Consider the following 57,671-nt stretch of genomic DNA (forward strand, 5'->3'; position numbering starts at 1 on the left):
GCTACATTAATGAGCGGCATGCTGATGGTGATATGTACCCACCTAGCCAAGATCAATTTGAAAAATTTTTAATTAATAGCTGCACTGACAGTTTCTTTTTAGAGCTGTGGTTAGATGAGCAACTGATCAGTGTATCTACCTGTGATCCACTTGATGATGGTATTTCAGCGGTATATACCTTTTTTGATCCTGATGAAAGCCGTCGCTCACTAGGTACTTTTGCCATTCTGAAACAAATTGAGCATGCACAAAAGCTTGGACTGCAATATGTCTACTTGGGCTATTGGGTGCCCGATTCGCAAAAAATGAATTATAAATCTCAGTACATTCCACTGGAACTTCTGCTTGATGGACAATGGCGTCGACTCAACCGACCACTGACCCAAGAAGAAATTAGCCAACTGGGGGATTCCCTGATGACCACCTTACCTTCCGGCTGGAACAATCCTATTATTAAATAAACGGGATCAAACAAAAGATATTCAATAAAATAGCATCCGTTTATTCACGAATGCTTTCTTTAAATTTGATCACTCTTCACCGCTTTTATTTAAATAAAGCTGCAAAATCATCACCACAAGTCTTCACCATAATAATGGCGTGCTCATGAGTTCCATCGGCATTTGGATAATAATTCTTTCGCAAATCGATTTGATGAAAATCCGCTTTTTCATATAAACGGATCGCTGGTTGATTACCTTCTCGCACTTCTAAGAAGATTTGAATGGGGTTATTTTTGAGTAAGGCAATAGAATCATCGAGTAATTGAAAACCTAATCCTTTGCCTTGCTGGCTCGGATCGATCGCCATTAACAATAAATTTGCTTCATCTAAAACGGGTTGTAAAATGCAAAAACCTACAACTTTTCCTTGTCGCTCAATCACCGTACTTTGATAGGCAGCAATCGATTCTTGAAATTGTTTTATGGTCCAAGGATGGCTTTGTACGCGGCGCTCGATATCGTAAACCTGCTGGACATCAGCGTCTTGCATCAAACGAATCATCTTCGTTTATCTTTCTATAGCTAGGGTATGCGCATTATAAAAAGTTTGTCTATAAAGTTGAATAAAAAAAAGAGCGATTTACATCGCCCTTCTGAAAAAGTCACCACAGCGCTGTGATTAGAGCCCCAAATATGCTTTCCACGTTTTTAACAAACCAGAAGTATCTAAATCATTCGGGTGAAAACCTGGTTTAAAATACATCAGCATTTCTTTACCCATACCAGTGATGATGCCTTTTGAAGGGCTATAACCATAGGTATAAATATCTTTTAATGCTTCAAAATTAAGCTTGTTATCTTCTTTTAATAAACGAGCGACAAAATAACTTTGTACGAAGAATAAAGTCACCATTGCGCCAATCAATGAACCTGTACGGAGTGCGTAGGCCTTTATTCCCTGACCAAAGACACCTTCAAATACATCATAAGCTACGGCTTTATGCTCATTTTCTTCAATCGCATGCCATAACCACATATTTTTCATGGTTTCATCAGTCATTAAGGCTTGAATATGTGGGTTTACCAATAACTGTGAAGCAATCGTTGCAGTGAAATGCTCAAGTGCCGTAGTTGCAGTAAGATCCACCATTTCTTGAGTAATACCAACAGGTTTACCAATACGTGCAAAGACTTTACGTACACCTTGGATAACACGACCCGTTGCCTTATCAAGTGTTTCGACATCATGACCGTATTTTTGTGCAGAAGCATTAAAACCCTCATGCTCTTGCGTATGCATTGCTTCTTGACCAATGAAAGCACTAATTTCTTTTTGTAGGGCTTCATTATTTGCGATCGATGGGTGTTTACGTACTGCACGCACACTATCAATAAAGAACATTTCACCCGCGGGAAATAAAGCAGACAATGCGGTCATAAAATGTGTCAAACCTGCTGAGCCATTCATCCAGTACTCTGGTACCGCATCAAAATCAAAATTCATGCGACGTACAGGGAAACTTGCACCTGCTCGATTAGTAATCTTTACTTTAGCGTTCATGCCTAACTCCTTTTTGAGTTATGAAATACTCAAACTTTTATTGGTTTTCTTGAGTTCATATTACGGTTTTATTGACACGTAATTATTTCAGTTAAGGACAGTGAATTATCACTAAAGGACAGCTTTAAAAAATATTGTCAGACAATTTCCCTATCACATTGAATAAGCATAAAAAAAAGCGCCTCAAAGAGGCGCTTTTTTACACACATTTAGTGATTATGCAGTTACTTTAGAAACTACACCCGCACCAACTGTACGACCACCTTCACGGATCGCAAAGCGTAAGCCAGCGTCCATTGCGATTGGGTGGATTAATTCTACTGACATTTCTACGTTGTCACCAGGCATAACCATTTCAACGCCTTCTTTAAGCGAGATCGCACCAGTTACGTCAGTTGTACGGAAGTAGAACTGTGGACGGTAACCGTTAAGGAATGGAGTATGACGGCCACCTTCGTCTTTAGAAAGTACGTATACTTCTGCGTCGAATTTAGTATGCGGTTTGATTGTACCTGGTTTAGCAAGTACTTGACCACGTTGAACGTCTTCACGTTTAGTACCACGTAGAAGAACACCACAGTTCTCGCCCGCACGACCTTCGTCAAGAAGTTTACGGAACATTTCTACGCCAGTTACAGTTGTTTTAACTGTATCTTTAATACCAACGATTTCAACTTCTTCGCCTACTTTCACGATACCAGTTTCAACACGGCCAGTTACTACTGTACCACGACCTGAAATTGAGAATACGTCTTCGATTGGCATAAGGAATGCTTGGTCGATAGCACGTTCTGGTTCTGGGATGTAAGAGTCAAGAGCTTCAACAAGAGCAACTACAGCATCTTCGCCGTATTGACCAGCTTCACCATTAAGCGCTGCAAGAGCAGAACCACGGATTACTGGAGTGTCATCGCCTGGGAAGTCATAAGTAGAAAGAAGTTCACGAACTTCCATTTCTACTAGTTCAATTAGCTCTTCATCATCAACGATGTCACATTTGTTCAAGAACACAACGATGTAAGGTACACCTACCTGACGAGAAAGCAGGATGTGTTCACGAGTTTGTGGCATAGGACCATCAGTCGCTGAACAAACCAGGATCGCACCGTCCATCTGAGCCGCACCAGTGATCATGTTTTTAACATAGTCGGCGTGACCTGGGCAGTCTACGTGAGCGTAGTGACGGATTGGAGAATCGTATTCTACGTGTGAAGTATTAATTGTAATACCACGTGCTTTTTCTTCTGGTGCAGAGTCGATTGCAGCGTAATCTTTCGCTTCACCACCGAATTTTTTTGCACATACAGTTGCAATTGCAGCTGTTAAAGTAGTTTTACCGTGGTCGACGTGACCAATTGTACCCACGTTAACGTGTGGCTTATTACGTTCGAACTTAGCCTTAGCCATGAGATCTTCCTTTTTAAACTACTCATGCAGGGATACTGCATGAGCATTTGGTTTTTAACTATGAATTAGTTTGGGCTTATAGTAATCGAAAGATTACTCGTCGTCACCTTTTTTACCGCCAGATTGGAACTTAGCGATGATGCCTTCAGCCACGTTACGTGGTGTTTCAGCGTATTTAGCGAATTCCATAGAATAAGTCGCACGACCTTGAGACATAGAACGCATATGAGTTGCGTAACCAAACATCTCAGAAAGTGGAACTTCTGCACGGATAGCTTTAGTACCACCAGGTAAATCGTCCATACCTTGAACAAGACCACGACGACGGTTTAAGTCACCCATGATATCGCCCATGTAGTCTTCTGGAGTTTCTACTTCAACTTTCATGATAGGCTCAAGAAGAACAGGATCTGCTTTCATGAAACCGTCACGGAATGCGTAAGAACCAGCCATTTTGAACGATAATTCGTCAGAGTCGACGTCATGGTAAGAACCATCGAACAATGTCGCTTTGATGCCAACAACTGGATAACCAGCTAGGACACCATTCTTCATACGTTCTTGGATACCTTTGTCAACCGCACCGAAGAATTCTTTAGGTACTACACCACCAACAACTTCTTCAGCGAACTCGTAGTCTTTGCCAGCATCTTCAGCAAGTGGTTCTAAACGTACGTATACGTGACCAAACTTACCTTTACCACCAGTTTGACGTACGAACTTACCTTCTTGTTCAACTGACTTTTTAATAGTTTCACGATACGCAACCATTGGTTTACCAATGTTCGCTTCAACGTTGAATTCACGCTTCATACGGTCAACAATAATGTCAAGGTGAAGCTCACCCATACCAGCAATAATTGTTTGACCAGATTCTTCGTCAGTACGTACGCGGAATGAAGGGTCTTCTTTCGCCAAACGACCTAAAGCAACTGACATTTTTTCTTGGTCTGCTTTAGTTTTAGGCTCAACCGCAAGCGCAATTACTGGCTCTGGGAATTCCATACGCTCTAGTGTAATTACATTGTTTTCATCACATAATGTATCACCAGTCGTAGTATCTTTAAGACCTACACATGCTGCGATATCACCCGCACGAATTTCTTCAATATCGTGACGGTCATTTGCGTGCATCTGTACGATACGGCCAACACGTTCGCGCTTCATTTTAACTGGGTTATAGCAAGGGCTACCTGCTTTAAGCACACCAGAGTAAACACGTACGAATGTTAAGTTACCTACAAATTTGTCGTTCATGATTTTGAACGCAAGCGCAGAGAACGGAGCATCATCAGACGCTTCACGAGAACCTTCAGTTTCGTCTTTGTCGTCAAGGATACCTTTAATCGCCTCGACATCAGTCGGCGCAGGTAAGAATTCAATTACAGCATCCAACATACGTTGAACACCTTTGTTTTTGAACGCTGAACCACAAAGCATTGGTTGAATTTCATTCAACAATGTACGTGCACGTAAACCTGAAACGATTTCTTCTTTAGTTAACTCACCTTCTTCAAGGTACTTGTCCATGAGTTCTTCTGATGCTTCCGCAGCAGCTTCAACCATGTTAGTACGCCATTCGTTAGCTAGTTCAACTAATTCAGCAGGGATTTCGCCATATTCAAACTTCATACCTTGAGACGCTTCGTCCCAGATAATCGCTTTCATTTCGATTAGGTCAACAACACCCTGGAAGTTTTCTTCTGCACCGATTGGAACAACGATTGGCACTGGATTACCACCAAGACGTGTTTTAACTTGTTCAACAGCACGGAAGAAGTTCGCACCAGTACGGTCCATTTTGTTCACGAATGCAATACGTGGAACTTTATATTTATTTGCTTGACGCCATACAGTTTCAGACTGAGGTTGTACACCACCTACAGCACAGTAAACCATGCATGCACCGTCAAGAACACGCATAGAACGTTCAACTTCAATAGTGAAGTCTACGTGTCCTGGGGTGTCAATTACGTTAATACGGTGCTGTTCGAATTGGTTACCCATCCCTTTCCAGAAGCATGTTACTGCCGCTGAGGTAATAGTAATACCACGTTCTTGCTCTTGTTCCATCCAGTCTGTAGTTGCAGAACCTTCGTGAGTTTCACCAAGTTTGTGACTCTCACCTGTGTAGAACAAAATACGTTCTGAAGTGGTAGTTTTACCAGCATCAATGTGCGCAGAGATACCAATGTTACGATAACGAGAAATTGGGGTTTGACGAGCCATGATTTCTAGCATTCCTAAATTTTGTTGTTTAAAACAGGACGCTTTAAGCTGCATAGCAACTTAAAGCGATTCGATGACAAAACAGGACAACTGATTTGTCACCCTCCTGAATAGGGGCTGTTTTATCCGCTTAGAAACGGTAATGAGAGAAGGCTTTGTTGGCTTCAGCCATACGATGCACATCTTCACGTTTTTTGATCGCTGCGCCTTTACCTTCAGCTGCATCAAGCAACTCACCAGCAAGACGTAAAGCCATAGTTTTTTCAGAACGCTTAGCAGCAGCATCTACTAACCAACGCATAGCCAAGGCAGTACGACGGGATGGGCGTACTTCCATAGGCACTTGGTATGTAGCACCACCAACACGGCGTGCTTTTACTTCGACCATAGGACGAACTTTTTCAAGAGTAGTCTCGAAAAATTCAACTGGGTCTACTTTAGATTTTTCTTGAACGCGGTCTAAAGCACCGTAAACGATACTTTCAGCAATAGATTTTTTACCATCTTGCATTACGTGGTTCATGAATTTAGCGATTGTTTGGCTGCTGAACTTAGGATCCGGAAGGATTTCACGGGCAGCAACTACGCGACGTCTTGGCATTTTAATACACCTAATAAATATGACACTTCAGGTTACTCCAGCAGGTGCACAAAGTGTCATGTGCTTTCGCTGGCCTTACTATACGTCGCTTGGAATTTTCACAAAAAATGCAGAAATCAGACAAGCGAGACGATAAAGGATTGCAGTTCTAAGGAACTAAGAAGTTAATCTTTTCAGATTATTTCTTAGGACGTTTAGCACCGTATTTAGAACGAGACTGGTTACGATCTTTAACACCAGCACAGTCTAAAGAACCACGAACGGTATGGTAACGTACACCCGGTAAATCTTTAACACGACCACCACGGATAAGAACAACACTATGCTCTTGTAGGTTATGGCCTTCACCACCGATGTAGCTAGAAACTTCGAAACCTGAAGTTAAGCGAACACGGCAAACTTTACGCATTGCTGAGTTAGGTTTTTTAGGTGTAGTTGTGTAAACACGTGTACAAACACCACGACGTTGTGGACAAGCCTTCAACGCAGGAACTTTAGATTTTTCAACTAAAGTTGTACGACCCTTACGGATCAACTGATTTGTTGTTGCCATTTGGCAATTCTCCCGTTAATAAAAAGCCCCAAAAAATACTACTTTTTGAGGGCATGCAATTGTAAGCGAAGACTTAAAATTGGTCAACAATATACGATCATCGAAAACATTTATTCATCATGATTTGCGCAATTTTTCACCCACAAATAAATAGTTTATTTTTCAGAAGAATCTGCTAATTTTTTTGTAACTTTATCTACGGCTGCTGTTTTGGCTTTACGCGGCTTAGTTTTAGGTGCAGCTTTTTCCACTGGGACATCCTCCTGCTGTACAGATTCCAACACATCAAACTCATCTTTTTCAGCTAAAGCAGTTTTTTGCGCAGCCCCGGGTGCATGAGGCTCAACAACTTTCTCCGCAAGTGCCTCCAAACCTTCTGAGACTTTTTGTTCCTGCTCTACTTCCACTTCGGCTGCATCAGAGTTTTTAACTTGTGCTTTTTTAGTGACTTTTACTGCGCGGATACTCTCATGACCTGTAACATCTATGGTCTGATCTAGTACTGGCTCAGCCAAATCAATATCTTTCGCCTTAATACCTTCTAGTAATTTAGGTGTTGCTTGAGCAAGCAACTCAAGAGAACGCTCATAGGCATGTAAAGGTGACAAGCTAATATCCTGATGCTGCAAAATATATTGGCGCGCATTAGAAAAGACTTGCTGTGCCTTCTGATTCACTTCATCTACTAAACGGCGACTATACACCACACTTACACCAACACTCGCCACAGGAGATAATCGTGATAGCTGATTTAACAATGAAACTTTTGGCATTTGATTGAGCCATGCCCACTTAAACTGACCATTTTCATCTAGTACATATTTTTTCAATGCTGCTGCATCAGTATCTGAACCCACCAATTGCTGCAACTGATGCAAATCACTATTTTGTAGCGTACTACTCAGAGCTTTTATTGCCATAAGCAAAGTTTGTTTTTCTGCAATTAAACTCAAGTCGACCTGTTTAAAAATAAACTGAACAATATCTTGGTCACTTTCTTTGCTTAAGTCGAAACCATAAGAACGTCCAACTTGATAAATCACTCGCAGAGTCATAATCAGTGAAGCAGGGATATCAATACTTGAACCAATGACACCTGTCGCACCTGTTAAAGCCCCTTGAATCGAAGCAATCCATTTATTTTGCTCACCCAGAGCCTGACTAATACGACGCGAACGATCGACATCTTGTGTCAACTCTTCTAAATCACGTACCCCAGCTTCATCCAGTACAGCATCTACAGATGAAATATCCGAACTAAAATGATTAAGTCGATCAAATAAATAATCAGAAATTTTGTCACTAAATTGAGGAGCAACAAAATTAGCCACATTATTTACAGTATTAAAATGTCGACCGAATAATTGTCTAGAAACATTTGGAACGTGTTCACGTAAGATTTGCTGAGGATTATCATATTTTTTTACATCAAATACGCCCGCTTGCCTTGACTGACCCTCCAAGGTTTGACCATTTTTTTGAGGTTGAATGACCTTAGTTACGGATTCGGGTGCGACATGATTAATGATGGACACCCCAGTAGAACTGAGCTTTTTAGCCACTCCAAAGGCGTTTGAGAGTAGACCTGCCGTTGGTTTATTATTCGTTTTCACCATTCCCTACCTCATTAAAACTATTCTTGAAATTATTGATAAATACTAGGTGTAGCCAAACTTTATCACAACTTGAATATGTATCTTTAAGTTAAGTTTTTTGCTGCAAAGTTGCAAACTAGCTCAGTCAACAATAGGCATAGGATTTGCCATAAGAATTCAAAAAGCTTTCTGCTATCATTATTCCAATCAAATTATATGAGTTCGCCTATTTAGAAAGTTTCCTTCGTATACTTTCTATAGCTTGCTCACACACTACCTATAAAGGATCTGTAGATGAAACGTGTTGTAATCACTGGTATGGGCATCAACTCATGCATTGGTAATACATTAGAAGATGTCACTCATTCTTTGCAAAACGGGATTTCTGGAACACGTTTCAACCCAAGTTATGCTGAACTTAATTTTAAAAGTCATGTCAGTGCGGCTGCAGAACAAAACTTTGACGGTATTGACCGCCGTTTAAAACGCTTTATGGGCGTATGCGCAATGTATGCATACAACTCAGCTTTGGCTGCGGTAGAAAATGCAGGCTTAACAGCAGAACAAATCGGTGGTAATCCACGTTACGGTATTGCGGGTGGGTCAGGTGGTGGTTCAACTGCATCTGTTGTTGAAATGAAAGAACTTCTAGACACCAAAGGTGCACGTAAAGTTGGTCCATTCTTTGTACCACGTAATATGACCAACACCATTACTGCAAACGTGGGTGTTGCATTTAAAATGCAAGGTATTGCACACACCATTACTAGCGCATGTGCAACATCTGCAGATGCCATTGGTTATGCATACAATTTGATTCAATTAGGCAAACAAGACTTAATGCTTGCTGGTGGTGGTGAAGAAGACCATTGGTCACAAAGTCTTTTATTTGATGCAATGGGTGCACTTTGTTCAAAATACAATGACACTCCAGAGACTGCTTCACGCCCTTACTCTGCTGACCGTGACGGTTTCGTGATCGCTGGCGGCGGTGGCTTCGTTGTACTAGAGTCACTTGAACATGCTCAAGCACGTGGTGCAAACATTTTGGCTGAAGTTGTCGGCTATGCAGCAAATTCTGACGGCGCTGACATGGTTGCGCCATCGGGCGAAGGTGCGACGCGTTGTATCCTTATGGCTTTAGAAGAAGCTAAACAACATGGTGTAGATACCATCGACTATGTTAATACACATGGTACATCTACTCCGGCAGGCGATGTCACTGAACTTAAAGCGATGGAGCGTGCTTTCGGTGAAGGGCAAGTTCCTCCGCTCAGCTCAACCAAGTCGATGACAGGTCACAGCCTGGGCGCTGCAGGCGTACAAGAAGCGATTTATTCTATTTTGATGATGCAAAATGACTTTATTGCACCGAACATCAACGTGACTGAACTTGACGAAGGCGCAAAACCTTTTGATATCGTACTTGAAAAACGTGATGCAAAATTGAATACTGTGATGAGTAACAGTTTTGGTTTTGGCGGTGTAAACGCTTGCCTCGTTTTCAAAAAATGGGAAGCTTAATATAAAGTTTGCTGCTTTGGCGCTTTGCTGCCAAAGCACACACCCACCGCCCTTTTAAGGGTTAATATATGGATGCTCCATCAGATGCTTTCCTCTGGGTAAAAGCATTGCATATCATCGCAGTTGTTTGCTGGTTCGCAGCGCTATTCTATCTCCCTCGCCTTTATGTCTACCACGCTATGAGTGATGATGCTACGAGTCATCAGCGCTTTCAAATCATGGAACGTAAGCTATACCGCGGCATTATGTGGCCCGCTATGATTGCTACATTGATCACTGCGCACTTCCTCGTCGATTGGGGTGATGCAACACGACACTACCATGAAGCGCTTTGGTTCTATTTAAAAGTTGGATTGGTTGGACTATTGGTGATTTATCATTTTGTTTGTGGTTATTACCGTAAAAAGCTTATCGAAAATGCACATTATAAGTCGCATAAATTCTGGCGTTATTTTAATGAAATGCCCACTTTGATTTTATTTGCGGTTGTCATTTTAGTTGTAGTGAAGCCAAGCTTCTAAACGACTGTAAAAAAGCCCCTACTCATTGGGGCTTTTTTATTTCTATATCAAAATGTTTATATACAAAAACTACAACTGCACACAGCTATCTAAAATATTCCAATTGTGTGCTCTAAATTGCTCACGCGGATACGGTACTTCAGCACACAACATCCCCTCTTTCTTAAAGAAACGTCGGCCGTAGCTATTTTGATTCAACTGCATTAAATCAGTCGCACCCTGATTCAACAAATTAAAAATCATAATTCGATCATTCAAAATGTGCCCCGCAAGTACATAGCGCTCCCAAGCCCCCCCCTCTATATTGGACAAAGTATTGCCCAAATAGTTTTTGATATGCCAAGATGAATACTGTCCCTGTTTTTGACCAGCCTGCATCCTAAACGAATCATAAGAAAGTTCAGATAGCTGTGCCGCCTCTTCATATTGCTTAAACAATTGATTTGCAGTTTGATTTGGCAAATACAACCAATACATCAAGGAGGTATTCCAGCCCGATGATTGCTGCACCTGCTTCAACACCGCATATACGCCATAGGCTTCCAATTGTGCTGCTGAGCGCAAACTCAACTGACTGGCACTTAAAGGCTCCAAATAAACTACTTGTCCAGTCTTTAACTGCTCATTACGTATAATTCAAACATAACGTGCCAGCCAGCTTTGAATCAACATCCTTTCAACCAATGAGATCGGGCGCTCAAGCATCTGCTGCAATCTTTGATATTCAGCCATATATGCATCCAGCTTATCCTCTTTATTTAACGCAATATTGATCTGATAAAGGATCGCCAACTGATTTAAATACTTAAGTCTGGATATGTGGAATTGCTCGGCATACTTAAACTGCGGTATTGGTCTGCATGCTGCAACCATGTGTTAAAGCGCTGCAACGGCACCTTTTCTTGCTGTATCAACGCACCAAGCACTAGACGATGCTCAACAACAAATGCGCTAGCCGCCTTAGGATCATCGACCAGCAATTACTGAAACTCCGCAACTAAATTCATCTGTTCTTCTGACCACTTTTCACGTATTAGCTTCGCATTCAATGGCTGGCCCAAAACATTCTGATGCTCTTACCCAAACAAACTAAATGACCAATCTTGATGATAACGATAGCGCCCAATATTCAATGCCGAAAACCGATCTGCAGCATTCAGCCCAAGCAAGTTAAAATACGGCTCTTGTGTGTAATTTGAAAGATAAGAAATTTCAGACTGCTGCCACTTGAGCACCCGAGGATCAATACGCTCACCCCACCGCAGCCAAAGACAAAAATACACAACAACTGCTAGCAGCAGCAAGATAATAAAGATGATTTTTTTGTTTCATTGCTTTCTTATTTTGAGTTATTTCAGCCGCATTATATTCAACCTCACCATTCACGCATACAAAAAAAGCCATCGAAAGATGGCTTTTTCACTTTAAACACAAATATTTATGCAGGAATACGCAGCACTTGCCCTGGGAAAATGTCATCGGCATTTTTTAACAAAGGACGGTTCGCTTCAAAAATTTTATTGTATTGATTTGCATCACCATAAAATTCTTTAGAGATTTTAGACAAATTATCCCCTGATTTAACAGTGTAGAATTTACTTTCAGGCTCAGGACTCGTCACTGTTAACTGATCATCCACTTGCGCTACATGATCAATATTTCCTACTGCTAAGATAATCTTTTCACGATCTGCTTGGCTTTGTACCTGACCTTTCACTGTTGCTAGATCTGAAGTCCCGTTATAACTCACAGACAAGCCTGTTACAGGTAAGCCCAGTGCTTTGATATGACCCAATAACTTATTGGCAATTTCTTGTGCAGATGGTTCAGAAGGTGTTGCTGGCGCTGCCTGAGGTTCTGCAGGCGCTGTATTTTTTTTACCAATACCTTTTACAAAATCAAAAAGACCCATGTTTTTCTCCGTTGTTTTTACTGTTTTAAATCATTTAACTATTGTTCAAACTCTATTTTTATAGCTAAAAAATAACCGCTTTTGAGTTGTTGTTGGTGACAGAAACGTAAGCTAATGTAAAAACAAAATATTCGGCATAAAAAAAGCCACCGAATGGTGGCTTTTTAAATCAGCATCGCTGAAATCTAAAATTAACCTAGTTTCTTAGAAACGTAGTCAATTGCAGATTGTACAGTAGTGATTTCGTTTGAATCTTCATCAGGAATAGTGATGTCGAAATCGTTTTCGAAAGACATAACTAATTCAACTAGGTCTAGAGAGTCTGCACCTAAGTCATCCATGAAAGAAGCTTCGTTTTTGATCTCGTCTGCTTTAAGACCAAGTTGTTCAGCTACTGCTTGTTTTACGCGTTGTTCGATATCGCTCACAGGAATTCTCCTCATTGCTTGTGGCGTTTTTAATGCCGTTAGTTTAATTGAATCTAAATCGTTTTGAAAGTTTATACTTGAGCGCTTAGCTCATGTATAAACCACCATTTACATGTAATACAGTTCCGGTAATGTAACTTGCCTTTTCAGAAGCAAGAAAACTTACGGCATTTGCGATATCTTGCGGCTCACCTAAACGGTTTAAGGCCACTTGATCACTCATCTTTTTACGAATTTCTTCGCTTAACTGTTCTGTCATTTCTGTTGCAATAAAGCCCGGAGCCACTGCATTTACAGTGATTTGGCGGCTTCCCATCTCTTTTGCAAGGCTGCGACCAAAGGCCTCAATCCCTGCTTTTGCAGCAGAATAGTTTGCTTGTCCTGGGTTAGCAAAATGTGCAACCACAGAACTAATATTAATAATTCGGCCAAAACGTGCTTTGGTCATGCCCTTTAAAACACGTTTAGAAAGTCGATAAACGGCTTTCAAATGAATGTTGAGAATGTCATCCCAATCATCTTCTGACATACGAAGTAACAAATTATCTTTGGTAATACCAGCATTGTTCACTAAAACCAATACTGAACCAAAGTTTTGCTCAATGTCTGATACCAATGCATCAATTGCAGTTGCATCACGTACATCTAGAACTTTACCCGCACCATTTTCAGCAAAAGCAGCAGATAATTTTTCCGCACCCGCTTCTGAAGTTGCAGTACCTACAACAAAATAACCGTCTTGAATCAATTGCTGAGCAATTGCTGCTCCAATCCCTCGGCTCGCACCTGTTACTAAAGCAACTTTGCGTTCTTGTGTCATGCAATTTTCCCTTCTGCCACTAAAATGGCATTCAGTGCATCTTCCATACGACCTTTCGTGTCGAGTGGGAATGCTTTTTCAATATTTGGCAAACGTTTTGCGAGATTCGCAAGGACATTACCCGGACCACATTCAGCAATGTACTGAATACCTTGGTCTTGCAAATACTGCATGGTCTTTGTCCACTGTACAGATTGGTATAACTGTGCAGTTAACGCCTGACGTAATTGCGCTACATCAGTCGCGATTTCAGCGCCTACATTTTGTATTACAGGTATAGTAGGCAGCTCAATGGCAGTTTGTTCCAATGCTGTCGCAAACTGTTCAGCAGCAGGTTTCATCAATGCACAATGCGATGGCACAGAAACCGGAAGTGCAATTGCCTTACCGCCATTATCTTTAGCAGCAGCCATAACCGCTTCAACCATGGCTTTATCACCCGCAATGACAACTTGACCTTGTGCATTGTAGTTTGCAGCATCTACTGAACCTGGGCCTTCTGCTTGAGCACAAAGTTCAATGACTTTGGCATCATCTAGACCCAAAATTGCCGCCATTGCACCTTGACCTTCAGGTACAGCACTTTGCATTAACTGACCACGTAGGTTCACCAGTTTAACGGCATCACCTAGGCTCATCGCACCTGCAGCAACCAAGGCGCTGTATTCACCTAATGAGTGACCTGCAAGGTATTTCGGTGCAACACCACCTAACTCTAACCACACACGCCATAAAGCAATACTGGCAGTCAGGAGTACAGGTTGAGTAAATTCTGTTTGGTTTAACCCTTCACCACTTTGAGCAATTTGCCAAAGATCAAAGCCAGCCGCTTCTGATGCTTCTGCAAATGTTGCTTGCACACTACTAAACTGTTCTGCAAGTTCAGCGAGCATGCCGACTTTCTGTGACCCTTGACCCGGGAACACGAATGCAGTTTTAGTAGCTTGAGCTGCTTGGTCGAGTTGTTTAGCAGACATAAAAAAATCCTTTATCAAGACTGGTGAATTTATGCTATTTGGACATTTATTCAACACAATCCCATGTAAGCTTGTTTCAGGGACGGAAATTTAACACTTAATTTTTGTCTTGGTAATTGCCAAATGCAACAAAAAATCGGTACAAAAAAAGGGAGCTTAACGCTCCCATTTTTTCTACTAAGCTTGACGCTTAATACATCACCAATTATTCAGCAGATGCTTTAGCGAATAATTGACGACCACGGTAGATACCATCTTTAGATACGTGGTGACGACGGTGAGTCTCGCCAGTAGCTTGGTCTACAGTTAATGCATTCTCGGTTAAAGCGTCATGTGAACGGCGCATGTCACGGCGAGAGCGACTTTTACGGTTTTGCTGAACGGCCATGATGGCTCCTTACAAAGATCGAAAAAATGGATCAGAACAAATTCGATTGTCTTATACTCAAGAGTATAACACAAAAATTAGTTAAGTTTACCCTTCAAACCTGCCAAAACATCAAACGGGTTGTCCCGTTTTTCTTCAACAAGCTCTTCAGCGGCAGGTTGATGCTTATGTTCACAAGCGTCATGCTTAGGTGACAAAGGCATCAACAATAACAATTCATCCTCTATCAGTGAGAGTAAATCAGCAGTCGCAGGCGCATCATATGAACCTTTGGTTGTTGCTTCACTTTCACCTAAAACGATGAAATCAGCATCCTCATCCAAGCGCTCTATCAGTGACTCGTCATCTACAAGAGCTAGATGAAAACTTGAAACAAGTGGGATCTCAACAGTATCCAGACAACGCTGGCATTCCATTGGAACATTTGTTTCAACATGACCATCTAGCCATACAATGCGATGATAAGCATCCATTGATAGCTTACAGTCTATGTTAATCAATTGATCATCAATTGATCCAACAGCTTCACGAGCAATACGAACAAAGCGAGATAATGGCAGTGTTCCTGACCATTTAAAGCCCTGTTCAGCCCATTTAAACGGCTCAATCTGTGCCGGAAAGGTATTTGCTGACATAATTAAGGCGGCAATTCTACAAATTCATCAGTACTCTGTCAAAGATTAAGATACAATTTTGTACTTATTTAGACAGACCATTTGGGTAACTTAAGTTATGCATCTGTTGCAGCCGCAAACAGAAGTGAATGTTTCATCACTTATGAGCACAATTTCAACGCTTGATTCTGACATTTCAACCGACCAAGTGCAACTCTCGGCTTGGGAGAAACTTTCCACAGAAACAGAACAAGTCGAATGGCTCATCTTACACTTTAATCATTGGTTTTCCCACCTGAATGTGAGCTTAGTGAAAGGGGACTTTGAGCCAGAGTACTTTCCTGCCGATTCAAACGGCCCTGCCCGTATTCAATTTGCTCATGGTTATTTCAATAGTGCCTTGCATGAAATTAGCCATTGGACTATTGCTGGCGAGCAACGCCGTTTACTTCCCGATTTAGGCTATTGGTATGCACCAGATGGTCGCAGCAAAGAGCAACAAGCCCTCTTTGAACAGGTAGAAATTAAGCCCCAAGCGATCGAATGGTTATTTGCCAAAGCCTTTGGACGTAAGTTTCGTGTATCACTCGATAACCTCACTGGTGAAGGAGGAGATGGCAGCAGCTTTAAAGATAATGTCTATGCACAATTACAGGCTTATTTTAAGGGCGAAGCCAAACTTCCACGCGATGCTTGGCGCTTTATCCAATGCATTTGTCACTGTACACGTGCTGGCAAAATGTTACAGGCGAATGAATTTCAACGTGAAATGCTTGATTAAATTATACAATTTGACTGCATTTCGCATTGCACAAAGCAAATAGACCGCGACATAATGTCTAGAGCTTTTAATAATAAGAGGAAAACGACATGTTGCATTTAAGAATACATCCGGAAAATCCTCAGCCCCGTTTAATTACGCAGGCCGTTGAACGGATTCGTGCCGGCGATGTGGTGGTTTATCCTACGGATGCCGCCTATGCCATCGGTTGCCAGATTGGGAACAAAAATGCCATGGAACGCATTGCCCAAATTCGTCAGCTCGATGCTAAACATCAATATGCGATTATTTGTGCAGATTTATCTGACATTGCCACTTATGCCAAAGTCGACAATGCCATGTATCGTTTATTGAAAAATAACACCCCTGCTGTCACTACCTTTATTTTGCCTGCGACCAGTGAAGTTCCTCGCCGTTTAATGCATCCTAAAAAGAAAACCATTGGACTACGCATTCCGAGCAACCCGATTTGCCAATTATTACTCAAAGAATTGGGTGAGCCTTTATTAACATCGACCTTAATTTTACCAGGTCAAAAAGAACCGATTGATGATCCTTACGAAATTGAACTGCAAATCGGCAAACGCATAGATGTATTAATTGATGGCGGTTTAGGTACTTTAAATACCACTAGCGTTGTAAACCTTGCAGGTGAATACCCTGAAGTGATTCGCCGCGGTGTCGGTGATGTCAGTGCCTTTGAATAGCATGTACTGTAAAATGTATGCTGTTACCTATCAGAGGCACAGCATGTAAAGGTCATTTGCTCAAAACGCGGTTAAAGCACCTTTCGATAAAGGAATCGACCTGATGACTTTATTTCAGATTTTACTCAAACTCCAAAATGCGACAGACCTCAGTGTCTCCGAGCATAGCAGTCTCAATCATTTTGCTATATATGCCACTGAGCCTTGGACTTTAGAATCCACGGCTCAACTAAGGGCAATAGATAAGAATTTAATTTCACCAATAGCGACAACACAGCCGCAAATTTTTCATTATTTTCTACATACATCAACTGTGAAATCGCTGTTTAAACGACGATCCAGTCAAAATCTCTGCTCGCAAGCACAGTGCCAACACATTATCGAATTTGCACTTGAACAAAGGGTCTTACCAACAGGCTCAAAACCTTCATAGTGTGCTTTTCCTCAAGCGCTATAAAGCTGCATAAATTCTTTTAAATGAATTTTTTGTTGTCCCTGCTCATCAAAATTATTTGTATTGAGCCAAGCTGCATATGCTTGAGACAACATTAGCCAATCCTGATCCAACATCGCAAACCAAGCAGTATCACGATTACGACCTTTCACTATCACATGTTGACGAAACAACCCTTCAAATTGAAAGCCAAAACGTAAGGCAGCATTTTTCGAAGGCGTGTTCAAGTCATCACACTTCCACTCCACCCGTCGATATCCCGCTGCAAAGCATGCTTTTAACAATAGATAAATGGTTTCAGTTGCGGCTGTTGATTGCTTCATTAAACTTGAAAAATAGACATTACCAATTTCGATGACGGCATGTGCTGGGCGTACATTGAGCAAACCAACCCATCCTACAATGGCATCACCAACTTCAATGACATAATGCATGGAACCCGCAAAATGAAAGGAATGCTGAAAATAATCAAGCAATTGCTGCATGCTTAGAATTTGAGAATAAGGCAAATACGTCCAACAGCGTTCATCAGGTTCTAGTTGTACTGTCTGCCATAGCCGCTGTAAAAGACTATCATCAAGCTGATCGGGCAACATCGGAATAAGTCGAACAGATTGCCCCTCTTCGGTTTTACATCTGAACTGGCAAGGTACAAACTGCGCCAACGTCATCCCTACGGCCTGACCCCATTGATTATATTGTTGTGGCATAGCAAATATTCTTTTAGTCAATTCAATCAAATCATTTCATGCTGGACGCCCATCATCCAGATATCACAGCTTAAATGAGTTCACGGTTTGATGAGTGTATTTTTTATAATTAACACAAGATGTGATCGATATCACAGCTTTAAAATTTTACATGTGTATAAATAAAGCCTATTCCCTATAAATTTTAAGTTTTTTACCCAATTCAACCGTTCAGTAATTTCTTTAAACGCATTTTTCCATTACACTATTCCCTATAACTTTTGTGCTTTTACTTTCGATGTGAGATCGAAGCGAAAGCTGTCTGCATGCCTTTGAAAATTCGCGTGGCCTATAATTGCAATGAACCAAACTGTCCATAATTCTATGGAAGATGCTCCACACATTCGCGTTTTGGATGAGTGGCAAGAAGCTATTCCAGAAGATTTGTACATTCCACCCGCTGCATTTGAAATTCTATTAGAGCATTTCGAAGGACCACTCGACTTTCTGATTTACCTGATTCAAAAAAATGGCTTCGACTTATTACAAGTCGATATTGCCCCGATTGCATCCCAATATTTGTCTTATATGGATGCAATGAAATCGCTAGATATTGAATTAACCGCAGACTATATGGTGATGGCAGCCCTATTGGCCGATTTAAAATCGCGTCTATTATTGCCAAAACCTAAATCGACCGCGGCACATGAACAAGATCCTAAACAAGAATTGATTGACCGTTTAGAAACGTATTTGCGCATCAAACAAGCTGCGGAAAGATTAGGTCAAATGTCAGTGTTGGATCGAGATACTTTCGATACCAATGTCAGTTTAGGAACGATTGTCGAAACCAATGACGGTTATGACATTCAATTACTCCGTGATGCCATACTCTGTGTCTTTAATCGACCAGAACCGGTTACCCACCAAATTTTACAAGAGCCTGTTTTACTCGAAGAACGTATTGCTTATATTGAAACTAAGCTTGAGTCAGGTGAAGTATTAGATTTTGCGGACTTACTCAAACCAAGCCAAGGCCGCATGGGTGTTGTCGTGACATTTATGGCCGTGTTGGAACTGACACGCCAACAAAAAGTCCAAATTGTCGCATCAGGTGTAGAAGCACCGCTTGCAATTCAAGGAGCACGTGCATGAACACTGAACTTAAACAAATGACTGCGGTGTCTTCAGAAGATAATCTGCATGAAATTTTGATGCAGCTTGAAGCCATTATTTTTGCCAGTGAAGCGGCAGTGAGTATTGCCCGTTTAAAAGAGGCTTTCCAAGACCGTTTCAGTAAAACCGAATTACGCCAATATTTGCAGCAACTTTCAATGCTGCAACACGGCAGATCAATTGAACTTGTTGAAACCGCTCAAGGTTTCCGTTTTCAAGTACGTGCAAAATATCGTAATATTATTGCACAGACCTGGCCTGAACGACCAACTCGTTTATCGCCATCCTTGCTCGAAACTCTTTCTGTTATTGCTTACCATCAACCGGTAACCCGCGCAGATATTGAGCAAATCCGTGGGGTGACCAACAATAGTCAAATTTTACGTACGTTATTTGACTGGAACTGGATTAAAGAATCTGGTTTTCGTGAACTCCCAGGACGACCCGCGTTGTTAGTTACAACGCCTCAATTTTTAAATGCTTTTGGTCTAACCTCTTTGGGCCAATTGCCTCCCCTGCAGGATGCCAAGGAAGCTTTTATGGCCCTCGATGCGAATGCACCGAAGTCATAAATAGGTGAACTGTTGATGATAATTTCTAAGGTTATGCTGTCATGAGTGAAAAATTGCAAAAGGTGCTCGCACGCGTTGGTTTGGGTTCTCGCCGTTATATGGAAGAAGTCATTGCCGCTGGTCGTGTGAGCGTAAATGGGCAAGTTGCCCAAGTGGGTGAACGTATTGAACCGGGTGATGAGCTTCGCATCGATGGTCGTAAAGTTCAGTTCCAAATTGAAGACGAAATTCGTCGCCGTGTGTTGATTTACTATAAACCAGAAGGCGAAATTTGTTCACGCAATGACCCTGAAAACCGTCCAACGGTATTTGAACAATTACCTCAAATTACCGGCGATCGTTGGGTAATGGTAGGTCGTCTAGATATCAACTCTACAGGTCTATTGCTGTTCACGAATGACGGTGAGTTGGCGAACCGTTTAATGCACCCGTCTAGCGAAATCGAACGTGAATATGCCGTTCGTGTCATGGGTGAAGTCACCCCTCAGTTAAAAAACAACATGTTACAAGGCGTTGTTTTAGATGATGGTCCAGCAAAATTTGAGTCATTCTCTGAAATTGGTGGTGACGGTATTAACCGTTGGTATCAAGTGGTTGTAAAAGAAGGTCGTAACCGCGAAGTTCGTCGTATTTTCGAATCTCAAGGTTTAAAAGTGAGTCGTCTTTTACGTACACGTTATGGTTCAGTAATTCTGCCACGCGAACTGCGTACTGGTCGTTGGATCGAGCTAGATAAACAAGATATTGACAACTTAACCAAGTCGGTTGAACTTAAACCACGTCAAGGTACTGGCCTGTTTGGTATGGCGAAACGTCGTACTGAACGTATGCAAGACAAACCAATGGCAGCACGTCGTGGTGGTTACTTACGCCAACAACGTCGTGACAGTGACGAAAACCAGCCACAACAAAGCAATGGTTATCAAGACAACCGTGGCGAACGTCGTACTGGTCGTACTGAAGGAGGTTTCCAAGGCAATGGATTTAACCGTTCAGAGCGTCGTAACGAAGGTTTCAACAATAACCGTAATGATCGCAACAGTGAAAACTTCGGTAACCGTGAACGTCGTAACGACAATTTTGGCAATCGTGAGCGTCGTAATGACTCTGTGCCAAGTCGTGCATTTAGCGGAAACAACAAAGGCTTTAAGAAATTTTAATTTCTTAAGTATAAAAAAACCGCTCATTTGAGCGGTTTTTTTATACCAATACTAAACAAATTGTTCAGTGGTTTGTGGAATCGCACTCAGCAAACGCTTGGTATATTCATGCTGAGGTGATCGATACAACTCATCCGAGTTTGCAATTTCAACGATATCACCATGGTTCATCACCATGATTTGGTCAGAAATATATTTCACCACAGATAAATCATGTGAAATAAAGATATAGCTCAAACCAAATTCATCTTGTAAATCTTGCAATAAATTCAGAACTTGGGCTTGAACCGAAACATCTAGTGCAGAGACAGACTCATCACAGATTAATATTTCTGGCTTTAAGGTCAAGCATCGTGCAATGGCAATACGTTGACGCTGACCACCAGAAAACTCATGTGGATATCGATAAAATGCTTGGGCAGGCAAACTGACTCGCTCTAGTAAATCAAACGCCATTTGCTCGCGTTCTGCATCATCCTTCCCAATCTGATGCACTTGCATCGGCTCCATTAGAATTTGCCCCACAGTAAAACGTGGATTAAGTGAAGCATATGGGTTTTGGAAAATGATCTGTATTTTGCGCTGATATTGGGTAAACTCTTTTTCGCTCATCGCCAAAATATCATGACCTTCAAACAGCGCCTGACCACCTGTCGCTTCCTGTAGACGCATCAGTAAAAGGCCGATTGTAGTTTTACCTGAGCCAGATTCTCCAACCAACCCGAGCGTTTTACCTTTCGCCAGTTGAAACGAGACACCTTTGACCGCCTGATACTCATCCTTACCAAATAAACCCTTGCGGCTATAAAAAGATTTTTTCAGGTCTTTGACATCTAAAATAATCTGTTCATTACCCGTAAGACCACGCGTTCGTTGTCTACGGGTTTCCTCAGATAAATGCACATCCTCAATCAGCTCATCACCATTTTGACGCATAAAATCACTGATCATAGGTAATTTATAAGGACGCTCTGACATCTGTGGACGACACTTAAGCAAAGCTCGAGTGTAGATATCTTTAGGATGATCCAGCACTTCATTGACCAAGCCTTGTTCACGGATTTCTCCATGACGCATGACAATCACCTGATCGGCAATTTCGCTTACCAATGCTAAATCATGCGTAATGAATAGCATCGACATCTCACGTTTCTTTTGCAAGGCTTCAAGTAAATCTAAAATTTGCTTTTGAATCGTCACATCAAGTGCTGTGGTTGGCTCATCGGCAATCAATAACTTCGGCTCACATGCAATTGCCATTGCAATCATGACCCGCTGTTGTTGGCCACCTGACATTTGGCTAGGATAGGCATCAATTTTCGTTTCAGGAGAAGGAATACCCACTTCCTTCAATAATTCCAAAGTCCGTGCTCTTGCCTGCTTACGTCCCATACCTAGATGAAGTCGTAATACTTCGGCAATTTGATCACCCACCGTAAAGACTGGATTGAGTGACGACATCGGTTCCTGAAAAATCATCGCAATATCTTTACCACAGATATTACGCATTTCTCTTGGAGACAGACTCAGTAAATCCTGCCCTTCAAAAACTATTTTACTGCTTGCATCTATACGGCTTTGATCACGTGGCAACAGCCCCATGGTTGCCAACGAGGTCACCGATTTGCCACTGCCAGATTCTCCCACAAGCGCCACAGTTGTATTGGCAGGAATGTCAAAAGATATTCCTTTGACCGTTTCGATATAGCTTTTATCCTCGGCTTTAAAGCTCACTTTCAGGTTTTGAACACTGAGGAGCGTTGGTTTAACAGTTTGATTTTGTTCCGTCATCCTTTACTCCTCCTTATTTCAATTTTGGATCTAATGCATCACGCAGTGCATCAGTAAACATCGAAAATGCTGTAACCAAAACCGCCATCGCTACAGATGCTGCGATAAGCTGCCACCATTTACCTAAAATCAATTCACTTTGTGCTTCATTAAGCATACTACCCCATGACACAACCCCAACAGGAACACCAAATCCCAAGAAGCTCAAAATCACTTCCGACTTAATAAAGGCCACCACTAAAATCGAGATTTGCACCAATGCAATATGACTGACGTTCGGAAAGATATGCACAAAGATACGTCGGAAATGACTCACCCCTATCGCTTTGGCAGCAAGCACATATTCACGCGAAGTATGCTTCATATACTCTGCACGAATCAGACGATATACCCCCGTCCACCCAGTAAGTCCTAGAATGAGGACAATTGACAAGATCCCCTTTTGTTGTAGTACAGCAGCAATCGCAAGAACCAAGAGCAAATACGGAATCGAGGTAAAAATGTTATAGAACCAGTTTAAAATATCATCAACCCAACCACCGAAGTAGCCAGAAATTGCCCCTAAAATTGTCCCAATCACGACAGCAAGTAATGCAGCTACCACGCCAACAATAATAGATGTTTCAGCACCCTTAATGGTTTTTTGCAGGACATCCTGCCCCCATTTATCCGCACCAAACGGTAAAGTTTGTTTTAGCTCACTTTGTTGATCTAACAAATGACCACCCAATTGCTGATCAATCGCCTTCATATCTTCTGCTAGTGGATCGACAACGCCATAGTAGTCAATTGCATTGGCACCACCTTGCTCAGTCGCAATCTCTGCATTCAGTTCAGCAATTACATCTTTTAAAGGATCAACAGGATTTTCAGGCAATGCCATATCTTCTGCTGATGCTTTGGTTTTGGCTGTTTCATTGAGTTCCGCCCCAATAAAACTTGGAGGTGCATAACTCACAGCCACTTCTTTATTCCAATTGGATGCAACCATGCCTGTCATCGACAATAACAACACCACGAAATAGCACAGTACAACGAACAACGACACCATCGCTAATTTATCGGCTTTTAGGCGTCGCATCGCCAACTTCCACAAGCCAGTCGATGCAGGTGTTGATGCCGTTGCTTTGGTCTTATTGAATATTCCTAGCATAGGCCACCTACTTCAACTGAACGCGAGGATCGACAAGTTTATAAATCAAATCCGCGATTAAGTTAAAAATCATTGTAGCCGCTGCAACGTAGACTGTAATCGCCTTAATGACAGGGAAGTCACTGCGTTCAACAGCAATAATGACTTCACGACCAATACCCGGAATACCAAAGAATCGTTCAATCAGGAAAGCGCCTATCAGCAGTGCCGGTAGACTCGACATGACATCGGTAATAATTGGAATTGAGGCGTTACGCAGTACATGTACACCTAAAATACGGCTTTCACCCACACCTTTTGCGCGCGCAGTTCGAACATAGTCTTGATTGACTTCATCCAATACAAAACTGCGGTATAAGCGCAAAGTTGGCGCAATACTCACCACCAACATAATTAAGATAGGCAGTAAACCGTATTTAAATAAGTTTTCGCTAAAGTGATCACTCCAGCCTTGAACCGGAAACCAACTCAACTGATATGCAAATACGTATTGGAAAACAATAATGTAAACCAAAATACTAATCGACATACCAATCGTACAAAGCATCATAATCATACGATCGGTTAATGTGCCACGAACTGAAGCCACAGCAAGTGCCAAACCAATTGAAATAATCGTTTGCAAAATGGTTAAAGGAATTAAAATCGTCAGTGACGGTCCTAGACGGGTCAAAATAATATCTGACACCGACTCACCTGTACTCCAACTCATTCCATAATCAAAAGTTAAAATCTGCTTAATGAAAATCCACAATTGGACATAGTAGGGTTGATCAACCCCCAACTGTTGTCGGATGTTTTCAATTTGCTCTGGGTTCGACATTTTGCCTGCTAGAATATATGCAGGGTCTCCACCTACCCAGTTAAATAAGAAGAATATGAGCAGAACAACCCCCAACATCGTTGGGATCATCTGCCATATACGCCGTATGATATATGCCAGCATAAAGTTGTCCTTACTTCACTCGTTGCCCAGTAATTTCATCAAAGAAAGCTTTGTTATCAGGTTTACGACCTAAGAAATCATACACCAGTTTTTCGGCTTCATATTGACCACCTTGCGATAAGATCGTTTTACGGTAGCGTTGTCCCACTTCAGGGTTATTTAGGTTATCTCCGAAAGCAGACAACATATCGAGTGCCATCACTTCAGACCACATATAGCCATAATAGCCAACTTGGTAACCGCCCATGATATGGTTGAATTGTCCTGGGAATTCAGTGCTTGGGACATAGCCTAAAGCTGTCTCGCCTTCCATTTTCTTCCAGACATCTAAGGGTTTAACACTCAAAGCATCTGATGAGTGAAGTGCCATATCATATTTTGCATACAAGGCTTGACGTGCATAATGCAAACCACGTCCATAGCTATGAACTGCTTTTAATTTATTAATCAGTGCATCATCTACAGGTGGACACGCTGGATTACAGTAATTTGCGAGTGTAGATAAAGTTTCTTTACGACGCGCCCACTCTTCATACATTTGTGAAGGTGCTTCTACAAAGTCACGCTCTACAGAAGTCCCCGATTGAGATGCATAGCGTGTATTCGACAAAATACCGTGTAAGGCATGACCAAACTCATGAACAAAGGTTTCAAGTTCATCACTATTTAAACCTTTACGGTTAAAGTTGGTCACCAAAGCAGAAATCGGTTTACGCTTAGTCAAGGTACTACCACCTTTTACGCCCCAAACAGCCGCATGACCATACTTCCCTTCACGTGGGTATTTATCGATATATAAACCACCAAGCAACTCACCGGTCTTTTTATCTTTTACATCGTAATATTCAACTTCTGACTGCCAAACATCGACTTTCGCAGGCTTAAATTCAATACCATAAAGGTCAGATGAAATGGCAAAAATCCATTCTTGAGATGCTTGGGTTGGGAAATAGTCACGCAATTTTTCTTGATCGATTTGGTACTTTTCTTTGCGAAGTTTTTCACTCCAGTAACTCTCACTCCAGCGATTGATTTCAGCTTTTTCGAGTGGAATTTTCAGGCTTTTCGCTTTGAACTCACGTAAAGTCTCAACTTCTTTTTTCTCTAAAGGTGCCACCGTTTGATGAACATCGGCTAAGAACTTATTCACTGTTTCAGGGTCTTTTGCCATACGGTGTTGCAACACCCATTCGGCATAGCTTTTTTTGCCAAAGAGCTGCGCAATTTCATAACGTAAATCCATTGCTTGCTTTAACAATACTAAGTTTTTCTCAGTACCACGACGCGTGAATGCAGTTTGGTAACGCTTACGCGCATCATCGCTTTCTGCTAGTTCCATAAATGGACGGTATTCTGGGTATTCAAAACCGAGCAAATAATTGCCCTTTTCATTTTTCTTTAAACCCGAAATATAACTGTCTGGCAAGCCTTTCAACTCAGCCGGTGTAAACTCCAGTTTTTCTTTATTATCTCGTACATTACGCGCATATTCTTGTTCAATTTTTGCTAATTCATCAAAGATAGCTTTCAAACGAGCACGTTTTTCAGGTGTAAATTGTACCCCTGTATTTTCAAAACCATCCAAGATGTCTTGACGCATTTTTTTATCAATTTCGTCATTGGTTTTGAGTTTTTTAATTTGCTCGTAAAGTTTTGGATTTTGATAAACCGAAGTTTGAAACTCCATAATTTTAATTTCACAATCTTCCGCCGCCTTACGTAAAGCCTCATCAGGATCGACGTTACTATATAGTCCGATTGGTCCATAAAAATCTTCAAATTTGGCAAAAATTTGATCCCACTCCGCCAAAACAGGTGCTGCTTTTGCATTATTTTTTATCTTTTTTTGCTCAAATGCCGCTAAATCTGTTTTCACTTGCTGAATTTTGGCATCACACAGCGCAGGTATTTCTTTGGCTTGGAACTTTGGCAAAGTACTCCGTATTGAATCTTCGGCTTGAACGAATTGGCTAGCGCCGATCATCAACATACTGAGGGTGGTGAGTTTCAAAGCTTTATTTTTCATAATTTCTCCAGTTTTGTTCCATTTTATTTTTTCGGGTCAATATCGATGTACATCCATTCTGTTGCCAAAATTGGATGCTTTTTATAACCAATCACGCGTGGTTGCGACAACACACTACGGTAACGTGCATAATTAATTTGGACAGGCATGTACACTTCTAATATGCGTGACATTTTCCGATAGATTGCATCACGCTCCGGTCCCGGTTTCATACGCTGCGTCTGTTCATATAAACGGTCGTATTCAGGAATTTTTGAACAGCCGTTGTTGGTGACATTGATATTTTTGCCATAGAACAATTGCATAAAATTGTCTGCATCTGGATAGTCTGCGATCCATGCAGATGCTTTAAACATGGTTTTACACTGTTTTTCGGCTTTTAAAGCTTCTGCAAATGGCATCGACTTTGTTGTCATTTTAATTTTGATGCTATCTAAAGTTTTCTTCCAAAATTCGCCCAACTGCTGACTACGGCTACTATTGCCCGATATCGTCATTTCAATCGTAAGCGGTTTACCATTCGGTTGAGTACGCCAGCCATCTGCGCCGACTTTATAGTTATAACGATCGAGCAATAAATTTGCCGCTTTAACTGAGTATGGAATACTCGATTTATAATTCGGGTCATAGCCGACAACACCGAGTGGAATTGGGCTTTGTAATTTTTGTGCATCACCATTCATCAAAATTTTGATTTGATTATCTGCTGAATAAGCCATCGCCATTGCACGACGTAATGCAATTTTTTCTTTACTAAAACCTCCAACCACAGTGTTTTGCATATTCCAATAGTGATAGTCGATAGAGGGGTCAGAAATCCGCGACATTTGAATGCCTTTTTTAGCCAACTCAGGCTTTAGCTCTCCATCTTTTAAGGCTTGTACCGACAAATCTCCATCTAGTACCAACAAATCCGCTTCATTTTTTGCAAAGGTCAACCAACGTGATTGTGATTCTTCCATCACCTGAATATCAATCACGCCAATTTGCGGCATTTTTTTGCCTTGCATGGCTTTTACAATCTTTTCATCTTTGGCATCTGATGCTTTAAAGTCCCAGACAAAGCCACGATAGTTTGGATTGGCCTTTAAAATAATTCGTGAACCAGGTGTCCAGCGTGTCAAAATATATGGCCCTGTGCCCACAGGTTTACCCATCACAAAACCCGCTTTGTCTCGATATTTTTCGACCACTTCACGTGCCATGGCCGATGCAGGTTGATGAGCTAATAACATTGGAAAGTTTTGATCTGGAGAATTTAAACGAATGACAAGGGTATACCGATCAGGGGTTTGTATGCCTTCAATGGGCGCATCATAATCAAACTTACCTGTTTTTTTTGCCTTTTCTAAAACCTTCTCCATGCCTAAAATACGACCATCAAGTAGCCAACTGTTTGGTGAGCGAAGTTGTGGATCAACTAAACGTCTAAAGGTATATGCATAATCAGCCGAGGTTAACTCTCTTTTCTTGCCCTTAAATACAGGATCATCAGCAAAATAAATGCCTTTTTGCAGGCGAATGGTATAAGTCAAACCATCAGCACTGATTTCTGGCATCGCAGCAGCCGTTTTAGGAACCAACTTTGCCGGCGATGCTAAATAGTCATAGGTATATAAGGTTTCAAAGATTGATGTATTCACATGTGCAGAATACAGATCATGTACGCCAACTGGGTCAAAACCTGTTTCTGCGACAGGGAAAATATGACGTAAAACTTTATTTGGATCTGCAGGATTCTTTGCCAATGCTAATGTCGGCATCGCACTGAACAACACTCCCCCCATCAAACACGCTGTAGCAAATTTGTTTAGCGTAAAATTCGAATTTCGCTTCATTGTAATCCTGACTCAATTATTTTTTACTAGGCTGAATATCGAGATATTGCCAACTGGTGTTCATCATTGGATGTGTTTTATACCCCTGAATTTCAGGGTGAATTAACCAATTACGAATCCGTGTAGAATGGATAATCCAAGGGTTATCCGCTTCAATTTGACGGTTCATTTTTTCATAAAAAGGTTCACGATCTTTAGGTTTCAACACAATAGCTTGCTTATATAATGCGTCATAAGCTTTAGATTGATAACAACTTAAATTCCCTTGTCCTGAATTTGGCCCATATAGTAATTGAGCAAAGTTCTCCCCTTCAGGATAATCTGCAATCCACGCTCCAGACCACATCATATATTTACATTGCATTGCTTCTTTTAAATTGTCAGCAAAGTTACTGACCTTAAACTGTACCCGTATCCCAATGGCATCGAGATTTTTTTTCCATAACTCAGATTGAATCAGCGATTTAGAGCTATTTTCAGTATTTATTTTTAAGGTCAACGCTTTACCATCGGGCAAGGTTCGATAACCATCAGCACCTTTCTTATACCCAAATCGATCCAGTAATTTATTGGCCAGCAATGGGTTATATCCCAAACTACTGCGATATTTTGGATTAAAGCCACTCACGCCTTCTGGTAAAAACATTTCAGCCTTTACGGCCTGCCCTTGATATAACTGTTTAATCGATTCAGCTTGATTGTATGACATGCTGATGGCACGGCGTAAAGCGATCTTTTCAAGGCTTTGACCACCGACAAGCGGGTCTTGCATATTGAACATGCTGTAGGTGATTTCAGCGTCTTTATTTGGATAATGCTTAATGCCGAGCTTTTGCATATCAGGCTTAAGTTTATTTTGAGAATCTAAGGCTTGTGGGACAGCATTTGAGGTCAATTTATCAAAATTTAGCTGCCCTGTTTTAAATGCTAACCACCGTGACTGTTCTTCTTCAATAATACTGACGGAAACCTTGCCGATTTGTGGCATTTTCTTCCCGTTCATTTCTTTAACTAACTGATTGTCCCAAGCGGTGCCTGTCGATTTAAAATTCCAGACAAAACCACGATAATTCGGGTTTGCAACCAATTCTATCTTGCTACGTGGAACATATTTACTGAGCTGATACGGTCCTGTTCCCACAGGATGCTGTGCAATTTTATTGCCATAAAATTCAACAACTTCTTTTGAAATTGCACCAAACGTAACATAGGCCAAAATATATTGAAAATTATAGTCAGGGCGCGTCAAAGTAATTTGCAAAGTATAAGGATCTATCGCTTTTAGGCCGGCAATAGCCGCATTGTAATTAAATTTTCCTGACTTCTTTGCATCCGCAACGACCGCATCCCCTCCTAAGATTTTGCCATCAATAAATGAATAGGTCGGAGAACGGTTAGCTGGATCTAAAATTCGTTGAATCGCGTAAATGTAATCTTGCGCAACTAGCTCGCGTTTTTTTCCCTTAAAGGCTGGATCATCTGAAAAATGGATGCCTCGTTTGATTTTGAAGGTATAGACTTTTCCTTCTTGTTCAATCTTTGGCATCGCTTCAATAGTATTTGGAACAAGAACAACAGGACGTGCTAGATAGTCATATTTCAATAAGGGTTCAAAAATGGCTTCCGCAATATTGCCACTATAATAATTATAGGTTTTGACCATATCAAAACCATCATCCGGTGCTTCAAATGCAATATTTAAAACTTTATTCGATTGTGCAGAAGCTTGAACCTCGGCCATCATCCCTGTTGAAATTAATAATGCAAGGAGCGCTATTTTAAATTTTCTAGTTTCCAAACCTTTTCCTTTCTGATGATTTTTTAATAATACAAAACCGCAAGCAGACTTTAAATAAAGCCACCTTTACTAAAATAAAATGAACCAGTTTAAATTAAGTTTTAAACGTAGAACTTAATACAGTAATTAATATAAAGCGAAATTCATGCCACCACTCCTTGGTTGAAAGTTATCTGAATTAAATATCCTTTTAAATTCTTTTTTTAAGATAAATTTATACTAATAGCGACTTTCCGAGTAAAGCTCGTTTTTATCAAAAATTCAACTCTTGTTGTTGAACGCATCCAAGCATATTTTGCACAAATATAATACATTCCTGATTCATAATGGATCACCTTCAGATGAAATGACAAGTCATCAGCATATAAACCAATGAATTATATGTTTTTATTTTTTATTTATTTCACTGATTAATCTTATAAATCAAACACATAAATATGAATTAATTCACACTTTTTAAGGTTTAATTTGCACCTAATCATATTTTTAAAAAACTTTTGATCAAAAGTTAAATTCCTGATAAAACCTAATTAAAAGGATAACTTTAAAAAAAATATACTTACCGTTCATCTTAAAGTTCTCCACTTTAAACTCAATAATGTAGATATTTATCAGTATTTTATATTTGAAAATAAAATTTAAATATAAATTTGGCACTTGAATTGCTTAAAAAGAATCAAGCAATATCGCTAACTACAACAAAAAGGAATACTTTTACTATGAAAGAGAAAAAAAATGCTAAATCTGTGGGGGGCACACCATTTAGCAAAACAATACTTAAATTAAGTACTCTTAGTTTAAGTATGCTGTGTTTATCTTTAGCGCATGCAGCAGAAACAAATGAAGAAGAAACAGTTAAGCCAACGAAAGTAGCCAAAGTAACTGTGACTGGTTCATCCATTAAAGGGGTTTCTGCTCAAAGTTCTTCACCTATTACAGTCATTAAAGTTGAAGAATTAACTAAACAAGGGGTCACAACGACTGAAGAAGCCTTAATAAAAATTAGTGCGAACCAAGCGGGCTACAGTACAGCACAAAACGTTGGTGCAAGTAATACATCAGGCTCAACAGCGAACTTACGTGGGCTAGGATCAGATAAAACCCTTGTCCTACTTAATGGACGTCGTTTGGCTTATAGCCCATTTAGTACCTCTGAGACCAACTTAAATACCATTCCGCTTGCAATGGTTGAACGTATTGAGGTTTTACGTGATGGTGCCTCTGCAATTTATGGTGCAGATGCAATCGCAGGTGTAATTAACTTTATTACCAAAAAGCAATACACAGGTTTAGGTATTAGCGGTGGTTTGCTCAAACCTGAGGATAAAGGCGGCGAAGAATACGATGTTTCGATTTTTGGTGGCTATGGCGACTTAGATGAACAAGGTTTTAACGTTTATGGCGCAATTGACTACCGTAAAGCCAAAGAAATTATGGCAAAAGACCGTAAAGTCAGCCGTCGTGGTGGCCTTCTACCTGAGTTAGGTATCGATGCAGGTTCAGCAAATGGCTTCCCTGCTAACTTTCTTGATCCAAACGGCGGGCCTTTAGATGCTGACGGAAATCCTGAAGGTGTATTAGCGAACCCGTATGGTGGTGCAGCGAATTGTAATAATTTAACCAATGTCACTGAAGATGGCGGACTCTGCTTCCTCAATACGCAAGCTTTAATTGGTATTCAGCCAGAAACTGAGGACTTGTCTGCAATTGGTCGTGCAACCATCAAACTTAGCGATAACTTCAACGCTATTGGTGAATATGTCTATGCAAAAAGCAAAGTGACGACTTCTATTGCTCCAGACGTATATAGTCGCTCTGTCACGATTCCTAAAAGCAGTCAATATTATCCAGGCGAGGGTATTACCCCTGGTGTTGATGGTCTAAGTGGTGATCCATTACAACTTTACTTACGCTCTCAAGCGGGCAACCGTGTTTCACAATCTATCAATGAATCTCATCGTATTTTTGCTGGACTTGAAGGTGAAGCATACGGTTGGGATATCAACGGTGGCGTAACTTACGCAAAAGGCGAAGCATCAGATAGCTTTGTTAGTGGATACTTAAATCGTAACAAACTACAAGAAGGATTAAATGACGGCACAATCAACCCATTTGGTCCATCTGCAGATGCTAACGTTTGGACCTCATTAAATGTGAGTGGTACAACAAACGAAGCAACACTTGATTCCACAACATTTGACTTTACCGTGAGCCGCCCGATTTACACCTTACCAGCTGGTGATGTTGGTTTTGCATTTGGTGGAAGTTTTACAACTCAAGATTGGGAAGCAAAAGTAAACTCTGAGTTAGTACGCCTTGTACCAGGTAGTGGTATTGACCCTGACAAACCTCTGAGTAAAGGTGACCGAGATATTACTGCCGCTTTTGCTGAGCTTCAAATTCCAATTACCAAAACAATTGAAGCTCAACTTGCAGCACGTTATGACGACTACAGCGATTTTGGCGACACTTTCAATCCAAAAGTCGGTATTCGTTGGGAACCAATGAAGCAACTTATGTTCCGTAGTACCTACAGTACTGGTTTCCGTGCTCCAAGCCTTTGGGAAATTAATGCGCAACAAAGTAAAACCTACACTGGCGCAAAATATAACGACCCTGTCCTTTGCCCAGGCGGTAAACCAACCTCAACTCAATATCAAACCGAATGTAATACTCAGTTCTACCGTATGCAAGGTGGTAACCCAGATCTTCAACCAGAAGAATCTAAAACATTTACAGCCGGCTTTGTTTACGAACCAATTAAAAACTTAGTTTTAGCTGTTGATTATTACAACATTGAAATTGACGAATTAGTTGGCCAAGTGGGTGAAACTTCAATTTTTGAAGATCCTGAGAAATATGCTTCATTATTCGTGCGTGGTGCCGATGGTCGTATTGAATACATCAATACCATTCTAATGAATACAGGGGGTATTAAAACTCAAGGTATCGACATTAGCTTAGATTATCTTTCACCATTAACCGCGACAGGTCGTTTCGGCTTTGGCATTAATGGTACCTATGTCATCAAAAATGACTATCAAGAAGAAAAAGATGGTGCTTGGGAAGGCTTAGTTGGCGTGTATGACGATCCAGCTGTTTTACGTTGGAAACACACAGCAAATCTAAACTGGAGTTATGAAAACTGGAAAATGATTTTTGAACAACAGTTCTTCCGTGGTTATGACGACCAAAACCAAACTGGGAAAGCACAGTTCGACAAACATCGTGTTCCTGACTACACCCTTTATAACATTGCAACAACTTACAGTGGATTTAAAAATTTAGAGCTCACTGGTGGTATCAAAAATATCTTTGCTGAAGAACCTGCAGCATCGAACGTTTTAGATAACTTCCAATATGGCTATGACCCACGTTATAGCGATCCTACTGGTCGTACATTCTATGTCCGCGGTACTTACAAGTTCTAAAAGCTAAATTTGCAAGTACGATTCCAATAGGAATCGTACTTGCACTATTTATTTAATTAATTAGTCAAACATAAAAAATGCAAAAAACACTTATATCTCAAGTGCCAATTTCACTATTGATTGTTTGTCTCACATTTCAGGAGTAGTAATGGGCAAAAGCTTTTCTGAATTAGAAAATAATTCCGGCAAACGCCTGATCGGAATTGGGGCAGTCATTCTTCTGCATCTCATTGTACTCTACGGATTAATTACTGGCCTGTCCAAAAAAGGTGAGAAAACTGTAGAAGAACCTGTTGAATTAATCATTATTCAAGATAAAAAACCTGAGCCAGAAAAACCGAAACCAATTGAAAAACCACCTGAATTACCAAAACTCGTTAAGGAAGTGCTCAAAACACCAGACCCTCAACCTGAACAAAAGGTCGTTGAAAAAGCTGCACCAACTCAAACAGTTAAAGCCGTTTCAACACCTACGCCTACAGCTTCCCCATCTCCTAGTCCTGTGGCAGCACCAGCACCAGCACCTGTAGCTGCAGCAGCTCCAGCACCTGCCCCTGCTCCAAAACCAGCTGGAGAAACACGTGGTGCTTCTGAAGGAAGTGTTGGATGTAAAGAACCACCATATCCACGTGAGGCCGAAATGGCTGGAGAAATAGGCACAGTCCATATTTCTGTTCTTGTTGGTACAGATGGAAGTGCAAAGCAAGTGAAGGTTAAAAAATCGAGTGGTACTAAATCTTTAGATAAATCCGCAAGTAAAGCATTCAGCTTATGTACTTTTAAACCTGCACTCAAAAATGGTGAGCCAGTTGAAGATTGGTATGAACTTGAATACGAATTTAAACTTGATTAATAAATCTACAAAAATTTGGAGAATATGAATGAATAAAATGATGAAATCTGCACGTATTTTTGCATCTGCTACAGTTTTAGTAACAAGTACATTACTCCCACTGCAAGCAGCATTTGCTGAAGAATCTGCAAATACTGCAACAACACAAGTAGAAACTACGAATACAACAAATACACCTGCACCGCCACCAATGCCTACAGCAACCAAAGAAGTCTATAACCCGTATGGCTTAGAAGCACTATGGCGTGAAGGTGACATCGTTGCTAAATCGACACTCTTTATCTTGGTCCTGATGTCGATTGGAACTTGGTACATCATGGTCACTAAATTTATTCAACAAGCTAAAATTAAACGTCAAGGCAAAGAAGCCGAAGCTAAATTTTGGGATGCTGCTTCAATTGATAGCGCAGCAGAAACCTTAGACGAATCGAGTGCATACCGCTTTATTGCAGAAAAAGGCATTAATTCAACCAAAAAACATGGCGGTAATCTGCTGGAACGTATCGACTTCAACACATGGGTGACTATTTCAATCCAGCGTGCTATCGATAAAATTCAAAGCCATTTAAGTGGTGGATTAGCTTTTCTCGCAACTGTCGGTTCGACTGCACCATTTGTGGGTTTGTTCGGTACAGTTTGGGGTATTTACCATGCTTTAACGGCAATTGGTATTTCAGGTCAAGCATCTATTGATAAAGTTGCAGGCCCAGTCGGTGAAGCCCTAATTATGACGGCAATTGGTTTGGCTGTAGCAGTACCTGCGGTTCTTGGCTACAACTGGTTAACGCGTCGTAATAAAGCAGTTCTAGATAATGTTCGTACCTTTGGTTCAGATCTACACACCGTACTTTTAAGCGGTGAGATCAAAAACAATAATAACGACACAAAATAAGAGAGGCATCAGCCATGGGAATGATGGTCAATTCAGATGGTGACGAAGATGATGTAATTTCAGCCATTAATACAACACCTTTGGTTGATATTATGTTGGTGCTGCTCATTATTTTCTTAATTACAGTACCTGTTGCAATCCATACAGTTCCGGTGAAGTTACCTGAGGAAAAAAACACACCTTATGAAACTAAACCGATCAATATTCAGATTGCTGTCAATAAAAATGGCGATATCTTCTGGAATGAAAAATACATTGCAGATAAAGACACGCTGATCAGTCGACTACAAGCGGAAGCTAAAAAGCGTCCGCAACCTGAAGTTCATATCCGTGGCGATCAGGTGACAAAATATGAAGCGATTGATGAAGTCATTAGTGCAACACAAGCAGCAGGAATTGGCAAAATTGCTTTTGTCACGACTCCTGTTGCCGCACCATAATCGGATGAGGGACAAGGTATGGGAATGAATGTCGGTTCCGATAAAGACGATGATGTTATGTTGGACGTTAACATGACGCCATTGATCGATGTGATGTTGGTTTTGCTCATTATGTTTATTATCACAATTCCAATTCCAAATAACTCGATCAATATTGATTTGCCAAATGGTACGCCACCGCCAACCAATGAAAAGCCGCCTGAGCCGGTCACCTTACGCATTGATGCGCAGGGTAAATTATTTTGGAATGGTCAACCCGTTGCCAATAAGCAAGCTTTAGAAACACTTTTTGCTGGTGTTGCACAACAAGCAGATCAAGATACGATCAAAGTGCAACCTGACAAAATGACAGAATATAAAGATGTCGCTATGGTGATGGCAGCAGCACAACGTTTGAATGTCAAAAAAATTGGTGTCTCAGCAAATCAATAATTGCTCTCCAACAAAAAAAGCCAACTGATCACCTCAGTTGGCTTTTTTAATTCTTCACAGAAATCTATACAGTTAGTGACTCAGAAAGAAACTCTTATTATTTATTAAGTATTTTTCTGCTTCCAAAATTCATATAGCTCATGATCACAGTTTGGCTTTAACTGACTAAAACTCAACCCTTGCTGTTCATGTGGTTCAAGTCTTAATTTTTCGGCAATCTCTGCTGTAGATAAACCATAGGCTTCTGCATCAGCATTTGAATAAGCATATACAATTTTTTCAACTCCAGCCATTCGCAGAGCCGCCAAACACATTGGACATGGTTGTCCGCTCGCATAAACGACACAGTCCTTCAAAGACGTCGTATTTAAATTTTGTGCGGCTTGTCTTAATGCATTTAACTCGGCATGAGATGTCGGATCGCCCGAGATTAATATTTCATTCACCCCTGTACTCACCACAGCACCATGCTTAACGATCACAGCACCAAATGGTCGGCCACCTTGCTCAATATTTTCTTTCGCAAGTTGAATCGCAAGTTCTATAAACGCATGATCCGTCATAAATACGCCCAATTATTGTCAATATAAAGAGTTAGCCCATTATGCCAATACAGGAACATCAATCCATAACGCCTCTGGAAAGTGTTTGGCTAAATATGCTTTTAAATATTCCGCAGTATCTTTAGAAATCAATGCATCTTGCGATTCATCATTTAAATTATAAGCCAGTGCATAAAGCACTAAGCCACGACTTTTTAGTGCTTCCAAACTTAAAATCGTATGGTTAATGCTGCCCAAACGACCTGATGTCACCAAAATAACGGGATATTGTTTCTCTACAACATAGTCGATGGTTAAAAGATCCGTGGTTAATGGCACCATCAACCCACCCGCACCTTCGACTAAAACGTTGTCATATTTTTCAGTTAAACGTTTTGTAGCGTATTCGATTTTAGCAAAATCAATGTCACGTCCATCAATTTTGGTAGCAAGATGTGGCGACGCAGGATAACTAAATATTTCAGGCATCGTGAGTTTGGTTTCATCTTCGACCAACAACCCCGTACCCATAATTTGACGATGTTGTTCTATATCCTCAGAAATATCGACATTGCCTGTTTGGATCAACTTTTGCGTGATCGTTCGCGCCCCTTGTTCATTCCATATTTTAGCCAAATAGCCTGTGGTATATGTTTTACCGATGCCTGTATCGATCCCACTAATGAAATAAACTTGCCCTGTCATGGCATTCTCCGTGCAATACAAAAAATCGGATGATAGGTCAGTGCATAACGCATCTGCCCAGATTCATCACGCAAAGAAAACTGTTGATATGCTGAATAAAAATCAAAGAGCGATTGTTTCGTCCAACGAAAATGTGAGGCTGTCGCAGTCACACCTGTCGCTTTTAAATGCTGCAAAACCTGCTTTGGATGATCAAAATATAATGCCGCTGTCTGCTCTGAAAGATGCAGAATTTCAAAACCATTTTGACTTAATATAGCTTGAAGCATGTCGATATCGAGGTAGTCCAAACCCTGCCCAGTCAAAGCTTTTATTTCCTGTAAATTCTGCTGTCCAAAGGTCGAAAAACAAAAATATGCCTCTGGATTTAAACTTTGAAAGGCTTTTTCGACAATGCCCGCAAAGTTCCCTACCCATTGCAAAGCCGAACTCGATGCGATCAAGTCGATATGCTGTGGAAATTCAAGTTGTTCGATATCTCCAAGTCTGTAATGAATCTGCGGACTTGACTGAAAATGCTGTTGAATTTCTGCATATAGATCATTTAAAACCAAACGATTGATTTGCATATTTTCCAGCATTAAATGGCTTAAATTCCCCGAGCCACATCCAATTTCAAAAAGCGTTTCCACAGGATGATTTTGCAACTTTGGACAATACTGCTGCATCAACTCAAATAAATGTTGAGCAATCTCTTTTTGTGCTACGGCATGTTCAGCATAGCTGTGCCCTGCCTGAGCAAAGCGTAACGCCACTTGGGATTTATCAATCTCAAAATTATTCACAAGTCACTCACAACAATTGAGTCAACTGATCCAAATCAGTTTGTGTAATCTGAGCAGTGAGTGAAATGCGTAAGCGCGAACTATGCTGCGGCACAGTGGGTGGACGTACAGGCATGATATAAAAACCTGCCGCTTGCAAAGCTTGAGCCTTGGCAACTGTTTTATTCGACTCGCCAATAATGACAGGCACAATATGTGATGTAGATGGACAATCAAAACCTTTGGCTTGCACAGCTTGTTGCAAATTTTGACTGATTTGCTGTAAATGGTGACGCTCTGCTTTTAAATTTAAAACATTCTTGAAAATAAAATCTGTCCACGCCATACAGATCGGGGGCTGTGCGGTACTAAAAATCAACGGTCGCATCGAGTTAATCAAATAGTCACGAATAATCGCATGACAGATGAGATATCCCCCTATTGAAGCCAGTGCTTTACCAAATGTCCCGACTAAAAGATCAATATCATCCATCACCCGATATTGCTCAGCACAGCCTAAACCACGCTCACCGCGCACACCGATCGCATGCGCCTCATCGACATACAACATCACTTTGGAAAATTGTTTTTTGATCCGTACCAGTTCAGCCAAATCGGTTTCATCACCATCCATACTGAAAATCGATTCAGTCACCACAATGATCCGCTCAAAAGCCTCATCTTCATGATATTTGCATAAAAGCTGAGAAAGATGCGCCAAATCATTATGGCGATAACGTACATATTTCGCAGTCGATAATCGGATGCCATCAATCAAACTGGCATGAATTAACTTATCCGCCAATATCAAGGTTTTACTGTCTGCCAGTGCAGGTAAAATCCCGATATTCATGTGATAGCCGCTGTTAAATAACAGTGCAGATCGACCATGAAAGGCATCACTTAATGTTGATTCAAGTTGTTCATATTCAGAAAAGTTTCCTGTCAATAAACGCGATGAGGATGAACTCATCCAACGCTGTGCGTTCGGGGTTTCATCAAAAAACTGTTCACGTAGATGTAGGTTTGAAGCCAAACCTAAATAGTCATTTGACGCTAAATTCAACATGGTATGATCGTGAATACTAATGTAACGATCATGCTGATGATTTGAAGTGAACTGACGTAAGTTGCCTTGCTGTTTTAGTTGATCAAGTTGATCTGAAAAATGGTTGAGCAGATTCATGCTGGCTGCACCATGTTTTTCACCACCTCAACCATTTGTTCTAGCAAATTTTTTAATTCATGCTCTGAAATAATATATGGGGGCATAACATAAACCAGCTTACCGAATGGACGAATCCAAATACCACGACGGACAAACTCCTGTTGTAGGGTTTTCATATCTACATTAAAGGTCAATTCCACCACACCAATTGCACCAAGTATTCGTACATCTTTGACATGTTCAAGCGATGAAAGTGCTAGTAAATGAAACTTCAATTGAGCTTCGATACGTCGAATATTGGCTTGCCAATCTTGAGAAAGTAGCAGTTCGGTACTTTTTACAGCCACAGCACATGCCAACGGATTTGCCATAAAGGTTGGGCCATGCATAAACACACCCGCTTCGCCTTGGCTGATCGTATTCGCGACTTTCTGCGTAGTCAGGGTTGCAGACAAGGTCATATAACCGCCTGTCAGTCCTTTGCCAATACACATAATATCTGGCTCAACTGCGGCCCATTCCCAAGCAAAGAGTTTTCCTGTTCGCCCGAAACCTGTCGCGATCTCATCGAAGATCAACAAGATATTGTATTTTTCGCAGAGTAATTTAGCTTGACGCAAATATTCAGGATGGTAGAAACGCATGCCTCCTGCACCTTGCACAATCGGCTCTAGAATCAATCCCGCAATATTTTCATGCTGTTCTGAGAGAGTCTTTTCTAGTTCAGCAATATCCGCAGGATTCCACGCTTGCTCAAAGCCAATTTGCGGCGCAGAAACAAAAATTCGATTGGGCAAACTTGGGCCAAAAATTTGATGCATCCCAGTCACGGGATCACACACAGACATCGCATTCCAAGTGTCACCGTGATAGCCCGAACGCGGCGTCACAAAGTTAGTCTTTTGGGTTTGACCCAATGACGACCAATATTGCACCGCCATTTTCAATGCCACTTCTACAGCCACTGAGCCTGAATCTGCATAAAAAATTTTATCTAGACTGGGCGGGGTAATATTAAGGAGCAATTTGCCTAACTGAATTGCCGGATCATGCGTCAATCCACCGAACATGATATGTGACATTTGTTGCAGTTGATCGGTCACAGCTTGATTTAGCTCGGGATGGTTATAACCATGAATTGCACACCACCATGAAGACATACCATCAATCAATTGACGACCATCTTCAAGCTCAATCATTACCCCTTGCGCACGTTTCACTTTAAACGTTGGAAGGGGCTGAGTCATCGATGTATAGGGATGCCAAATATGTTGCTGATCAAATTGTAGATCGGTTAAATTGGCCATCCCTCACTCCATGTATCAGGCTTAAACATCAATGTGGCAAGATGTTACCCCCACGCCAATGAAAAATAAATTGCCATAAAGCCCAGCTATTCAGAGATTTGTTCTATTTTCTTTAAATATTGGCAGATTTTGCAACTTATGACTTCAGATTGAAACAAGGGAAAGCCATGTGAGCCAGAAACCAATTCAGTCTCCAAAAACTTTACAGCTAAATTATGCAGTAAGCGTCCAACTTTGTAACTAACCAAATAATCTTGCTTAGCAAACAAATGGTATTGATGACCAGTGTAATTTTTCAAGATACTGACATTATTAAGCTTCTCCAAACAGTTCAATCCTGCTCGAAGCACATCTAAATTTTGCGCTTGAATCAAACTTTGCAAGGTGATGAAATCTTGCTTAGTGCTATCAGTACCCTGACAAACCATATAACCAAACTTCTTTAAGGTAGAAATCGCATCCTGCTCGAAAGATTGTTTGAAGCTTTGAAAACTCGCTTGATCCATCGCAGCAGGCCACTGTTCATCAGCTACAAAACTTGGATTTGAGCCTAATGTGATCAGCACTTTCTGTTGTTGATATTTTTTTTGAATTTCATCTACCAAAATCGTCGCCAATTGACCACCAAGGGACCAGCCAATAATCACATCAAATTGCTGCGCCAATTCAACTTTCTGTTCCAGCACTGCTAGATTTAAGGCATCAAAAATATTCCATAATTCGACCTGATAACCTTGGGTGATCAATGCCTGCTGTAAAGGAGCAAGTAATTTACGACCTCCGCCCCATCCAGTAATAAGTAAAATCTGTTTTTTCAATGCAAACTCTAAAATTAAACGATTCCAAATAGTATAAAAGTTCAGAGCACGTTTGATAGTGGCATTTCAGCACATCAACCGATTTGCCAAAAGACATTCGAAATCTACTTCAATAAATATAAAATCAGCTAGCCTACAGCGCTTTAAAATTTGCTAAGATCAGATAAAGAACAATATAAACTGATGCTCTATGAAAGTTTCTTCATTGCTAAAAATCTGTTTCATGACATGTGCTTTAATAGCAACTACCCAAATCACAGTTGCTGAAACATCCATACTCAGCACCAATCAAAACAAACAAAAACAATGGATAGGCACACCCGCACCCAACTTTAAATTGCAAGATCAAAATGAAAAATGGCACGAACTGAAGCAATATCAAGGGAAATGGCTCGTTCTGTACTTTTACCCTAAAGACAACTCACCCGGTTGTACAGAAGAAGCCAATCAATTTAAAACCCTATATCCACAATTTTTAAAAAGTAATGCTGTTGTTTTGGGCGCAAGCTTAGATGATGTTGCATCACATCAAAAGTTCTCTAAAGCACTACAACTTCCCTTTCCAATTCTTGCCGATCAACAACATAAACTGGCGACACAGTTAGGTATTGTACGAAACTTAGGGATTTTGAAAGTTGCCAAACGTGAAACCTTTCTGATTGATCCGAAAGGCATTATTGTGTATCACTACAGTAGTGTGAATACACAGACACATGCGGCGCAAGTTTTGGCAGATATCAAAAAACTACAACAATAGTTTTCATGGTCCAATAAAAAACCCAGCAGAAGCTGGGTTTATTTTGATATTTTTTAAATTACATTTGAGACTGAATATAGTTTGGAAGACCAATGAGTTCGATCAAACGCATTTGCTTTTCAAGCCAGTAGGTATGATCTTCTTCAGTATCTGACATTTGCTGACGGAGCATATCACGGGTCACATAGTCACCCTTTTCTTCACACAATTTTACGCCTTGAGCAAGTTTCTCACGAACATGATATTCAAGCGCCAAATCCGCTTTTAAACAAGTCACAACGTCTGTACCGACTTCAATATCATCACGATTCATATTCGGCGTTCCTTCAAGGAACAATACGCGACGAATCAATGCATCTGCATGTGAGCCTTCTTCTTGGCTTTCATGATCGATACGTTCAAAGATTTTACTTAAGCCCCAATCTTCATACATACGGGAATGAATTAAGTATTGATCACGAGCAGCCAGTTCGCCACCGATCAGCATATTTAAGTAGTCTACGACTTCTGGATTGCCACGCATTTTCTTCACTCCATACCCTTTTCAAATATTATGGACAAGTTTCAAAATGAATGCAAAATATAATTTTTGTAAGCTTATGATTTTTATATAATTTAAATGATAAACATACGCATTTGCAGTTCAATTCCGCGCATTTTTCACATATAAAAGAAGCCCTTGCAGAATATTCAAGGCATTTAGAACACGAAATAATCAAAAATCGCTGGATGCTGTTTTTTGTAACAATTAACAATACATCTTGTTTAGCAAAAATATCTCCAGATTGATTCAACACACTGTGCTTATCGCTATAGGAAACTTTATACTGATGCCCTATGCATTGCTGTCAAAGACAAGGCGAAAATCTCCAACGAAGACAGACTTAAGCTGAAGTCCAACGTGCTTTCTTCCACGCTTGCTGTTGCCTTAAATCTAAAAAAGTCCAAGCGACAAAACGGCTTTCTTTTTGTCCCTGCGTCATTTTAATGGTTTTCACATCCACTGCACCGCTCTTCGCTAAGGCCTTTAAAAGCACTGGCAATGTTGTTTTCTTGGAAACCAGCGTACTAAACCAAAGACATTGTTCAGCAAACTGGATGCTCTCTTGTACCATTTGGCAGACAAATCGCTCTTCGCCGCCATCACACCAGAGTTCGTTCTTTTGACCGCCAAAGTTTAATACCACCTTGCTCCGATCAACTGGCTTGCCCAGTTTTCTTAATTTTTGCGTTGCTGTCGCGTTGGCTTCATCTTGCGAGGCATGAAATGGTGGATTACACATGGTCAAATCAAAACGATCTGAAGGTTTAATCACACCATTAAAAATATTGCTCGCTTTTTTTTGCAATCGAATCTGAATGCCTTTACGCAGATTCGGATTTGCCTCCACAATAAATTGAGCACTTTTAACCGATGCAGCATGTATGTCTGAGCCTACAAATTTCCAGCCATAGCTGCGATGACCAATAATCGGATAAATACAGTTCGCACCAACCCCAATATCTAAGACTTGAACGGTGTGTCCTGTTGGAATCTGCCCTTTGTTGTTGGCACTTAACAAGTCAGCCAAATAGTGAATATAGTCAGCCCTGCCCGGAATAGGCGGGCAAAGAAAATCTTTGGGAATATCCCAATATTGAATGCCATAAAAATGCTTAAGCAATGCTTTATTGAGCATTTTCACAGCGTGTGGATCAGAAAAATCTACCGATAAATCATTATATTTATTTGGGCTGACAAAAGGTGCAAGTTCCGGACAACTCTTAATGAGTTGAGGAAAATCGTAACGACTGCGATGCAGATTTCGTGCATGTAATTCCGATTTTTGCTGCGGAAAAGATTTCTTTACTTGCGCCATGTGTATGCCAATATTTAACGGGAGAACAGAATCATCTGATAAGGCAGGATCTATACCTACAAATTAGTCAATATTGTACGTGAATTTAAGGCGTCAATGACGCCCCAATCCTGTTATTTGTCTATCTTCAGAATGAATAACGACTAGGATATTTATGCTTATTTTAGCTAGACATTTTTGTTTGCTATATCATTAAACAAAACCTTGGAACATTGATTAAATAATAGTCGCGGAACATGAAGAATCAAAAAAAATTCCACTCGGTGATGTCTGGGTTTTTCGCACCAGCATAAAGCAACGATTTATATCAAATAAAAATAGGATTTCGTATAGCGTGTATTATGTTAATTTTAAGATGCAGAGGGTTTAGGGCGTAATTGTTTAACCCACTCATTCGGAACACCATTAAAATGATCTCTTAAACGATCTTCTACATGTTCAGGATCCCATACAGCAGCACGTTCCAAATCTTTTACTTCTTCATATGTTGCTGGAATATCGATACCTTCAGTTCCATCTTCATAATAAATAGAAATTGAATGATCAAACATATCTTGCTTAAAGAAGTAAACCTTCTGTTTTAAATCGTCATTTAATTCTACATTCCCAATAATAGGCCATTTCTCGGATTTAAATGCGTAATTCATGACAGGTACTTTAAACAAAATCGAATGTGATGTTATGAAATTAACATTCAATTCTAAATTTTTCGTCTGTAAATTGTAGAACCCTGCCAATGGAGATTTTAAAACTATGCCATAGCCATAGCTTAGATTCCCCAAATTAATTGCAATCACATCACCTTCTTTAATTCTCTTACGTTTTGTTCTTTGTTCCATAATTTCTGATCTACTTACCAAAATCTCAAATACATTCCTGCAAATAATAAGGTTCTGTCACATTAAGAAACTAGCTTAATTTACTATTGAGCTTTACAGAAGCTAATAGAAATAAACTATTTAACATAATGGCTGTTATACGAAATGAAGAAGCCTATAACTCTTATCTAGGCTTTAAATTAAAGCTGACAAGTTAGATATGACTCTTTGTCCATTTTTCTGTGAGATTTTGCATCCATACTCATAAGAATATACATCTATCCAACATTCATCCCATATTTACGTTTTTAAGATCAATAAAAAAGTACTTTTACAGCATTCTCTGCTGAATTTAGTGCGCATTAAACCCAATCATCAACATATATTTTTTCAAATCAATCAAAGACAAAACTAAATATTCTCAATATGATAAAAATGCGTCTATTAAAGTTGAAGAATATGAATAGCAAGACAACAAAACAGATACTCGTCACAGGCGCGACAGGCTATATTGCCAGTTGGGTCATTAAAAACTTACTTGAATTAGGGCACACGGTACATGCCACAGTTCGTGATCTGAATAAAACATCAGGATTTGCACATCTCGAAAAAATTGCAGCTGATACAACTGGCACTTTAAAACTGTTCCAAGCCAATTTATTGGATGAGGGTGCATTTGATTCAGCCATGCAAGGTTGTGACATTGTGATCCACATGGCATCCCCTTTTGTAGTGACCAACTATAAAGACGCAATAAAAGACATTATTGAGCCGGCTATTTTAGGCACTGAAAATGTGCTCAACAGTGTCAATAAAACAGAATCTGTACAACGTGTTGTCGTGACTTCAAGCATCGCATCAACCTATGGTGATGCCATTGATATTCTACAGACCGAGCATAATGAATTTGATGAATCGCATTGGAACACTTCTAGCTCTGAGACGCATCAGCCTTATCCGTATTCAAAAGTGATGGCAGAGCGAAAAGCATGGGATATGCAAAAAGCACAAAACCGTTGGGATCTGGTCTGTGTTAATCCAGCACTGGTCATGGGGCCATCTTTAACAGCGTCAACACAGTCAGGAAGCGTTGAAGTGCTACAACAGTTTGCCAATGGCATGACTTTGGCCGGTGTTCCACCAATGTGGAATGGTATCGTCGATGTTCGCGATGTTGCCGATGCGCACGTACAAGCAGCTCTCAATCCCGCAGCAAGCGGACGTTATATTATTAGTGGCGGCACACTAAGCCTATTAGACATGGGCAAATTATTACGCGCACATTTTGGGAATAAATTTCCATTTCCGCGCAATACCTTACCGAAGTTTGCCTTTAAGGCATTTGGCCCTCTTGCTGGCTTCCCACGTAAATTTGTTGAACTCAATATGGGCTACCCAATTTACTTTAATGCAGATAAGAGCAAGAAAGAATTAGGGATCGAATACCGCAATATTCAAAACAGTGTGGTTGAGCATTTCCAACAACTCCTCGATGACGGTGTGGTGAAGCAATATATTCCGTGAATAACTCATCAACAAAAAAGCCACCTTAAATAGGTGGCTTTTTATATTAAAAAAATTAAACTAACTTAGAAATCAAAAGTCACGCCGACTTTATAGGTACGTGGACCACCCACTAAGACATAACCTGAGTTGAATGTACCTTCCCAATATTTCTCATCAGTCACGTTAGCAATATTGGCTAAGAATGTAGTATTTACACCACCCAAATTGGTTTTATAACGCGCACCTAAATCTAAGATTGTATAGTCTGGTAGTTTAAGACTATTAGTTTCATTTAAATATTGTTCACTCACATAATTTGCACGCGCATTCACATTTAATCCATCTACATAAGGTACTGCATAATCTAAGCCAAGCGTTGCGGTAAAGTCAGGAATACCATATACCGAATTACCTTGATTAGTTACACCCTTTTTCACCGCTGCTTTGGTATATTCAGCATCGATATAAGCCAAACTACCCATCAGATTTAGACCTGTATAAATCTCTCCTGAAAATGCCCATTCCACGCCACGTGAACGTGTTTCTGCATCATCTGTGGTAATTTGATTGATTGTACTATTGGGTTGACCATCAGAATATGAAGATACCATGGTCGATGGTTTTTCAATTTGATAAAGGGCAAATGTATTCAACCAAGAACCTGCTTGATATTTTGCACCCAATTCATATTGCTTAGTTTGAAATGGCGCGAAAGTAACATTATTGTTAGCATCTGCAACGTTATTCACCGTTACCCCTTCAGAAAGTCCCTCTACATAGTTTGCATAAATAGAAAGATTCTCACCAAAAGGTTTAACCACAACACCTAAGCTAGGCGAAATTTTATCATCTTGATAGCCAGTCTTTCTTTGTAAATTCTTGGTATCGATATCCTGATAGCGTGCACCGACAATCAGCTGCAATTTATCATCTAACAGGGAAAGCTGATCAGTAAGAGTATAACTAATATATTTATTATCCAATAATGAAGCCATAAGTGGCTTACCTTCAGGCATCATTTCATTAGAGCTAGGATCATAAATATTAGTCGGATACTCTACTGGTGTTGCACCTTGCCCGCTATGCTGGCTCGTTTTGCGTTCCAAATAGTCTGCGCGTAAACCCAAAGTATGTTTTATTGCAGCGGTACTGAAATTACTAACTACTCCAAAATTCGCAGTTGTGTTCTTCTCATTCATACCTACACGGTAATATTGAGAAGTTGCATCGCCAGTATTACTATCATTTACAATAAAGCGTGTACCAAAGATATGACCACGATATTTTTTCTCGACTTGACCAACACCAGCATTAAATTGCAACGTATCATTAAATTTATATTCTCCTGATAACCCCGCAAATTGTGTATTGGTGTGACCTTCTAAATTAGAGAAATAATTAGTATCCCCCTCAGGAGCGTCCATTAATTGTAAAGGCTTAGTGCATTTTTTGGGATTAGTAATTCCTTCACATGAAATGAAGCCTACCATCGCAGGTGAACCACCATTACGATCATCACGTACCGCATAGGCATCAAAATTAAGTTTTAACTTATCCGTTGTATAGTCTGCAGCAATTGCACCTGATGCATGTTTATCTTCCATGCCTTCAATAATGTGCTCACCTTGACCATAAGCACCATTCACACGTAGACCAAATTCTTTTTCAGCACCAAAACGTCGCGAAACGTCAAAACCTGATTGGTAAAAACCACCTTCTTCCATTGAAGCTGAAACTTGAGTTTTTTCTTTATCTGCAGGCTTAGTTTTAGCGATGACCACACCACCGACCCCACCAGCAGGCGACATACCGGCAACCAGGGCATTCGGGCCTTTCAATACAGTAACCGAATCTAAAAATTCAGTTGGTACACGCCCATAAGGTGCCATACCATACATACCATTCAATGCAATATCATCATGATTGATGTCAAAGCCACGAATATTAAAGTTTTCGTTTAAATGACCTTGGTTAGTTGTAATACGGATACTCGCATCATTTCTCAGCACTTCACCCACGGTGATCGCTTGCTGTTCTTCAATCAGTTTTTCGCTATATGCCGTCACGCTAAATGGCGTATCAACAATTTTTTGATTTCCCAATGCACCAAGGTCTGTATTTGCTTTTAACTTGCCATTCGCAATTTGTTTTTCTACAGGTACCTCAACCTCAATTGTCTCAAGCACCGTTGTATCCGCTGCAAGCACAGAAGTAGCCCCTCCAACACCGAGTAGCACCATAGTTATTGAACGTACTAAGTGTGTTTTTGCAAAATTATTCATCATTTCAAGATTAGTTTTATTTGAATAAGAATCATTATTATATTTAGAATAATTCTTAACTGCATCATAAATCTCGATTATAATATTTTTTTTAATGAAAAATATAAATATTCATTTTTTATAAATTGTAGATAAGACAAATGTAAATAATTGTTTATTATTAATTTCTAAAAAATAAAAACACAAACTGTGCATGTTAAATTAAAGTTCTCAGGCAAACAAATGATTAATTAACATACAAATAATTTGAATTTTTACATGCTTTATAACCTTTGAATAGATGTATCCATTTACATCCTACGATTATTCAAAAGTTAATAAGGCATTTTGGTTAGTGCCTTTTAGCCAAATTTAAGTCTCTTTTTTAATTTTTTCACAAAAAAAGCGACTCAAAAGAGCCGCTTTTTTCTAACCGAAGTTAAACTCAAATTATTGAGCTTGACCAGGTTGAGCCACTACAGTACGGCTACCAGAAATCGTAGCGAATACGCGACGGTTCATAGCACGGCCTTCTTTAGTGTTGTTGTCAGCGATCGGTTGATCCCACGCGAAACCTTGAGTAGATAAACGAGCTGGGTCAACGTTGTATTCGTTAACAAGTGAAGATTTAACAGAGTTAGCACGAGCTAGTGATAAACGTTCGTTTAGAGCACGTGGACCAGTGTTATCTGTGTGACCTTCGATGTTAGCTGTAGCATTAGGGTATTCACCTAATTTTTCAGCTACTTTAGCAATTTCAGGTTTGTATTGATCTTTGATGTTAGATTTGTTTGTATCAAAGAACACACGAAGTTCCATGTTAAGATCTTCAGTCAACTCTTGAGGAGCTGGAGCAACTGGAGCAACTGGAGTTACAGGAGCAACTTCAACTACAGGAGCAGCAGGTTTCAAGTGACCGCCAAGAACTACGTTAAGACCAGCTAAAGCTGTGTAGTTCCAGAAATCTTCATCGATGTTGTAAGTAGCACGAGCTTCAGTACGTAGAGATAAAGCATCGTTTAAGCGCCAGAAAGCACCTAAACCAGCATTACCCAAAGTACCTTCTTCAGTAGTACCACGAGCTTGTGCAGATGGAGCTAAACCACGAGCAGCAGCTTCGTCAAATTTGTATTTGTAGTGACCAGCACCCAACAATACATATGGCTTAACTTTGCTGTCATAGTTTTTAGTGATCAAATCAGAAGTAGCATAGAAGTTACCATTGATTTGAGTTTGTTTGTATTCGCCGAAATCAACGTCTACATCACCTTTAACTTGGTTATATTCAGCTTCGAAACCTAACCATGGAGTTAATTCAACACCAAGTGCTGCACCAACAAACAAGTCATCTTGTAGCTCAGGACTTTCAGTTAAGTTACCACGGCTGTTGTTGTGTTGAGAATCTTGGAAAGTGTAACCAAGCATTAATGGAGTAACAGTTACGCCTGCGTTTGCAGCTGCTAAAGGAGCAGCTACGAGCATTGCTAATGCAATACGACTCATTTTCATGGATTTATCCTCCAGAGATAACAATTGTTGTTCAAGCTCAAGCCGAAAAATTGGCTATCCTGAGATAGGCTTTCTTATACCCCAGTTTTTTTTTTAAGCTATTCACGCTGAATCATACAAACACTTTTTTCTTTTTCCAAGTGCTTGATTAATCTAATCAAGTAAATTATTGACAAAATTACTTACAATTTCCGTTGTAATTCGGTAAATTTTTACTCAATTTTGAGCAGTGAATCGCCTATTGTCACTTGCTATTTTCATTTTAACAGCTTTATCTAAAATTGAGTAATAAAATTCTATACTCAAAATTAATATCGCCATTAAAAACACATATAACATTAGACATATAAAAATAATATTAAATTTTGGATTAAATCAATGCTTTACAATAAAGAAACCGGCTTTACGTTATTTGAACTTTTGGTCTCAATCGCGATTATGGTCATTATCGTGACGATAGCTTTACCACATTTCAACAATTTAATGGCGCAGCGAGAAGCGAATAACATCAAATCGACTATTCAAAATCACAATGCATTCGCACGGGCTCAGGCCACAATTTATCACTCCAATATTGTGATTTGTCCTAGTCTTGACTTTAAACTTTGCCAACCTAACAACTGGAACAGTGGACTGATCATATTTATTGACAGTAATAAAAACCGTCAAGTCGATGCAAATGAAAAAATATTACGACAAGACAAACTCAATTTAAAATATGGCGATCTCTCTTGGCGTGGGACTCTACACATTCCAAGTCTCACCTTTCAAGCCAGCTCAGGTTTACCCAATGGTTCAAATGGCAGTTTCTACTACTGTTCGAAATCAAGACTTCAACCGATCCGAGCGGTCTTAAGTCGAATGGGACATATCCGATTTGAAAACCCAGCCAGTTGCTAATTTGAGAACCGGCGAGTCCAAAACAGCTTTTTAAATTTGCTTTATTCCTGTTCAATTTTACTTATACTGCTGACGTATTAAAATATTAATGTATAAGAAAATGGAGACATGTAATGACTGATATCGTCATCGTGAATGGTGCCCGTACAGCAATGGGTGGTTTTCAAGGGAGTTTAGCCGCAGTTACTGCACCAGAATTAGGCGCAGTTACGATTAAAGCAGCCATCGAACGCGCGGGTTTACAACCGACAGATGTTGAAGAAGTCATTATGGGCTGTGTGCTTCCGGCTGGTCTGAAACAAGGTCCCGCCCGTCAAGCGATGCGTAAAGCCGGTCTTCCAGATTCAACTGGTGCCGTAACCATCAACAAGCTGTGTGGTTCAGGTATGAAGGCCGTGATGCAAGCGGCAGATATGATTAAGGCTGGTTCGGCTCAAGTCGTCGTTGCAGGTGGTATGGAGTCAATGACCAATGCCCCTTATGTTTTGACCAAAGCACGAGCTGGTTACCGTATGGGCCACGGTGACGTTAAAGATCATATGTTCTTAGATGGCCTAGAAGATGCAGAAACGGGCCGACTCATGGGTTCTTTTGCGCAGGATATGGCAAATACCAAAGGCTATACACGTGAACAAATGGATGACTTCGCCATTCGCTCGCTTAAACGTGCTCAAACTGCAATTACTGAGGGTTATTTTGCTGACGAAATCGTGCCTGTCACTGTTTCGAGTCGTAAAGGCGATGTGATTATCGATAAAGATGAACAGCCTTTTAACGCCAATATCGAAAAAATTCCAACACTGCGCCCTGCTTTTGCTAAAGATGGAACAATTACCGCTGCCAATGCCAGTTCTATTTCTGATGGTGCGTCTGCTTTAGTATTAACATCAGCAGAACAAGCATCAGCAAATGGCTTAAATCCGCTCGCAAAAATTGTGGCTTATGCATCAAATTCACAGCATCCTTCAGAATTTACTATTGCACCTGTAGGCGCAATTCAAAAAGTTCTAGATAAATCGGGTTGGAATGTTGCTGATGTAGATTTATGGGAAATCAATGAAGCCTTTGCGATGGTCACGATGTGCCCTATTGATGAATTTAAATTAGATGCTGAAAAAGTAAATATCAATGGTGGTGCTTGTGCGCTTGGACATCCAGTTGGTTCTACAGGTTCACGCATTATATTAACGCTGATCCATGCATTAAAACGGACAGGTGGTAAACGCGGTATTGCAGCACTGTGTATTGGTGGCGGTGAAGCGACTGCTGTGGCGATTGAATTGCTTTAATGCTCTGCTGACTCCCTTCACAAAGGGCGATTTAGAGAGAATATTCTTTAATCCTCCCCTAATCCCTCCTTTAATAAAGGAGGGAGACTGAAAATCCCTCTGTAAGAGGGATTTTTTATGCTTACATTTTAGACATAAATTGTTCACATACAGGTCAGCAAAGGCTCTTAAAATAAATGTCGACATAATAAAAAATGGATGACCATTATGCAGCTCAATCACTACTTGAATTTTCAAGGCAATACCGAAGCAGCCTTTAATTTTTATCGCTCTGTACTTGGTGGAGAATTCCTCAATGTGATGCGTTATGGTGATATGCCTGCTGAGGATGGCATTTCACTATCCGATACAGAACTGCAAAAGATTATGCATATTTCCCTACCGATCAATGAATTTACCGTGCTGATGGCCTCAGATGTCAGCGAACAATTTTGTACACAAACTAACCAACCCTTTACAGTAGGCAGCAATCATTATATTTCGATTAATTTAGAAAGCAGTGAACAAGCTGAGGCCAAACGACTGTTTGATGCATTGTCCAAAGGTGGCTCTATAGAAATGCCTCTCGAAAAGACCTTTTGGGGTGCACTGTATGGTGCATTTACCGATCAGTTCGGTATTAAATGGATGGTCAATTGCCAGCTTGAAAACGAATAATCACTCATTAAAAGTATTTTGATCAATAAAAAAGCCTCCGAATGGAGGCTTTTTTTTATCAATAAAGGTACTTAAGCACCTGTTTGATAATGTGCTTGCGGCACAGCAGTTGATGCTTGGTATGGATTGGTAAAATCACCTAAGCCAGCAGCGGCTTCAGCAATATCTTTACCTTCTTTCACCACAAAAGTATCGAAACCTGAACGCTTCATGTAGTTCAACACGTCTTTGAATACATCACCTGTTGCACGTAGCTCGCCTTGAAAACCTTGGCGACGTAACAACGCAGCAAATGAATAGCCACGACCATCGTTAAAACCAGCAAACTCGATAAAGATTGCATCTAACTGATCAAGCGGGAATTCATTGGTTTCAGGTGAAGCATCCACCGTTACGAAAAGTGCTTTTTTACCAGACACATTCGCAAGTTGATCTAACTGCTCAACTGTTAAAACCACGTCACCTTGTGGCAACACACCATCTTCACCAATGACTTGGTAAGTATTGTCTGCAATCGAGCCATCTTTAGAGAGGACTTGTAGTGCTGTATTAAGCATATGCACGCTCCTTAAATGGTTGGATGCCAACACGGCGGTAAGTATCAATAAACTCTTCGCCTTCTGCACGAAGGTCTAGATAAGTATTTAAGATTTCTTCGATGATGTCTGGTACAACTTCGGCTGCAAATGATGGGCCTAAGATGTCACCAATTGATGCATCATGGTCGGCATTACCACCCAAAGTAATTTGATAGAACTCAGCACCCTTTTTGTCAACACCTAAAATACCGATGTTACCCACATGGTGGTGACCACACGCATTCATACAGCCAGAGATGTTCAGATCCAATTTACCCAAATTGTAAATAGTGTCTAAGTCATCAAAACGACGAGAGATCGCTTCAGAAATTGGAATCGATTTCGCGTTCGCTAATGAACAGAAGTCACCGCCTGGGCAGCAAATGATATCGGTTAAGAACCCAATATGCGCACGTGCAAGATTGTGTTGATCAAGGATTTTCCATAGATCAAACAAATCTTTTTGCGGTACATCTACAAGCGCAATGTTTTGCTCATGTGTGGTACGGAACTCACCAAAGGTATATTTGTCAGCCAAGTCAGCAATTAGGTTCATTTCTTCAACGGTCATATCGCCCGGTGCAATACCCGCACGTTTCAAAGAAATCGTAACGATGCGGTAACCTTGAACTTTATGTGCATTGGTGTTGATGTTGAACCATTGTTTAAATTTCGGCTCTGCGGCAAATTGCTCTGCAAAATCTTCATCCGCATAATCTTGGTAATCAAATGGTGTGAAGTTCTCATCCATTTTCGCCAAGGTATCAGCATCAATTTTTAAAGTTTTGATGGTATGTGCAAATTCAGCTTCCACTTTCTCTGCAAATACTTCTGGTGTTAATGCTTTCACCAAAATTTTGATACGCGCTTTATATTTGTTATCACGACGACCGTGTAAGTTATATACACGAAGAACCGCTTCTAAATAAGCAATCAAATCTTCACGTGGCAAGAAGTCACGAATAAAGCTACCAATCACTGGGGTACGGCCTAAACCACCACCAACTTTGATTTTATAGCCAATCTCGCCTGCTTCATTTTTCACGATATACACACCGATATCATGGAAAGACGTTGCCGCACGATCAGTTTCTTCCAGTGCTGAAACTGCAATTTTGAATTTACGTGGCAAGAAAGCAAATTCTGGGTGGAAAGTTGACCATTGACGAATCAATTCACACGTTGGGCGTGGGTCAGCAATTTCACCTGCAACCACACCTGCATATTGGTCAGTGGTTGTGTTACGAATACAGTTACCCGAAGTTTGAATCGCATGCATTTGAACAGATGCGAGCTCTTGTAACATATCAGGCACATTTTCTAGTGCAGGCCAGTTAAACTGAATGTTTTGACGAGTAGATACGTGCGCATAACCACGGTCATAGTCCTGAGCCAATGACGCAATTTTACGTAATTGTTTAGAATTCATCAGGCCATAAGGTACTGCAATACGTAGCATCGGTGCATAACGTTGTACATAAAGGCCGTTTTGAAGACGCAGTGGACGGTATTCATCTTCCGTCAATTTACCTGCTAAATAACGTTCCGTTTGATCACGGAACTGTGCAACACGTTCATTAACCAGTTGCTGGTCAAAATCAGTATATAAATACATGGCGTACAGCTAGTAATTTCTATTATAACAATGCACAGCATAACGAGATTTCATCTATCAAGAAAATGCGTTTTTTACATATTTAATAGCGATTTTATTGATAAGACTGTCGCAATTTCACTGATATAGCGGATTTCGGTCATTTACTTTTTATTTATTAATATATTGAATTATTTTTCCATTACTTAGCATAAATTTACATAAAGAATTTCAGCCAATAAAAAGCCCGATAAATCGGGCTTTTTATTTAGCGATGTAAAATCACTTATTTTTTATCTGGTAAAGCATACGCAACAAGGTAATCACCAAGTTTTGTACCAAATGAACCATGACCACCAGCCATGATCACAACATATTGTTTACCATTTGCTTCATAAGTCATTGGAGTCGCTTGACCACCTGCTGGTAGACGACCTTCCCACAAAGTATCACCATTCGTTACATTGATTGCACGGATATAGTTATCTTGTGTTGCGCCTACAAACATGACATTACCAGCAGTCGAGATTGATCCACCAAGACCCGGTACACCAATTTTCACAGCAGGTAATTGGAACAATTTCGGTAAACTGTCACGAATTGTACCAATACGTTTTTTCCAGACCACTTCATGTGTATTTAAATCTACACCCGCAGTAAAGCCCCATGAAGGTTGTTTACAAGGTAAGCCAAGTGGTGACAAGAATGCTTTGATTTCCACCCCATAAGGTACGCCATACATCGGTTGCACGCCTTGTTCAGTACCCGCACCTTTCGCAGTTTGCTCACGGTTTGGATCTGTAGGAATCAACTTAGTGACAAATGGCAAGCCAATTGGGTTCATTACAGCAACTTGACGGTCTTGGTTCACCGACATACCACCCCATTCGAATACCCCAAGGTTACCAGGGAATACCAATGTGCCATTTTCAGATGGTGGTGTATAAATACCGTCGTAGTTTAATGATTTGAAATACACACGACACATCAACTGGTCAAACATAGTGGCACCCCACATTTGTTTATCAGTCAATTTATCTTTTGGTGCTAAATCAAAATCAGAGAACGGTTGAGTTGCAGAATAATGCTCACCTTTAGTTTGTGGACCACGTTTTACAGTTTGTGGAACCGCTTTTTCGGTGATTGGCACAATCGCTTTACCAGTACGACGGTCAAGGACGAATGCATTACCTGTTTTGGTTAAGACATAAATCGCAGGAACAGTATTACCCGATTTATCTTTGATATCTGCCAATGAAGGTTGTGATGGTACATCCATATCCCACAAATCATGATGTGTGGTTTGGAAGTTCCAAATCAATTTACCAGTCGATGCATTTAATGCCAACATAGAGTTTGCATAGCGTTCATCTAATGGCGTACGGTGACCACCAAAAATGTCTGGTGTGCCTACACCTGTTGGCACATAAACGATGTCAAGTTTTTCGTCATATGCTAAAGGTGCCCATGCATTCGGTGAGGCTACAGAGTATTTTTGACCTTCGCCTGGCATGGCATTTGGATCTTCCGCCCCTGTATCAAAGATCCACAATAATTCACCGGTATTGACATCATAACCACGGATGACACCAGATGGCTCTTTAGTCGAGAAGTTATCGGTAGTTGAACCGCCAATCACAATGGTTGTGCCAGTAACCACTGGAGGTGAAGTTGGGATATAACCACCCGGATACGGATAAGGCATATCTTTTTGTAGATCGACTTCGCCGTTATGACCAAAATCACTACATGCTTTACCTGTGTCAGCATTGACTGCAACCAAACGACCATCATTTACAGGCAAGATCACTTTGCGCGGACATTCAGTTGAAGTCGAGCGTTTGTTCTCTAAGCTTTTTGCAAACTGAGTGGTATTTGCAGCGTCAAAATAAGACACACCACGACATGTTAAATGTTGATAGGTATT

General features: G+C 40.5%; 55 protein-coding genes (2 of these 55 running past the window's edge). 18 read left to right on the top strand and 37 right to left on the bottom strand.

What is annotated here, in order from left to right; genetic code table 11:
* Positions 1-461, top strand: the 3' portion of a protein-coding gene (locus FTU29_RS07875; protein ID WP_078190044.1) for an arginyltransferase. It extends 355 nt beyond the left edge of the window; the window shows 461 of its 816 coding nt (coding positions 356-816); its start codon lies beyond the left edge, outside the window; it ends in the stop codon at positions 459-461.
* 85 nt (positions 462-546) lie between these two features.
* Here FTU29_RS07875 and rimI read toward each other — a convergent pair whose 3' ends face one another.
* The 7 genes from rimI to FTU29_RS07910 form a co-directional block, all read right to left on the bottom strand.
* A complete protein-coding gene (rimI, locus tag FTU29_RS07880) occupies positions 547-1,005 on the bottom strand; it encodes a ribosomal protein S18-alanine N-acetyltransferase (RefSeq protein ID WP_180121238.1) in 459 nt (152 codons plus the stop codon).
* A gap of 117 nt (positions 1,006-1,122) precedes the next feature.
* Positions 1,123-2,004 carry a metal-dependent hydrolase gene (locus FTU29_RS07885; protein WP_180121240.1) on the bottom strand — a complete coding sequence of 294 codons (882 nt, stop codon included), beginning with the start codon at positions 2,002-2,004 and terminating at the stop codon, positions 1,123-1,125.
* 216 nt (positions 2,005-2,220) lie between these two features.
* Positions 2,221-3,411 carry an elongation factor Tu gene (gene tuf, locus FTU29_RS07890; protein ID WP_180077405.1) on the bottom strand — a complete coding sequence of 397 codons (1,191 nt, stop codon included), beginning with the start codon at positions 3,409-3,411 and terminating at the stop codon, positions 2,221-2,223.
* Between the two features lie 93 nt (positions 3,412-3,504).
* Positions 3,505-5,640: an elongation factor G gene (gene fusA, locus FTU29_RS07895; RefSeq protein WP_180121242.1), complete on the bottom strand. Its 2,136-nt coding sequence runs from the start codon at positions 5,638-5,640 to the stop codon at positions 3,505-3,507.
* A 130-nt stretch (positions 5,641-5,770) separates the two neighbouring features.
* Positions 5,771-6,241 carry a 30S ribosomal protein S7 gene (gene rpsG / locus FTU29_RS07900; RefSeq protein WP_005011815.1) on the bottom strand — a complete coding sequence of 157 codons (471 nt, stop codon included), beginning with the start codon at positions 6,239-6,241 and terminating at the stop codon, positions 5,771-5,773.
* Between the two features lie 178 nt (positions 6,242-6,419).
* Positions 6,420-6,794: a 30S ribosomal protein S12 gene (rpsL, locus tag FTU29_RS07905; protein ID WP_000246374.1), complete on the bottom strand. Its 375-nt coding sequence runs from the start codon at positions 6,792-6,794 to the stop codon at positions 6,420-6,422.
* Between the two features lie 155 nt (positions 6,795-6,949).
* Positions 6,950-8,410, bottom strand: a complete 1,461-nt coding sequence (locus FTU29_RS07910) for an EcsC family protein (RefSeq protein WP_180121244.1) — start codon at positions 8,408-8,410, stop codon at positions 6,950-6,952.
* A 273-nt stretch (positions 8,411-8,683) separates the two neighbouring features.
* Between FTU29_RS07910 and FTU29_RS07915 the strand changes: the two genes are divergently transcribed.
* Together FTU29_RS07915 and hemJ are read left to right on the top strand one after the other, a co-directional pair.
* Positions 8,684-9,913: a beta-ketoacyl synthase N-terminal-like domain-containing protein gene (locus FTU29_RS07915; RefSeq protein WP_111885033.1), complete on the top strand. Its 1,230-nt coding sequence runs from the start codon at positions 8,684-8,686 to the stop codon at positions 9,911-9,913.
* 68 nt (positions 9,914-9,981) lie between these two features.
* A complete protein-coding gene (hemJ, locus tag FTU29_RS07920; RefSeq protein ID WP_180022661.1) occupies positions 9,982-10,434 on the top strand; it encodes a protoporphyrinogen oxidase HemJ in 453 nt (150 codons plus the stop codon).
* 69 nt (positions 10,435-10,503) lie between these two features.
* Here the strand turns inward: hemJ and FTU29_RS07925 are convergent, their stop codons facing one another.
* The 9 genes from FTU29_RS07925 to FTU29_RS07965 form a co-directional block, all read right to left on the bottom strand.
* Entirely contained in the window at positions 10,504-11,028 is a 525-nt protein-coding gene (locus FTU29_RS07925; protein ID WP_180121246.1) for a hypothetical protein, read from the bottom strand.
* A 203-nt stretch (positions 11,029-11,231) separates the two neighbouring features.
* Positions 11,232-11,414: a hypothetical protein gene (locus tag FTU29_RS07930; RefSeq protein WP_180121248.1), complete on the bottom strand. Its 183-nt coding sequence runs from the start codon at positions 11,412-11,414 to the stop codon at positions 11,232-11,234.
* 96 nt (positions 11,415-11,510) lie between these two features.
* Positions 11,511-11,717 carry a hypothetical protein gene (locus FTU29_RS07935; RefSeq protein WP_180121250.1) on the bottom strand — a complete coding sequence of 69 codons (207 nt, stop codon included), beginning with the start codon at positions 11,715-11,717 and terminating at the stop codon, positions 11,511-11,513.
* Positions 11,718-11,872: 155 nt separating this feature from the next.
* Complete coding sequence (gene lysM, locus FTU29_RS07940) at positions 11,873-12,346, bottom strand: peptidoglycan-binding protein LysM (protein WP_078190053.1); 474 nt, start codon at positions 12,344-12,346, stop codon at positions 11,873-11,875.
* 191 nt (positions 12,347-12,537) lie between these two features.
* Complete coding sequence (gene acpP / locus FTU29_RS07945; protein ID WP_078190054.1) at positions 12,538-12,774, bottom strand: acyl carrier protein; 237 nt, start codon at positions 12,772-12,774, stop codon at positions 12,538-12,540.
* Between the two features lie 85 nt (positions 12,775-12,859).
* Positions 12,860-13,594 (bottom strand): 3-oxoacyl-ACP reductase FabG, encoded by a 735-nt coding sequence (fabG, locus tag FTU29_RS07950; protein WP_078190055.1) that lies wholly within the window; start codon positions 13,592-13,594, stop codon positions 12,860-12,862.
* Positions 13,591-14,571 (bottom strand): ACP S-malonyltransferase, encoded by a 981-nt coding sequence (fabD, locus tag FTU29_RS07955; protein WP_180121252.1) that lies wholly within the window; start codon positions 14,569-14,571, stop codon positions 13,591-13,593. The genes fabG and fabD overlap by 4 nt, the downstream gene beginning before the upstream one ends.
* Positions 14,572-14,776: 205 nt before the next feature.
* Entirely contained in the window at positions 14,777-14,959 is a 183-nt protein-coding gene (gene rpmF / locus FTU29_RS07960; RefSeq protein ID WP_004279227.1) for a 50S ribosomal protein L32, read from the bottom strand.
* 77 nt (positions 14,960-15,036) lie between these two features.
* Positions 15,037-15,594 (bottom strand): DUF177 domain-containing protein, encoded by a 558-nt coding sequence (locus FTU29_RS07965; protein WP_078194223.1) that lies wholly within the window; start codon positions 15,592-15,594, stop codon positions 15,037-15,039.
* A 97-nt stretch (positions 15,595-15,691) separates the two neighbouring features.
* Here FTU29_RS07965 and FTU29_RS07970 point away from each other — a divergent pair, with 97 nt between their 5' ends.
* Together FTU29_RS07970 and FTU29_RS07975 are read left to right on the top strand one after the other, a co-directional pair.
* Positions 15,692-16,354 carry an elongation factor P hydroxylase gene (locus tag FTU29_RS07970; protein ID WP_180121254.1) on the top strand — a complete coding sequence of 221 codons (663 nt, stop codon included), beginning with the start codon at positions 15,692-15,694 and terminating at the stop codon, positions 16,352-16,354.
* Positions 16,355-16,443: 89 nt separating this feature from the next.
* Complete coding sequence (locus FTU29_RS07975) at positions 16,444-17,061, top strand: L-threonylcarbamoyladenylate synthase (RefSeq protein WP_078190059.1); 618 nt, start codon at positions 16,444-16,446, stop codon at positions 17,059-17,061.
* Positions 17,062-17,505: 444 nt separating this feature from the next.
* On the opposite strand, the gene FTU29_RS07980 is transcribed toward FTU29_RS07975, so the two are convergent.
* Positions 17,506-18,225, bottom strand: a complete 720-nt coding sequence (locus FTU29_RS07980; RefSeq protein WP_180121256.1) for a GNAT family N-acetyltransferase — start codon at positions 18,223-18,225, stop codon at positions 17,506-17,508.
* A gap of 339 nt (positions 18,226-18,564) precedes the next feature.
* Here FTU29_RS07980 and FTU29_RS07985 point away from each other — a divergent pair, with 339 nt between their 5' ends.
* The 3 genes from FTU29_RS07985 to rluB are packed head-to-tail and all read left to right on the top strand — an operon-like array spanning position 18,565 to position 21,112.
* Complete coding sequence (locus FTU29_RS07985; protein WP_078190062.1) at positions 18,565-19,359, top strand: ScpA family protein; 795 nt, start codon at positions 18,565-18,567, stop codon at positions 19,357-19,359.
* A complete protein-coding gene (scpB, locus tag FTU29_RS07990) occupies positions 19,356-19,952 on the top strand; it encodes an SMC-Scp complex subunit ScpB (protein ID WP_078190063.1) in 597 nt (198 codons plus the stop codon). The genes FTU29_RS07985 and scpB overlap by 4 nt, the downstream gene beginning before the upstream one ends.
* A gap of 41 nt (positions 19,953-19,993) precedes the next feature.
* On the top strand, positions 19,994-21,112 hold the full coding sequence (gene rluB, locus FTU29_RS07995; protein WP_180011977.1) for a 23S rRNA pseudouridine(2605) synthase RluB: 1,119 nt from the start codon (positions 19,994-19,996) through the stop codon (positions 21,110-21,112).
* A 51-nt stretch (positions 21,113-21,163) separates the two neighbouring features.
* On the opposite strand, the gene FTU29_RS08000 is transcribed toward rluB, so the two are convergent.
* From FTU29_RS08000 to FTU29_RS08025, 6 genes are all read right to left on the bottom strand, one after another.
* Positions 21,164-22,903: an ABC transporter ATP-binding protein gene (locus FTU29_RS08000; RefSeq protein ID WP_180089351.1), complete on the bottom strand. Its 1,740-nt coding sequence runs from the start codon at positions 22,901-22,903 to the stop codon at positions 21,164-21,166.
* A gap of 13 nt (positions 22,904-22,916) precedes the next feature.
* Positions 22,917-24,056, bottom strand: coding sequence for an ABC transporter permease (locus tag FTU29_RS08005; RefSeq protein ID WP_078194230.1), 1,140 nt, complete (start codon positions 24,054-24,056; stop codon positions 22,917-22,919).
* A gap of 7 nt (positions 24,057-24,063) precedes the next feature.
* Positions 24,064-25,002, bottom strand: a complete 939-nt coding sequence (locus FTU29_RS08010) for an ABC transporter permease (protein ID WP_078190067.1) — start codon at positions 25,000-25,002, stop codon at positions 24,064-24,066.
* 10 nt (positions 25,003-25,012) lie between these two features.
* A complete protein-coding gene (locus tag FTU29_RS08015; RefSeq protein WP_180121258.1) occupies positions 25,013-27,028 on the bottom strand; it encodes a M3 family metallopeptidase in 2,016 nt (671 codons plus the stop codon).
* 23 nt (positions 27,029-27,051) lie between these two features.
* The gene (locus FTU29_RS08020) at positions 27,052-28,815 is read right to left on the bottom strand and encodes an ABC transporter substrate-binding protein (RefSeq protein WP_373423593.1); all 1,764 of its coding nucleotides are present in this window, start codon (positions 28,813-28,815) and stop codon (positions 27,052-27,054) included.
* Positions 28,816-28,882: 67 nt separating this feature from the next.
* Positions 28,883-30,610 carry an ABC transporter substrate-binding protein gene (locus FTU29_RS08025; protein WP_180121335.1) on the bottom strand — a complete coding sequence of 576 codons (1,728 nt, stop codon included), beginning with the start codon at positions 30,608-30,610 and terminating at the stop codon, positions 28,883-28,885.
* Positions 30,611-31,383: 773 nt separating this feature from the next.
* On the opposite strand from FTU29_RS08025, the gene FTU29_RS08030 reads away from it, so the two are divergent.
* The 5 genes from FTU29_RS08030 to FTU29_RS08050 all read left to right on the top strand — a co-directional run bounded on the left by FTU29_RS08030 (position 31,384) and on the right by FTU29_RS08050 (position 36,712).
* Complete coding sequence (locus FTU29_RS08030; protein WP_180121262.1) at positions 31,384-34,095, top strand: TonB-dependent receptor; 2,712 nt, start codon at positions 31,384-31,386, stop codon at positions 34,093-34,095.
* A gap of 148 nt (positions 34,096-34,243) precedes the next feature.
* Complete coding sequence (locus FTU29_RS08035; RefSeq protein ID WP_180121264.1) at positions 34,244-34,948, top strand: energy transducer TonB; 705 nt, start codon at positions 34,244-34,246, stop codon at positions 34,946-34,948.
* A 28-nt stretch (positions 34,949-34,976) separates the two neighbouring features.
* Positions 34,977-35,840, top strand: a complete 864-nt coding sequence (locus FTU29_RS08040) for a MotA/TolQ/ExbB proton channel family protein (protein WP_078194237.1) — start codon at positions 34,977-34,979, stop codon at positions 35,838-35,840.
* A 14-nt stretch (positions 35,841-35,854) separates the two neighbouring features.
* Positions 35,855-36,280, top strand: coding sequence for a biopolymer transporter ExbD (locus tag FTU29_RS08045; protein WP_078190074.1), 426 nt, complete (start codon positions 35,855-35,857; stop codon positions 36,278-36,280).
* Between the two features lie 18 nt (positions 36,281-36,298).
* Positions 36,299-36,712, top strand: coding sequence for a biopolymer transporter ExbD (locus FTU29_RS08050; RefSeq protein ID WP_078190075.1), 414 nt, complete (start codon positions 36,299-36,301; stop codon positions 36,710-36,712).
* 104 nt (positions 36,713-36,816) lie between these two features.
* Here FTU29_RS08050 and FTU29_RS08055 read toward each other — a convergent pair whose 3' ends face one another.
* The 6 genes from FTU29_RS08055 to FTU29_RS08080 all read right to left on the bottom strand — a co-directional run bounded on the left by FTU29_RS08055 (position 36,817) and on the right by FTU29_RS08080 (position 42,016).
* Positions 36,817-37,275: a nucleoside deaminase gene (locus FTU29_RS08055; protein ID WP_180092479.1), complete on the bottom strand. Its 459-nt coding sequence runs from the start codon at positions 37,273-37,275 to the stop codon at positions 36,817-36,819.
* A 39-nt stretch (positions 37,276-37,314) separates the two neighbouring features.
* A complete protein-coding gene (gene bioD / locus FTU29_RS08060; protein WP_180121266.1) occupies positions 37,315-37,959 on the bottom strand; it encodes a dethiobiotin synthase in 645 nt (214 codons plus the stop codon).
* A complete protein-coding gene (gene bioC / locus FTU29_RS08065; protein WP_180121267.1) occupies positions 37,956-38,744 on the bottom strand; it encodes a malonyl-ACP O-methyltransferase BioC in 789 nt (262 codons plus the stop codon). Before bioC ends, bioD begins: the two co-directional genes overlap by 4 nt.
* 7 nt (positions 38,745-38,751) lie before the next feature.
* Positions 38,752-39,909 carry an 8-amino-7-oxononanoate synthase gene (locus FTU29_RS08070; protein ID WP_180077438.1) on the bottom strand — a complete coding sequence of 386 codons (1,158 nt, stop codon included), beginning with the start codon at positions 39,907-39,909 and terminating at the stop codon, positions 38,752-38,754.
* Positions 39,906-41,198: an adenosylmethionine--8-amino-7-oxononanoate transaminase gene (bioA, locus tag FTU29_RS08075; protein ID WP_180121269.1), complete on the bottom strand. Its 1,293-nt coding sequence runs from the start codon at positions 41,196-41,198 to the stop codon at positions 39,906-39,908. Before bioA ends, FTU29_RS08070 begins: the two co-directional genes overlap by 4 nt.
* 86 nt (positions 41,199-41,284) lie before the next feature.
* Positions 41,285-42,016: a YqiA/YcfP family alpha/beta fold hydrolase gene (locus tag FTU29_RS08080; protein ID WP_180121271.1), complete on the bottom strand. Its 732-nt coding sequence runs from the start codon at positions 42,014-42,016 to the stop codon at positions 41,285-41,287.
* A gap of 223 nt (positions 42,017-42,239) precedes the next feature.
* Between FTU29_RS08080 and FTU29_RS08085 the strand changes: the two genes are divergently transcribed.
* A complete protein-coding gene (locus FTU29_RS08085; protein ID WP_373423589.1) occupies positions 42,240-42,773 on the top strand; it encodes a peroxiredoxin in 534 nt (177 codons plus the stop codon).
* 58 nt (positions 42,774-42,831) lie between these two features.
* On the opposite strand, the gene bfr is transcribed toward FTU29_RS08085, so the two are convergent.
* The 3 genes from bfr to FTU29_RS08100 all read right to left on the bottom strand — a co-directional run bounded on the left by bfr (position 42,832) and on the right by FTU29_RS08100 (position 45,471).
* The gene (bfr, locus tag FTU29_RS08090; protein ID WP_067762676.1) at positions 42,832-43,296 is read right to left on the bottom strand and encodes a bacterioferritin; all 465 of its coding nucleotides are present in this window, start codon (positions 43,294-43,296) and stop codon (positions 42,832-42,834) included.
* A gap of 361 nt (positions 43,297-43,657) precedes the next feature.
* The gene (gene rlmF / locus FTU29_RS08095; protein WP_180121273.1) at positions 43,658-44,632 is read right to left on the bottom strand and encodes a 23S rRNA (adenine(1618)-N(6))-methyltransferase RlmF; all 975 of its coding nucleotides are present in this window, start codon (positions 44,630-44,632) and stop codon (positions 43,658-43,660) included.
* 350 nt (positions 44,633-44,982) lie between these two features.
* Positions 44,983-45,471, bottom strand: coding sequence for an immunity 26/phosphotriesterase HocA family protein (locus FTU29_RS08100; RefSeq protein WP_180121275.1), 489 nt, complete (start codon positions 45,469-45,471; stop codon positions 44,983-44,985).
* 438 nt (positions 45,472-45,909) lie between these two features.
* Between FTU29_RS08100 and FTU29_RS08105 the strand changes: the two genes are divergently transcribed.
* Positions 45,910-46,974: an aldehyde reductase gene (locus FTU29_RS08105; protein WP_257226908.1), complete on the top strand. Its 1,065-nt coding sequence runs from the start codon at positions 45,910-45,912 to the stop codon at positions 46,972-46,974.
* 65 nt (positions 46,975-47,039) lie between these two features.
* Here the strand turns inward: FTU29_RS08105 and FTU29_RS08110 are convergent, their stop codons facing one another.
* Both FTU29_RS08110 and omp38 read right to left on the bottom strand, forming a co-directional pair.
* Positions 47,040-49,238: a TonB-dependent siderophore receptor gene (locus FTU29_RS08110; protein WP_180121337.1), complete on the bottom strand. Its 2,199-nt coding sequence runs from the start codon at positions 49,236-49,238 to the stop codon at positions 47,040-47,042.
* Between the two features lie 429 nt (positions 49,239-49,667).
* Positions 49,668-50,726, bottom strand: a complete 1,059-nt coding sequence (gene omp38 / locus FTU29_RS08115) for an outer membrane protein Omp38 (RefSeq protein ID WP_180077451.1) — start codon at positions 50,724-50,726, stop codon at positions 49,668-49,670.
* 378 nt (positions 50,727-51,104) lie between these two features.
* On the opposite strand from omp38, the gene FTU29_RS08120 reads away from it, so the two are divergent.
* From FTU29_RS08120 to FTU29_RS08130, 3 genes are all read left to right on the top strand, one after another.
* Positions 51,105-51,626 carry a GspH/FimT family pseudopilin gene (locus FTU29_RS08120; RefSeq protein ID WP_180121280.1) on the top strand — a complete coding sequence of 174 codons (522 nt, stop codon included), beginning with the start codon at positions 51,105-51,107 and terminating at the stop codon, positions 51,624-51,626.
* 113 nt (positions 51,627-51,739) lie between these two features.
* The gene (locus FTU29_RS08125; protein ID WP_180121282.1) at positions 51,740-52,915 is read left to right on the top strand and encodes an acetyl-CoA C-acyltransferase; all 1,176 of its coding nucleotides are present in this window, start codon (positions 51,740-51,742) and stop codon (positions 52,913-52,915) included.
* A gap of 207 nt (positions 52,916-53,122) precedes the next feature.
* Complete coding sequence (locus FTU29_RS08130; RefSeq protein WP_180121284.1) at positions 53,123-53,572, top strand: VOC family protein; 450 nt, start codon at positions 53,123-53,125, stop codon at positions 53,570-53,572.
* Positions 53,573-53,643: 71 nt separating this feature from the next.
* Here FTU29_RS08130 and FTU29_RS08135 read toward each other — a convergent pair whose 3' ends face one another.
* The 3 genes from FTU29_RS08135 to FTU29_RS08145 form a co-directional block, all read right to left on the bottom strand.
* Positions 53,644-54,129 carry a DUF934 domain-containing protein gene (locus FTU29_RS08135; protein ID WP_168379542.1) on the bottom strand — a complete coding sequence of 162 codons (486 nt, stop codon included), beginning with the start codon at positions 54,127-54,129 and terminating at the stop codon, positions 53,644-53,646.
* On the bottom strand, positions 54,122-55,765 hold the full coding sequence (locus tag FTU29_RS08140) for a nitrite/sulfite reductase (RefSeq protein ID WP_180121286.1): 1,644 nt from the start codon (positions 55,763-55,765) through the stop codon (positions 54,122-54,124). The genes FTU29_RS08135 and FTU29_RS08140 overlap by 8 nt, the downstream gene beginning before the upstream one ends.
* A 265-nt stretch (positions 55,766-56,030) precedes the next feature.
* Positions 56,031-57,671, bottom strand: the 3' portion of a protein-coding gene (locus FTU29_RS08145; protein WP_180085419.1) for a glucose/quinate/shikimate family membrane-bound PQQ-dependent dehydrogenase. It continues 765 nt past the right edge of the window; only the last 1,641 of its 2,406 coding nucleotides appear in the window; its start codon lies off the right edge, out of view; its stop codon occupies positions 56,031-56,033.

This window comes from Acinetobacter sp. YH12086 (assembly GCF_013419345.1).
Classification (GTDB): Bacteria; Pseudomonadota; Gammaproteobacteria; order Pseudomonadales; family Moraxellaceae; genus Acinetobacter; species Acinetobacter amyesii.

Bases quoted from the DNA above. Each gene is read 5' to 3' on its own strand.
- rimI (WP_180121238.1), bottom strand. From the start codon at position 1,005: ATGATTCGTTTGATGCAAGACGCTGATGTCCAGCAGGTTTACGATATC.
- FTU29_RS07885 (WP_180121240.1), bottom strand. From the start codon at position 2,004: ATGAACGCTAAAGTAAAGATTACTAATCGAGCAGGTGCAAGTTTCCCT.
- tuf (WP_180077405.1), bottom strand. From the start codon at position 3,411: ATGGCTAAGGCTAAGTTCGAACGTAATAAGCCACACGTTAACGTGGGT.
- fusA (WP_180121242.1), bottom strand. From the start codon at position 5,640: ATGGCTCGTCAAACCCCAATTTCTCGTTATCGTAACATTGGTATCTCT.
- rpsG (WP_005011815.1), bottom strand. From the start codon at position 6,241: ATGCCAAGACGTCGCGTAGTTGCTGCCCGTGAAATCCTTCCGGATCCT.
- rpsL (WP_000246374.1), bottom strand. From the start codon at position 6,794: ATGGCAACAACAAATCAGTTGATCCGTAAGGGTCGTACAACTTTAGTT.
- FTU29_RS07910 (WP_180121244.1), bottom strand. From the start codon at position 8,410: ATGGTGAAAACGAATAATAAACCAACGGCAGGTCTACTCTCAAACGCC.
- FTU29_RS07915 (WP_111885033.1), top strand. From the start codon at position 8,684: ATGAAACGTGTTGTAATCACTGGTATGGGCATCAACTCATGCATTGGT.
- hemJ (WP_180022661.1), top strand. From the start codon at position 9,982: ATGGATGCTCCATCAGATGCTTTCCTCTGGGTAAAAGCATTGCATATC.
- lysM (WP_078190053.1), bottom strand. From the start codon at position 12,346: ATGGGTCTTTTTGATTTTGTAAAAGGTATTGGTAAAAAAAATACAGCG.
- fabG (WP_078190055.1), bottom strand. From the start codon at position 13,594: ATGACACAAGAACGCAAAGTTGCTTTAGTAACAGGTGCGAGCCGAGGG.
- fabD (WP_180121252.1), bottom strand. From the start codon at position 14,571: ATGTCTGCTAAACAACTCGACCAAGCAGCTCAAGCTACTAAAACTGCA.
- rpmF (WP_004279227.1), bottom strand. From the start codon at position 14,959: ATGGCCGTTCAGCAAAACCGTAAAAGTCGCTCTCGCCGTGACATGCGC.
- FTU29_RS07965 (WP_078194223.1), bottom strand. From the start codon at position 15,594: ATGTCAGCAAATACCTTTCCGGCACAGATTGAGCCGTTTAAATGGGCT.
- FTU29_RS07970 (WP_180121254.1), top strand. From the start codon at position 15,692: ATGCATCTGTTGCAGCCGCAAACAGAAGTGAATGTTTCATCACTTATG.
- FTU29_RS07975 (WP_078190059.1), top strand. From the start codon at position 16,444: ATGTTGCATTTAAGAATACATCCGGAAAATCCTCAGCCCCGTTTAATT.
- FTU29_RS07980 (WP_180121256.1), bottom strand. From the start codon at position 18,225: ATGCCACAACAATATAATCAATGGGGTCAGGCCGTAGGGATGACGTTG.
- FTU29_RS07985 (WP_078190062.1), top strand. From the start codon at position 18,565: ATGAACCAAACTGTCCATAATTCTATGGAAGATGCTCCACACATTCGC.
- scpB (WP_078190063.1), top strand. From the start codon at position 19,356: ATGAACACTGAACTTAAACAAATGACTGCGGTGTCTTCAGAAGATAAT.
- rluB (WP_180011977.1), top strand. From the start codon at position 19,994: ATGAGTGAAAAATTGCAAAAGGTGCTCGCACGCGTTGGTTTGGGTTCT.
- FTU29_RS08000 (WP_180089351.1), bottom strand. From the start codon at position 22,903: ATGACGGAACAAAATCAAACTGTTAAACCAACGCTCCTCAGTGTTCAA.
- FTU29_RS08005 (WP_078194230.1), bottom strand. From the start codon at position 24,056: ATGCTAGGAATATTCAATAAGACCAAAGCAACGGCATCAACACCTGCA.
- FTU29_RS08010 (WP_078190067.1), bottom strand. From the start codon at position 25,002: ATGCTGGCATATATCATACGGCGTATATGGCAGATGATCCCAACGATG.
- FTU29_RS08015 (WP_180121258.1), bottom strand. From the start codon at position 27,028: ATGAAAAATAAAGCTTTGAAACTCACCACCCTCAGTATGTTGATGATC.
- FTU29_RS08020 (WP_373423593.1), bottom strand. From the start codon at position 28,815: ATGGGGGGAGTGTTGTTCAGTGCGATGCCGACATTAGCATTGGCAAAG.
- FTU29_RS08025 (WP_180121335.1), bottom strand. From the start codon at position 30,610: ATGATGGCCGAGGTTCAAGCTTCTGCACAATCGAATAAAGTTTTAAAT.
- FTU29_RS08030 (WP_180121262.1), top strand. From the start codon at position 31,384: ATGAAAGAGAAAAAAAATGCTAAATCTGTGGGGGGCACACCATTTAGC.
- FTU29_RS08035 (WP_180121264.1), top strand. From the start codon at position 34,244: ATGGGCAAAAGCTTTTCTGAATTAGAAAATAATTCCGGCAAACGCCTG.
- FTU29_RS08040 (WP_078194237.1), top strand. From the start codon at position 34,977: ATGAATAAAATGATGAAATCTGCACGTATTTTTGCATCTGCTACAGTT.
- FTU29_RS08045 (WP_078190074.1), top strand. From the start codon at position 35,855: ATGGGAATGATGGTCAATTCAGATGGTGACGAAGATGATGTAATTTCA.
- FTU29_RS08050 (WP_078190075.1), top strand. From the start codon at position 36,299: ATGGGAATGAATGTCGGTTCCGATAAAGACGATGATGTTATGTTGGAC.
- FTU29_RS08055 (WP_180092479.1), bottom strand. From the start codon at position 37,275: ATGACGGATCATGCGTTTATAGAACTTGCGATTCAACTTGCGAAAGAA.
- bioD (WP_180121266.1), bottom strand. From the start codon at position 37,959: ATGACAGGGCAAGTTTATTTCATTAGTGGGATCGATACAGGCATCGGT.
- FTU29_RS08070 (WP_180077438.1), bottom strand. From the start codon at position 39,909: ATGAATCTGCTCAACCATTTTTCAGATCAACTTGATCAACTAAAACAG.
- bioA (WP_180121269.1), bottom strand. From the start codon at position 41,198: ATGGCCAATTTAACCGATCTACAATTTGATCAGCAACATATTTGGCAT.
- FTU29_RS08085 (WP_373423589.1), top strand. From the start codon at position 42,240: ATGACATGTGCTTTAATAGCAACTACCCAAATCACAGTTGCTGAAACA.
- bfr (WP_067762676.1), bottom strand. From the start codon at position 43,296: ATGCGTGGCAATCCAGAAGTCGTAGACTACTTAAATATGCTGATCGGT.
- rlmF (WP_180121273.1), bottom strand. From the start codon at position 44,632: ATGGCGCAAGTAAAGAAATCTTTTCCGCAGCAAAAATCGGAATTACAT.
- FTU29_RS08100 (WP_180121275.1), bottom strand. From the start codon at position 45,471: ATGGAACAAAGAACAAAACGTAAGAGAATTAAAGAAGGTGATGTGATT.
- FTU29_RS08105 (WP_257226908.1), top strand. From the start codon at position 45,910: ATGAATAGCAAGACAACAAAACAGATACTCGTCACAGGCGCGACAGGC.
- FTU29_RS08110 (WP_180121337.1), bottom strand. From the start codon at position 49,238: ATGAATAATTTTGCAAAAACACACTTAGTACGTTCAATAACTATGGTG.
- omp38 (WP_180077451.1), bottom strand. From the start codon at position 50,726: ATGAAAATGAGTCGTATTGCATTAGCAATGCTCGTAGCTGCTCCTTTA.
- FTU29_RS08120 (WP_180121280.1), top strand. From the start codon at position 51,105: ATGCTTTACAATAAAGAAACCGGCTTTACGTTATTTGAACTTTTGGTC.
- FTU29_RS08125 (WP_180121282.1), top strand. From the start codon at position 51,740: ATGACTGATATCGTCATCGTGAATGGTGCCCGTACAGCAATGGGTGGT.
- FTU29_RS08130 (WP_180121284.1), top strand. From the start codon at position 53,123: ATGCAGCTCAATCACTACTTGAATTTTCAAGGCAATACCGAAGCAGCC.
- FTU29_RS08135 (WP_168379542.1), bottom strand. From the start codon at position 54,129: ATGCTTAATACAGCACTACAAGTCCTCTCTAAAGATGGCTCGATTGCA.
- FTU29_RS08140 (WP_180121286.1), bottom strand. From the start codon at position 55,765: ATGTATTTATATACTGATTTTGACCAGCAACTGGTTAATGAACGTGTT.